We start from the raw sequence: 56,457 nt of genomic DNA, 5'->3' as shown, positions 1-56,457 counted from the left end.
TCATGACGGCACAAGATAGCGCTACCCTGCCCCGGGCGATAGCACCTCAGCACGGCACCGCCCCCGGCACCGCCCTCGCCGCCCTCGGGGTGGCCTCCTTCTCGCTCAGCTTCCCCGCCACCGCGTGGTCCCTGACCGGCTTCGGCCCGTGGACCTCGACCGGACTGCGCGGCGCCCTGGCCGGCCTGCTGGCCGTGCTCTACCTGCTGGCCACCGCCGCGCCGCTGCCGACCCGCCGCCAGTGGCCCGGCCTGCTGGCCGTCTCCGGCGGCTGCGTGCTCGGCTTCCCGCTGCTGACCACGCTCGCCCTGCGGACCTCCTCGACCGCCCACTCGGCGGTGGTCATCGGCGTCCTGCCGCTGGCCACCGCGGTGGTCGCCGCACTGCGCACCGGGCGCCGGCCGTCCCGGGCGTTCTGGGCGGCGGCGCTGGCCGGGGCGGCGGCCGTGCTCGCCTTCACCCTGCTGCAGAGCCACGGCCGACCGACCGTCGCCGACCTCTACCTGTTCGTCGGCGTGGTGGTCTGTGCGGCCGGCTACGCGGAGGGCGGCCGGCTCTCCCGGGACATGCCGGGCGCGCGGGTGATCGCCTGGGCGGTGGTGGCCGCACTGCCCGCGATGGTGCTGACCTCGGCGTTCGGTCTGGCCACCGAGCCGCTGCGGGTGGGGGCGAAGGCGCTGGTCGGACTGGCGTACATCGCCGCGGTCTCGCAGTTCGGCGGGTTCGTGCTCTGGTACCGGGGGATGGCCGGGATCGGTGTGCCGAGGGCCAGTCAGCTGCAGCTCGCCCAACCGCTGCTGACCCTGGTCTGGTCGGTGCTGCTGCTGGGCGAGGACCTGCCCGCGGCCGCACCGGTCACGGCGGTGGTCGTGCTGGTCTGCATCGCGGTGACCCAACGGGCCCGGGCGTGACGGCCCGGCGGAGCCGCCCCGAACCCTCGTCCGGGAGCCGTTCGGGGCGGCCCCGCTCGCTAGGATGAAGCCGCGCCCCGTCGGTCCGGGCGCGGCATCCGGAGGGAGTGGGCCGCCATGGCAGACGAGGGGCACGCTCCGGCGTCCGGGGAGGCTCCGGCCCGCCGCCGCGGCCAGGGCGAGCTGGAGGCACAGGTCCTGGCGGTGCTCCAGCAGGCGCCCGGCCCGGCCACCGCGGGGTGGGTCCAGGAACGCCTGGACGGTGACCTGGCGTACACCACGGTGATGACCATCCTGTCCCGGCTGCACGCCAAGAACGCCGTCTCCCGGAGCCGTTCCGGCCGCTCCTACCTCTGGCAGGCCTCCGCCGACGCCGCCGGGCTGGCCGCGCTGCGGATGCGCCGGATGCTCGACGGCGAGGCGGACCGCGACGCCGTCCTGGCCAGCTTCGTCAGCGCGCTGCTGCCGCACGACGAGGAGCTCCTGCGGGCGCTGCTGGACGCCGCCTCCGCCGATCCGGCAGCGGCCGACCGCGAGAGCTGACCCGTGGGCCTCTTCGTCTTCCTCCCGCTCGTCCTGCCGCTGACCGCGGTGCCGATCGCCCGGCTCACCGAACAGCACCTGCACCCGCGCGGCGCGACCCGGCTGCTGACCGCGATCAGCGCCGTGATGGCGGTGTGCAGCGTGCTCTGCCTCGGGCTGATCGGTGTCGTCGGCACCGCGCAGATCCCCGGCAACCCGCTGCCGGACAGCTGGTCCGACCCGGAGGTGCGGCAGGCGCTGCCGTACCACGAGACGGTCGGCACGGCGGCGATGTGGCTGCTGGCGGCGGTCGGCCTGGCCTGCGCCCGGACCCTCGGGCGGCACCTGCGGGTCCGCGCCCGGGCCCGGCGGGCGCTGGCCGGGCTGCCCCACGGCCCGGCCGGGGCGGACGACCTCGCGGTGCTGCCGGACGCGAGCCCCTACGCCTACGCGCTGCCCGGCTCGCCCGGGCGCGTGGTGGTCTCCACCGGCATGCTGGACGGCCTGGCCGAGGACGAGCGCGCGGCGCTGCTCGCGCACGAGCGGGCGCACCTGCGCCACCGGCACCACCGCTACCTGCTGGCCACCCAGCTCGCCGGCTGCGTCAACCCCTTCCTGCGGCCGCTGCAAGCCGCGGTGGCGTTCAGCGCCGAGCGCTGGGCGGACGAGGAGTCGGCGCAGGCGGTGGGGGACCGGCGGGTCACCGCGCGGGCGGTCGCCCGGGCCGCGCTGGTCTCGCACACCGTGCCGGCGCCCGGCTTCGCGGCCTTCGCCGCCCCGGCCGCCGCGCCCGGCCCGGTGCCGCGCCGGGTGGCGGCGCTGCTCGGCCCGGTGCCGACGGCCCGCAACTGGCCGCCCGCCAAGACCCCGGCAGGCCTGGCCGCGATGGTCGCCGCGGTCGGTACGGCGGCCTCGGCGCTGTGCGCGCTGAACGCGGCGGTGGCCCTGCTGGTGGTGCTGAAGGCCGTCACCCCGCTCTGAGCCGGCGGCTCAGGCCCCGGACCGTTCGAGGCTCTCCCGGAGCTTGCGGAACTCCCCGGCCAGCGCGTCCAGGGTGTAGTGGGCGTTGAGCCCGCTCGGATTGGGCAGCACCCACACCTCGGTGTCGCCGATGCCCTCCGGCTGGCGTCCGATCACGACCTGCCGCCGGTCGAAGGCCGTCCGGTAGGCGCCGATGCCGAGCACCGCCAGGACCGCCGGCCGCAGCCGCAGCACCCGCTCGACGAGCGCCGCGCCGCCCGTGCGCAGTTCCTCGGCGGTGAGCTCGTCCGCCTTGGCGGTGGTGCGCGGGGCGACGTTGGTGATGCCGAGGCCGAGCGCGAGCAGCTCGCCCTGTTCGTCGGGCCGCAGCCGGCGCTCGGTGAAGCCGGAGAGGTGCAGGGCGGGCCAGAAGCGGTTGCCGGGGCGGGCGAAGTGGTGGCCGGTGGCGCCGGACCACAGGCCCGGGTTGATGCCGCAGAACAGCACCCGCAGGCCCGGTCCGATGACGTCCGGGATGGTGGTGTCCTGGGCGGCCCGCAGTTGCTCGGGAGTGGGCCTCATGGGCGGCCGGGTCGGCTGCTCGGGGGTGGTCCTGGTCGGCGGCTGGTTCGGCGGGGGCTGCGCGTTCACGCGGCCAAGTCTGCCGTGGCCGAGGCCCGCACCGTACGGCGGTCGCGCAGCCACCGCAGCCCGAAGACCGCCACGGCCGCGTACGTCCAGCCGGCGAGGACGTCCACGATGAAGTGCTCGGCGCCGTAGACCAGGGTGAACGCCATCGCGAGCGGATAGGCGACCAGCAGCGCCCGCAGCCAGGGCCGGGCGGTCGGCCAGAAGAAGAACAGCAGCATCGCCGGGTAGGCGGAGTGCAACGAGGGCATCGCGGCGACGTCGTTGGCGAACTGGCTGCCGTTCTCCAGCAGCGAGTCGGCCTGCGGCAGGCCGAGGGCGGAGATGGTCTCCCAGACCACCCGGTGCAGCGGCGGGAGGTTGCCCTGCTGGGCGACCAGCCACGGCGGGTCGGCCGGGTAGAGCAGGTAGGTCGCGAAGCCGGCGAAGGTGAGCGTGAAGTAGCAGGCGAGCAGCTGCCGGAAGCGGTGGTGGGCGCGCCGCCAGAGCACCGCGAGCAGCACGAAGACCACGAGGAAGTGCGAGAGGTACACGGCCGTCACCGCGTAGTCGTACCAGTGCGGTGAGCCGGGCGTGAGGAGCGCCTGCTGGAGCCGTACCGTCCAGGTCCCGCCGAGTCCGAGCAGTTCGTCGGCGCGCAGCTGGGGCAGCCAGTGCGGGGCCCACGGGGTGTGCGCGCCGTAGCCGCGCAGCAGCGAGTACGCCCAGACCACGGCCATGACCGGCACCCAGTCGCGCAGCACCAGCAGGAAACCGCGCCAGCCGTGCCCGCTGTGCACGGCGGCGGTGAGCAGCGCGCCGATCAGCCAGAGGAACACCACGTCGTTGGCGAAGGCCATGCCCTGGGTGCTGACGAACCAGACGAGGGCGGTCAGGTAGACCGGCCACGCCAGCAGCCGCAGTCTCGCCAGCCCGCCGCGGCGGTGGCGATCGGTCAGGGGGCGCAGTCGCCCGGCCCGCGCCGGTGACGGTGGGGCCGGGCTGAGCAGCTTGGTCATGCTCACCGAAACTAGCAACGGAAACTTGAAGGACCCTGGGTGAACGATGACCGGCTCGTAAGAAAGACCCACGGTTGGGTCAATACGCCCGGTGCCGGCCCTTCGCGAAGATTGTCCGGAGGCGGACGCACGCCCCGCTCCGTCGGCGGGAGCGGAGCGACGGCGGGGAACGGAACCGGGCTCCGGCCGTGACCGGACGCGCACGGGCACCGGTGCGGGTGGGGGCGCGGGCACCGGCGCGGGCACGGAATCGTAAATTCCGCGCCCACTGTCAGTGCCGTGGGACACCATGACCAGCATGTCCTATGAACTCCAGGCCCTGATAGGCACGTTGGAGCTGCTGACGGTGGCGGCGGCGGAGGTCCCCGCGGCCCGGGTGGTGCCGTTGGCGCAGGGGCTGGCCCTGATCCCGGTCACCTCCGCCGTGCTGGCCTCGCTCCAGGGTGACGACGCCGTGGCCAAGGCCGGCGGCGGGACGGGCTTCGGGTGGCACTCGGACGGCTTCGAACTGCGGCTCGCCGCCTGGTCGAAGGCCGGGCCGATCGCCTGCGTCGAGGCCGAGTACTCCGGTGGGAGCGGCACCCAGCGCGCCGCCGTCTGGGAGGACGGGCGGGTGGCCCTCGGCCCGCTCACCGGCGGAGGAAACGAGTGGGGCCCCGAAGGCAACCCGATCTCCCGGGCGCTGCGATGGCTCGGCGCGGACGTCACCGCGGGCCGGGTGGACGAGTTCGACGCGGTCGGACTGGCCGCGCACCGCAGCACGGGCGACTGGGCCGAGGCCTGAGGGCGTGCCACCGGACGACGCGCCACCGGACGGCGTACGTGCGGTGGCTGTGGGTGAGCGCGCGGCCGCACGGTGTGAAGCAGGAGACCTCCTGATCCGCACCGAGAGGAAGCAGTACCATGCGTGCCACCCGGATGGGCCCCGTACTGACCGCAGCGATCGCGCTGGCCATGATCGCGACAGCATCCGCCGGCGCCGCAGGCGTCGCGGCAGCGGTCCCACGTACCCCCGCCCCCGTCGTTCCCTCCGCGCCGAACACCCTGCCGGTCGCCCTTCCCGGCGTCCTCCCGGTCGCCGTCCCGGCGCTGCCGAGCACCCTCCCGGCGGCCGACCCCTCCCTCCCGACCGTCCCGACCCTCCCGACGCTCCCCGACCTTCCGGCCCTGCCCAGCACCCCCGCCGTCCCCACGGTCCCCGCCGGTCAGGACCCGACCGCGGCCCTCGGAGCGGTCGACGACCTCGTCAAGCTGATCACCGACCTGCTGTCGACGCTGACTTCGGCGCTCCCCGACTCCGGCGTCATCCAGCAGCTGATCGCCAGCCTGGAGGCCATCCTCCAGGGCCTGCTCGGCCAGCTGTCCACGTCGTCGTCCGCGACCACGCCGACCGCGCCCCAGGCTCCCGGCGCCACGAACACGACCGCGACCACGACCAAGTCCGCGGACCCGGCCGCCGTCGCGAACCTCCGGCAGCAGCTCGAGGCCCTGCGCGCCCAGGCGCAGGCGCTGGCCGCCGCCCACCCCCGCCCCGCCGCCGGCTGATCCGGCCGCGGACATCGAACGGCCCCGCCCCGAACCCGGGAGCGGGGCCGTTCGATGCGCGTCCGTCCGTCTGCGGCACACATCCGTACGCCGCGTCCGTCCGTACGCCGACACGTCCGATCGCCGTCCGACCGTCCGACCGTCCGACCGGCCGTCCGACCGACCGGCCGTCCGATCCGGCCGCCCGGACGGGCGTCAGCGGTAGTTCACGAACTGGATCGCGAAGTCCAGGTCCTTGCCCTTGAGCAGGGCCTGGACGGCCTGGAGGTCGTCGCGGCTCTTCGAGCTGACGCGCAGCTCGTCGCCCTGGACCTGGGCCTTGACGCCCTTCGGGCCCTCGTCCCGGATGATCTTCGCGACCTTCTTGGCATCCTCCGTGGAGATGCCCTCCTTCACGTTGGCGAAGATCTTGTACTCCTTGCCGGAGAGCTGGGGCTCGCCGGCGTCCAGAGCCTTCAGCGACAGACCGCGCTTGATGAACTTCGTCTGCAGCACGTCGAGGATGGCCCGGACGCGCTCCTCGCCGTTGGCCTTCATCTCGATCTTCTCGCCGGAGCGGCTGATCTCGCCGCCGACGCCCTTGAAGTCGAAACGGGTGGCGATCTCGCGGGAGGTCTGGTTGATCGCGTTGTCGACCTCCTGCCACTCGACCTTCGAGACGATGTCGAAACTGGAGTCGGCCATGGGTGTTGGTCTCCTTGATGCTCTGGCTTCACTGGCACGGCCCGCCTCACCGGACGACCGCCGCCCCAGCCTATCCAGCGCCACCCGGGCACTGCCCGCGACAGCCGCGCGGCGCTCCTTGATCGTCGGGCGCCCTATCGAGTGGCGAACCACCCCCTGGCATCAGGTATGGTTTACCACGTCGAACGGGGCAGCCCCCCGGGCGGCGAACATCCTGGCTGGTTGCCCGAGCGGCCAAAGGGAGCAGACTGTAAATCTGTCGCGAAAGCTACGCAGGTTCGAACCCTGCACCAGCCACAGGATAGAGAACAGGCCCTGATCTGCGGAAACGCGGATCAGGGCCTGTTCTGTTTTCCCTGCGCGACATGGGCGCAGGTTATTGCGCATTGCTTGCAATTACGGGGAGCAGGCAGCAGAGTGGGTGGTCCGGGGGTGGGAGTCCTTCTGCTGAGCTGATCGTCTTCCCAACCGGCGCCCGCCGGGACAACGGCTCGCCCACCCCCGCCAGCAGTCCAGGCCGTCGTGCGGTCCACGGGCCCCGGCGCGACCGCCTCGCGCCGGGGCCCGACGCATGTCCGGACGCCTTCTCGCTCCGGCCCACCCCCACTGCGTCGGCCCACCCCGGCCGCACCCCGGGTCGGCTCGAGAGGCCGGTCCCCGGGAACCAGCCTTCGGCCGCCCTCGGCCGCCCGTGTTCGGCGGCGGCCTCGCCCGGGCGCGGTGCGCGTCAAGGCCCCGTCAAGGCCGGGCCGTCACCCGTATGGAGGGCGTCAGGGGCTCCCGTACGCGCCCTTGACGGCTGATTTGCTGCCTCTGCCGGCCGTCCGCCGGTGCCGCGGAGTCCTCCGGTCCCGTCCGCGGCATCTCCCGAAACCACGCTGGTGGAGCCCATGTCCGATCTCATCTACGTCGGTGTCACGGTCGCCGTGTTCGCCGTCATCGCCCTGATCGCGAGGGGGGTGGAGAAGCTGTGAGCGCCGAGAACGTCGCAGGTCTGGTCGTGGCCGTCGCTCTCGTCGGCTACCTCGTCGTCGCGCTGATCTACCCGGAGAAGTTCTGACATGAGCTCCACTCTCGCGGGCTGGCTGCAGGCCCTCGCCCTCGTCGGCGCGCTGGTCCTGTGCTACCGCCCCCTGGGCGACTACATCGCCCGGATCCTGACCACCTCGAAGCACCTCAGAGTCGAGCGCGGCATCTACAGGGTGATCGGTGTCGACGGGGACGCCGATCAGCGGTGGTCGGTGTACCTGCGCTCGGTGCTGGCCTTCTCGGCGGTCTCCGTCCTCTTCCTGTACGGCCTGGTCCGCCTCCAGGGCTACCTGCTGCTGAACCTGGGTGTCCCGCAGATGGCCGGCCACCAGGCCTGGAACACCGCGATCTCCTTCGTCACCAACACCAACTGGCAGTCCTACGCCGGCGAGTCCGCGACGGGCCACCTGGTGCAGATGGCGGGCCTGGCGGTGCAGAACTTCGTCTCCGCGGCCGTCGGCATCGCCGTCGTGGCGGCGCTGATCCGCGGGTTCACCCGCAACCGGACGGACCGGCTGGGCAACTTCTGGGTCGACCTGGTGCGGATCAACCTGCGCCTGCTGTTGCCGATCTCGATCGTGTTCGCGCTCGTGCTGGTGGCGAACGGTGTGATCCAGAACTTCCACGGCTTCCACGAGGTGGCCGACCTCGCGGGCGGCGTGCAGAGGATCCCGGGCGGCCCCGTGGCCTCGCAGGAGGTCATCAAGGAGCTCGGCACCAACGGCGGCGGGTTCTTCAACGCCAACTCGGCGCACCCCTTCGAGAACCCGACCGGCTTCACCAACTGGCTGGAGATCTTCCTGATCCTGCTGATCCCGTTCGCGCTGCCGCGGACCTTCGGCCGGATGGTGGGCGACAACCGCCAGGGCTACGCCATCGCGTCCGTCATGGCGCTCTTCTGGGTCGCCTCGGTGGCGCTGATCACCTTCTTCGAGTCGCAGCACCACGGCGGCGCGCTGCAGGCCGCGGGCGCGGCGATGGAGGGCAAGGAGCAGCGCTTCGGCATCGCCGCCAGTTCGCTGTTCGCGGCGTCGACGACGCTGACCTCGACGGGTGCGGTGGACTCCTTCCACGACTCGTTCTCGCCGCTGGGCGGCGGTGTGACGGTCTTCAACATGATGCTGGGCGAGATCGCGCCGGGCGGTGTGGGTTCGGGCCTGTACGGGATGCTCGTGCTGGCGATCGTGGCGGTGTTCGTGGCCGGTCTGATGGTCGGGCGCACCCCGGAGTACCTGGGCAAGAAGCTCGGCGGGCGGGAGATGAAGTTCGCCTCGCTGTACATCCTGACCACGCCGGCGATCGTGCTGGTGGGTACGGGTGCGGCGATGGCGCTGCCGGGTGAGCGGGCCGGGATGCTGAACTCGGGCGCCCACGGCTTCTCGGAGGTGCTGTACGCCTTCACCTCCGCCGCCAACAACAACGGTTCGGCGTTCGCGGGCATCACCGTCAACACCGACTGGTACGACACGGCGCTCGGTCTGGCGATGGTGTTCGGCCGCTTCCTGCCGATGGTGTTCGTGCTGGCGCTGGCCGGTTCCCTGGCACAGCAGCAGCCGGTCCCGGCCACCCCGGGCACCCTGCCCACTCACAAGCCGCTGTTCGTGGGGCTGCTGTCGGGCGTCGTCCTGATCGTCGTCGGCCTCACCTACTTCCCGGCCCTGGCTCTCGGGCCGATCGCGGAAGGTCTCTCCTGATGTCCACCTCCACGCTCAACCCCGCACCGGCCGACGAGGCCGAGACCGCCGCCATGCCGCACAGAGTCTCCAGCGGTCTGCTCGACCCGAAGCTGATCGTCTCCTCGCTGCCGGACGCCGTGCGCAAGCTCGACCCCCGGGTGATGGTCAAGAACCCGGTCATGTTCGTGGTCGAGGTCGGCTCGGTGGTCACCACCGTCTCCGCGATCGCCGACCCGTCGGTGTTCGCCTGGGCGATCACCGTGTGGCTCTGGCTCACCACGGTGTTCGCCAACCTGGCGGAGGCCGTCGCCGAGGGCCGCGGCAAGGCGCAGGCCGACACCCTGCGCAAGACCAAGACCGAGACCAAGGCCCGTCGCCTGCTGGACTGGCCGAAGAGCCAGGCCGAGGAGGAGGTGCCCGGTACCGCGTTGCGGCTCGGTGACCACGTCGTCGTGGAGGCCGGACAGATCATCCCGGGCGACGGCGACGTCGTCGAGGGCGTCGCCTCGGTGGACGAGTCGGCGATCACCGGTGAGTCCGCGCCGGTCATCCGGGAGTCCGGCGGCGACCGCAGCGCCGTCACCGGCGGCACGAAGGTGCTGTCCGACCGGATCGTGGTGAAGATCGCCTCGGAGCCCGGCAAGTCGTTCATCGACCGGATGATCGCCCTGGTCGAGGGCGCCGCCCGGCAGAAGACGCCGAACGAGATCGCGCTCAACATCCTGCTGGCCTCGCTGACCATCGTCTTCCTGGTCGCGGTCGTCACGCTCCAGCCGATGGCCACCTACGCGGGCGCCCCGCAGTCGATGATCGTCCTGGTCGCCCTGATCGTGGCGCTGATCCCGACCACCATCGGCGCGCTGCTCTCCGCGATCGGCATCGCCGGCATGGACCGGCTGGTGCAGCGCAACGTGCTGGCGATGTCCGGGCGCGCCGTCGAGGCCGCCGGCGACGTCAACACCCTGCTGCTCGACAAGACCGGCACCATCACCCTGGGCAACCGCCAGGCCGCCGAGTTCCTCTCGGTGAGCGGCGTCTCCACGGACGAGCTGGCCGGCGCGGCCCAGCTGTCCTCCCTCGCGGACGAGACGCCGGAGGGCCGCTCGATCGTGGTCCTGGCCAAGACCGCGTACGGCCTGCGGGCCCGCGCCCAGGGCGAGTTGGCCCATGCCACATGGGTCCCGTTCACCGCCCAGACCCGGATGTCGGGCGTCGACCTCGACGAGGCCGACGGGCTCCACCAGGTCCGCAAGGGCGCGGCCGCCGCCGTGTCCAACTGGGTCACCGGGAACGGCGGCCGGGTCACCGACGAGGTGTCCACCCTGGTCGACGGCATCTCCGCCGCGGGCGGCACCCCGCTCGTGGTGGCGACGAAGGTCGGCGACGCCCCCGCCCGCGTCCTCGGCGTCATCCACCTCAAGGACGTCGTCAAGGAGGGCATGCGCGAGCGCTTCGACGAGCTGCGCCGGATGGGCATCAAGACCATCATGATCACGGGCGACAACCCGCTGACCGCCAGGGCGATCGCGGAGGAGGCCGGCGTGGACGACTTCCTCGCCGAGGCCACGCCCGAGGACAAGATGGCCCTGATCAAGAAGGAGCAGGAGGGCGGCAAGCTGGTCGCGATGACCGGCGACGGCACCAACGACGCCCCCGCGCTCGCCCAGGCCGACGTCGGTGTCGCGATGAACACCGGGACCATGGCGGCCAAGGAGGCCGGCAACATGGTCGACCTCGACTCCAACCCGACCAAGCTGATCGAGATCGTGGAGATCGGCAAGCAGCTGCTCATCACCCGCGGCGCGCTGACCACCTTCTCCATCGCCAACGACGTGGCCAAGTACTTCGCGATCATCCCCGCGATGTTCGCCGGGGTCTACCCGGGCCTGAGCCACCTCAACGTCATGGGCCTGCACAGCCCCCAGTCCGCGATCACCTCGGCGATCGTCTTCAACGCCCTGGTCATCATCGGCCTCATCCCGCTCGCCCTGCGCGGCGTGAAGTACCGCCCTGCGGACGCCAGTTCACTGCTCCGGCGCAACATCGGGGTGTACGGCTTCGGCGGGCTGGTGGTGCCGTTCGTCGGCATCAAGCTGATCGACCTGATCGTCCAGTTCATCCCCGGCCTCGGCTGACGCGGGGAAGGAGAGGAACACCATGTCCAAGCCCCTGCCGACGACCGTCCGCACCCACGTCACCGCGCTGCGCGCGCTGGTGGTGCTCACGGTGATCCTCGGGATCGCCTACCCGCTGCTGGTCACCGGGATCAGCCAGGTCGCGTTCAGTGACAAGGCCAACGGCTCGATGGTGAAGGCCGACGGCAAGGAGGTCGGTTCCAGCCTGCTCGGCCAGAACTTCGACCTGCCCAAGGCCAACCCGGACGACCCGAAGGAGGAGCCCAAGCCGGACCCGAAGTGGTTCCAGCCCCGGCCCTCCGCCAACAACTACGCCGGCGACAACTCGGGCGCCTCCAACCAGGGCCCGAACAGCGACGACCTGCTGAAGGCCGTCAACGACCGCCGCGCCGCCGTCGCCGCGTTCGACGGCGTCGACCCGGCGAGCGTGCCGGCCGACGCGCTGACCGCCTCCGGCTCCGGCCTCGACCCGCACATCTCGGTCGCCTACGCCAAGGAGCAGGTCAACCGGGTCGCCAGGGAGCGCAACCTGCCGGCCGACAAGCTGGACCAGCTGATCGCCAGGTACACCGAAGGCCGCTCGCTCGGCTTCCTCGGCCAGGAGGGCGTCAACGTCGTCCTCCTCAACAGGGCGCTCGACGAGCAGAAGTGACCGGGACAGCCGAGAACAGCCGAGGGAAGGATTCAGCAGTGGCACCACGGCGAATCCGAGGGTGACCGGTCCGGCCCGGCGCGGGAGGATGCCTCCCGCGCCGGGTCGGCCATCCCCGCACGCGCACGCGCACGCACCACCCGGCCGTCACCTCACGATGATGGAAAGAGCAGCGCCCATGGCCCGCGACCTCACCCCCGGCACCGTGCACCGCCGCGGCCGGCTGAGGGTGTACCTCGGTTCCGCCCCGGGGGTCGGCAAGACCTACCGGATGCTGGACGAGGCCCGGCGCAGACAGCAGCGCGGGGCCGACGTCGTGGTCGGCTACATCGAGTGCCACGGGCGCCGCCACACCGAGGGCATGCTGGCCGGCCTGGAGGTCCTGCCGAGGGCCCGCCGCTCCTACCGGGACGCCGAATTCGAGGAGATGGACCTCGACGCTGTGCTCGCCCGCCGCCCTTCCGTGGTGCTGGTCGACGAACTGGCGCACACCAACATCCCCGGCGGCCGCAACGCCAAGCGCTGGCAGGACGTCGAGGAACTGCTCGCCGCCGGGATCGACGTCATCACCACCGTCAACGTCCAGCACCTGGAATCGCTGAACGACGTCGTCCAGAAGATCACCGGCATCCCGCAGCGCGAGACCGTCCCGGACGAGGTCGTCCGCCGGGCCGACCAGATCGAACTCGTCGACATGGCCCCGCAGGCGCTGCGCCGCCGCATGGCCCACGGCAACGTCTACAAAGCGGAGAAGGTGGACGCCGCGCTCTCCAACTACTTCCGGGTCGGCAACCTCACCGCCCTGCGCGAACTCGCCCTGCTGTGGGTCGCCGGGCGGGTCGACGAGGGCCTGCGCGACTACCGGGCCGACCACAGGATCGACCGGGTCTGGGAGACCCGCGAACGCGTCGTGGTCGCCCTCACCGGCGGCCCGGAAGGCGAGACGATCATCCGCCGCGCCGCCCGGATCGCCGACCGCACCGCCGGCGGCGACCTGCTGGCCGTCCACGTCTCCCGCAGCGACGGACTGGCCGGCGCCTCCTCCGGCGCCCTCGCCCAGCAACGGCAGCTGGTCGAGTCCCTCGGCGGCAGCTACCACGTGGTCGTCGGCGACGACATCCCCACCGCGCTGCTCGCCTTCGCCCGCGCCCACGACGCCACCCAACTGGTGCTGGGCACCAGCCGCCGCGGCCGGATCAACCGCTTCCTCACCGGCCCCGGCACCGGGCAGACCACCGTCGACGCCTCCGAGGACATCGACGTCCACATGGTCACCCACGAGTTCACCGGCCGCGGCCGGCTGCCCGCGCTCGGCCGCCGCCACTCCAGGCGCCGCACCGTCGTCGGCTACCTCGCCGGGTTCGTGCTGCCCTGGCTGCTCACCGCCGTGCTCTCCCAGGCGCACGCCACCGTCAACCTCACCACCGACGCGCTGATCTTCCAGCTCGGCGTGGTCATCGTCGCCCTGCTCGGCGGCGCCGTGTCCGCGCTGCTGGCCGCCCTCATCGCCTCGGTGCTGCTGAACTACTACTTCATCCCGCCGGTGCACAGCCTGACCATCGGCGAGACCAACAACATCGTCGCCCTGGTGGTGTTCGCCGCCATCGCGCTCACCGTCTCCACCGTGGTCGACCACGCCGGCCGGCTCACCACCCGGGCCGCCCGGGCCACCGCCGAGGCGGAGACCCTCTCCACCCTGGCCGGCAGCGTGCTGCGCGGCGCCGACGCGCTGCCCGCCCTGATGGAGAAGTCCCGCACGGCCTTCGGCATGCGGACCGTCGCACTGCTCTCCCGCACCGGCGGCGAGGTGCTCGCCCACAGCGAGGACGAACACCCGGACGACGGCGACGGACCGACCGAGACCACCGAGGTCCCGGTCGGCGCCGACGCCCTGCTGGTCCTCACCGGCCGCCGGCTCCCAGCCGCCGACCAGCGCGTGCTCACCGCCTTCGCCGCCCACGTCGGCGCCGCCCTGGAACGCGAGCGGCTGGCCGTGGCCGCCGCCGAGGTCGAGCCGATCAAGGCCGCCGACCGGATGCGCACCGCCCTGCTCGCCGCCGTCAGCCACGACCTGCGCACCCCGCTCGCCGCCGCCCGCGCCTCGGTCGGCTCACTGCGCAGCCCGGACGTCGAGTTCTCCCCCGAGGACCAGTCCGAACTCCTCGCCACCGCCGACGAGTCGCTGGCCAAGCTCACCCGCCTGGTCGACAACCTGCTCGACATGAGCCGCCTCCAGGCCGGCGCCCTCACCCTCCACCTCACCGAGACCCACCTGGACGAGATCCTGCCCAGGGCACTCGACAGCCTCCCCGACCCGTACGGCCGGACCGGGTCGGCGGACCTCACCGTCGACCTGGAGGAGGGCGCCCCGCCGGTGCTCGCCGACCCGCCCCTGCTGGAACGCGTCCTCGCCAACGTGATCACCAACGCGCTGCGCCACAACGCGCCGGGCGCACCCGTCGTGGTCACCGCCAGCCATCACGCCGACCTGGTCGAGATCCGGGTGATCGACCGCGGCCCGGGCATCGCCCGCGAGGACCGGGACCGGGTCTTCCTGCCCTTCCAGCGGCTCGGCGATACCGACAACACCACCGGCGTCGGCCTCGGCCTCGCCCTCTCCCGCGGCCTCGCCGAGGCCATGGGCGGCAGCCTGGAGGTCGAGGACACCCCCGGGGGCGGCACCACCATGCTGCTCACCCTGCCCGCCGCCACCGAGCTGGCCGCACCCGCGGAGGAGCCGCCGAACCATGAGTGACCGCGACGACCGCGACGCCCAGGACTGCCGCGATGCCGGGGACGGCCGGGACGGCGGGGACGGCCAGGACGGCCGGGACCGCGGAGGCACCCGGGAGCCTCGAGGCACCCGGGACGGCCGGGAGGCGCCGGACGAGCGGACGGCCGACCAGCGGTGCGTCCTGATCGTCGACGACGAGCCCGCCCTGCTGCGCACCCTGCGGATCAACCTCAGCGCCCGCCAGTACGCCGTCCGCACCGCCGCCACCGGCGGCGAGGCGCTCGACCGGGCAGCGCGCTCCGCCCCCGACGCCGTCCTGCTCGACCTCGGACTGCCCGACATCGACGGCATGGACGTGCTGCGCGGGCTGCGCACCCGCAGCGCGGTGCCGATCATCGTGCTCTCCGGCCGGACCGACGCCGCCGACCGGATCGGTGCCCTGGACGCGGGCGCCGACGACTTCCTCGTCAAGCCGTTCCTGATGGACGAGCTGCTGGCCCGGCTGCGCGCGGTGCTCCGGCGCCGGTCGAGCGGCGCCCCGCTGGGCCGGCCGGTGATCGGCGACCACACCGTCGACCTCGCGGCCACCACGGTGACGGGGCCGGGCGGCCCGGTGCGGCTCACCCCGACCGAGTGGCGGATCCTCGGCCTGCTGCTCGCCAACCCCGGCCGACTGGTGCCCGGGCGGCAGATCCTGCGCGAGGTCTGGGGCCCGGCCCAGGAGACGCGCGGCAACTACCTGCGGGTCTACCTGGCCGGGCTCCGCCGCAAGTTGGAGCGCGACCCGGCCCGCCCGCGCCATCTGATCACGGAGCCGGGAATCGGATACCGCTACGTGCCCTGAGGCGTCAACGGCCCGTCAACATCGCCCGCCGCGGCGACAGGAGGGCGTCAAGGGCGGCCCGGTACGGTGTTCCGTGGGCGTAGCGTCGGAGCCGAACGAGCGGTCCTGCTCCGTGTGGGGGAGATCGGGGCCGCTCCAGCCGCCGTTCCAGGCGGCCAGCAAGGTGGGGAAGGGGCGCGTGGCACACGTCGCGCGCCCCTTGGCTGTCCGCCGCCCCCGGTCCCCGGTCCCCGATCCCCGGTCGCCGGCCCGCGGTCCCGGCTCCCGGCCCTTCCGTTCCCCGGCCCCTCCGTCCCCCCCCCGGGCCGGACGTCTCGGTGCCGGTCTCAGCCGTCCGCGCCACCGGACTGCCGGGGCAGCGCCAGTGCCACGGTGTCCGCGAACTCCCGTACCGCGCTGGTCCGGCTGACCACCCGGCCGCTGTGCACCACCAGCCGGCTGTGCCCGCCCGCGAGCGCCCCGGCCAGGCTGTCCCCGCGCACCGCCAGCAGCTCCGCGGGGAAGCCCGCGTCCACCCGGACCGGCGGCAGCCCGAGCACCCCCCGGGCCTGGTTCGCCACCGCGTCGTACGCCTCCTCCGGGCCCAACTCCCCGCCCGCAGCCAGCAGGTAGGCCGACTCCAGCGGATCGGCCCGGCCGACCGGATTGGACTGGTCCCGCAATGCGCCGCTGCCCGCCGCCAGCGGCACCCGGGCCGAGGCCAACTCCCGTACCAGGCCCGGCCGCAGACCGGTGGCCCGGCCCTCCAGGCCGGTGCAGCCGCCGTTCTGCGGCAGGCAGACCACCCGCACCCCGCTGGTCGCCAGCACGGTGGAGGCGCCCCGGGGCAGCGCGCCGCACGGGCCGAGCGTCACCCGCGGCCGCAGTGGCGCCAATGCCCCTGTCAGTCGGGCCAGTTGGGCCGCGTCGCCGGCCGTGGTGTGCAGGTCCACCGGGCAGTCCAGCTCCCGGGCCGCCTCCAGCAGCAGCTGGACGTACCCGGCCGGATCCGGGTCCAGCTCGGGGCAGCCGCCTGCCGCCGTGGCGCCCAGTTTGAGCGCCTCGCGCAACTGCGCCCGCCCGTCCGCACCGGCCCGCCCGGTGAGCAGCCGGGGCATCGCGACCGCCTGGAGCTCGGCGAGGCCCCGGAGCGCCTGCCGGGCGGTGAGCACCGCCTCCAGCCGGCTCAGCCCGTGCACGTCGCCGATCCGGACGTGGGTGCGCTGGGCGGTGGCGCCGTAACCGAGCGAGGTGAGCGCGGCCTCGGTGACCCGTCGGGTGAGGTCGGAGTGGGTCTCCGGCGGCGGGGTGGGCAGGGCGGCGGAGAAGGCGGCGTCGTAGTGGGCGTGCGCTTCGGCGGGGGCCGGGAGCAGCAGGTACCCCTTGAGGTCGATCCGGGCGCCGGTGGTGACGGTGGGTGCGCCGGGCAGGGCGGGCAGCGGGCCGAGGCTGCCGACGGTGCCGACCGCCTGGATCCGGTCGCCGCTGATCCGGACGTCCACCACCCGTCCGTCGGCCAGCCGGGCGCCGGTGAGCAGCAGGACCGGGCCGTGCCCGAGCGGGTTGGCCGCCGGGTTGGGCCCGTGGTGCGGCCCGTCGGCGGCTGCGCTGTCCATCGCCGGCTCCTTCTCGCGCTGGGCCGTGGGGTCCGGTGGGCGGTGGGCTCGACCCCGGGATCGACCGTGGGGATCGGCCCCGGCGGGGATCGGCCGGGGCCCCGACCGATGAGGGTCGAGCCTATGGCGAGAGGCGCCGGGGCGCCGGGAGGCGGGCAATAGTCGTATCGGGTCGGGGCGCAGGCTTCGTCGGCCGGTCGAACGCCCGGCCTTGGATCGACCGTCCGTGCACCTCGCCCACCTGCGGTCTTCGCCCCGGGATACGGATTTCACCTCTGGGCGCGGAACGTGTAATCTCTTCCTCGTTCGCCCCTATAGCTCAGTCGGTAGAGCGTCTCCATGGTAAGGAGAAGGTCTGCGGTTCGATTCCGCATGGGGGCTCTGGTGAGAAGTGGTCAGCTCCGGCTGTGCTGCGGATCACTGTGGCGGTGTAGCTCAGTTGGTAGAGCAAGCGGCTCATAATCGCTGTGTCACCGGTTCAAGTCCGGTCACCGCTACCCCGCGTAGTCGGTCGGGAGATCGCACTCCCGGTCGGCTACTCTTGTTGTGTTCTTATTCGTTGTCCAAGGAAGGCACTCCCGTGGCTGCCACCGACGTCCGCCCGAAGATCACGCTGGCCTGCGTGGAGTGCAAGGAGCGGAACTACATCACCAAGAAGAACCGGCGTAACGACCCGGACCGTCTTGAGATGAAGAAGCACTGCCCCCGCTGCAACTCGCACACCGCGCACCGCGAGACCCGCTGACCCTGTCGCAGGGCTTCGGGCCTGTGTGAATTCAGGTCTTCTGCTCCGGGCCGCATCCCTCAACGGGGGTGCGGCCCGGAGCTTTTTTCGTATCCACCCCGCGTTTCGAGGAGCTGCCATGGCGCTCGACCCCTCCTTCATCGGGCGTAGTTACCCGCCCACCGAGCCGTACGAGGTCGGCCGGGAGAAGATCCGCGAGTTCGCGGTCGCGATCGGGGACGCCAACCCGGCGTACACCGACGCGGAGGCGGCGAAGGCCTTCGGCCACCGGGACGTGATCGCCCCGCCGACCTTCCCGTTCGTGATCACCTACCGCGCGGCCGCCCAGGTGGTCGAGGACCCGGACCTCGGGCTGGACTACAGCCGGGTGGTGCACGGCGACCAGAAGTTCGTCTACACCAGGCCGGTCCAGGCCGGTGACCGGCTGACGGTCGCGGTCACCATCGACAACATCAAGTCGCTGGCGGGCAACGACGTGCTCACCGTGCGTGGTGAGGTGGCGGACGAGAGCGGCGAGCACGTTGTGACGTCCATCATGACGCTGGTGGCCCGGGCCGCCGACGAGGCGGGGGAGTGAGCGGCATGGCGGTCAACTACGACGAGGTCGAGGTCGGCACCGAGCTGCCGGCGCAGTCCTTCCCCGTGACCCGCGCCACGTTGGTGCAGTACGCGGGTGCCTCTGGCGACTTCAACCCGATCCACTGGAACGAGCGGTTCGCGCTGGAGGTCGGCCTGCCGGACGTCATCGCGCACGGCATGTTCACCATGGCCGAGGCGATCCGGGTCGTCACAGACTGGGTCGGCGACCCGGCCGCGGTGGTCGAGTACGGCGTCCGGTTCGTCCGCCCGGTGCCGGTGCCGAACGACGGTGTCGGCGCGGTGATCGAGGTGTCCGCCAAGGTCGCCAAGAAGCTGGACGACCGCCGGGTGCAGGTCGACCTGCTGGCCACCACCGGCGGGCAGAAGGTGCTCGGGATGTCCAAGGCGGTCGTCCGGCTCGCCTGAGCTGCGGATTCCCGCTGACCGGCCGCCCCGGAGCCCGTGCGTCGGGCTCGCGGGGCGGTTTTCGTCCTTGCCTCGATAGTGATTGGTCACTAACTTGGTTCTCATGGCGAGGACGAGCATGCGGATGAGCGCGGAGGAGCGGCGCGAGAGCGTCGTCCGGGCCGCGGTGATCGAATTCGCCAGGAACGGCTACCGGGGCACGTCGACCGAGGCGATCGCCCGTCGGGTCGGCGTCTCGCAGCCGTACCTGTTCCGGCTGTTCCCCGGCAAGCAGGCGATCTTCACCGCGGCCGCCGAGCGCTGCATCGAGGAGACCTGGCGGGTCTTCGACGAGGCGTCGGCCGGGCTGACCGGCGAGGCGGCCGCCGAGGCGATGTCCGAGGCGTACCTGGGTCTGGTCGAGGACGGCGAGCAGCTGATGATGCAGATGCAGCTCTACGTCTCGGTGTTCGCCTCCCGGATGGGCGGCGAGGACGGTGAGGACGGGATCGGCGAGACCGCCCGGCAGCTCTGGGAGGAGCTCTTCGAGCGGGTCAGGCTGCGGATCGGCGGCGACGCGGCGGAGGCCACGGAGTTCTTCGCGTACGGGATGCTGATCAACACGCTGGTCGCCCTGGGCTACCCGCAGGACCACCGGATCTGGGGCGGCTTCGGCGTGCAGAGCAGGGCCGGGCGCGGCGCGGCCGGGCAGGGCCGGGCCGAGTAGCGGGCCGCACGGTGGAGTCCGTGCGGCCCTTCTTCGGGCCCAGAAAGTTATTGATCAATAACTACCTAGGAGCGTGGGGGAACGTCATGACGGAGAAGACAGCCGGGCGGGAGGAGCAGCGGTTCGGCCGCACCGGCATCTGGACCCTGGTGATCACCAGCATCGCGGGATTCATGGCCAGCCTGGACAACCTGGTCGTCACCACCGCGCTGCCGTCCATCCGGGAGGAGCTCGGCGGCGGGCTGTCCGACCTGGAGTGGACGGTCAGCGCCTACACCCTCTCCTTCGCCGTGCTGCTGATGTTCGGCGCGGCCCTCGGCGACCGCTTCGGCCGCCGCCGGATCTTCCTGGTCGGGCTCTCGCTGTTCACCGTCGGCTCCGCCGCGGCCGCCCTGTCGCCGGGCATCGGCGCGCTGATCGCCGCCCGCGCCGTCCAGGGCGCCGGGGCCGCGGTGTCGATGCCGCTCACCCTCACCCTGCTCACCGCCGCGATACCCGCGGCCAGGCGCGGCCTGGCCTTCGGCATCTGGGCCGGCGTCAACGGCCTCGCCATCGCCACCGGGCCGCTGGTCGGCGGCACCCTGACCGAGCACTTCTCCTGGCAGTGGATCTTCTGGGTGAACGTCCCGGTCGGCGTCGTGCTGGTACCGCTGGCCGCGCTGCGGCTGCGCGAGAGCCGGGGCGCCAGCCCGACCCTGGACGTGGTCGGCACCGCACTGGTGAGCCTCGGCCTGTTCGGCGTGGTGCTCGGCCTGATCCGCGGCAACCCCGACGGCTGGACCAGCCCGCTGGTGGTGGCCGCGCTGACCGGCGGCGTCGTGCTGCTGATCGCCTTCGTGCTGTACGAGCAGCGCGGCCCCGAACACCCGATGCTGCCGATGCGGCTCTTCCGCAGCCGGGCCTTCACCGCCGTCAACGCCTCCGGTCTGCTGATGTTCCTCGGAATGTTCGGCTCGATCTTCCTGATCAGCCAGCACCTGCAGACCGTGGGCGGCTACACCCCGCAGGAGGCCGGCATCCGGATGCTGCCGTGGACGGGCATGCCGCTGGTGGTCGCACCGATCGCCGGCGTCCTGGCCGACCGCTTCGGCGGCCGCCCGGTCGTCGTCACCGGACTGGTCCTCCAGGGCCTCGGCCTCGCCCTGTACGGGGCGATCACCGGCTCCCACGCCCACTACGAGTACGGCCCGGTGGTGCCCGCCGTGGTGCTCTGCGGCATCGGGATGTCGCTGTACTTCGCGCCGACCGCCGCCCTGGTGATGGACAGCGTCCGGCCGCACGAGCAGGGCATCGCCTCCGGCGCCAACAACGCGCTCCGGGAGGTCGGAGGCGCGCTCGGCGTGGCCGTGCTGTCGGCCGTGTTCTCGTCCCGGGGCGGTTACGGCTCGGAGCAGGCCTTCGTCGACGGCCTGGTGCCCGCGCTGTACGTCGGCGCGGGGGTGGTGCTGGCGGCGGCGGTCTGCGCGCTGCTGCTGCCGCGCCGGGCGAGGGCGGCGGCCGGTGCGGAGGGTGCGGCCGGTGCGGTCGGTGCGGCCGGTCCGGGGGACGGCGGCCCGGCCGGCCCGGCCGACCCGGTGGACGGTGCGGCCGTCGCGGCGGACGGTGGCGAGCGGGCCGGAGAGCCGGAGACCGAGACGGCCAGGGCCTGAGGGGCGAACGGAGCCGCTTCCCGGAGCCCGCTCCGGAAGGCCCGCCCCCGGAAGGCCGTCCCCCCGACAGCCCCCGGGCAGGCCTTCCCCCGGGAAGCGGCTCCCCGCCGCCCCCGTACGCTGGTGGGCGTGCTGGTAGAAAACGACGCCCCCCTCGCCCCGCTGACCACGCTCCGGCTCGGCGGCCCGGCCCGCCGCCTGGTGACGGCCCACACCGACGACGAGGTGATCGCCGCCGTCCGCGAGGCCGACGCGGCCGGCGAGCCGCTGCTCGTCCTCGGCGGCGGCTCCAACCTGGTGATCGGCGACGCCGGCTTCCCCGGCACGGTCCTGCGGATCGCCACCGCCGGCTTCGCCCTGGACGGCACCGTGCTGGAGCTCGCGGCCGGCGAGGTCTGGTCGGAGGCGGTCACCCGCACCGTCCGCGAGCACGGCCTGGCCGGGATCGAGTTCCTGGCCGGCATCCCCGGCTCGGCCGGGGCCACCCCCGTGCAGAACGTCGGCGCGTACGGCCAGGAGGTCGCCCAGACGATCACCGAGGTGGTCGCGTACGACCGCACCGCCGGCGAGGTGGTCACCCTGACGAACGCCGAGTGCGCGTTCTCCTACCGCCACAGCCGCTTCAAGGCCCGGCCGGACCGCTACGTGGTGCTGCGGGTGCGGTTCGCCCTGGCGGACCACGCCGGGCTCTCCACCCCGGTCAAGTACGCCGAGGTGGCCCGGCACTTCGGCGTGGAGCAGGGCGAGCGGGTGCCGCTGGGGGAGGCGTACGAGGCGGTGCTGCGGCTGCGCTCCGGCAAGGGCATGGTGCTGGACCCGGCGGACCACGACACCTGGTCGGCCGGCTCCTTCTTCACCAACCCGGTGCTCACGGCCGCGCAGTACGAGTCCTTCCGCACCCGCCCGGGCGCCGAGAACGCCCCCGCCTACCCCGCGCCGGAGGGCTGCACCAAGACCTCGGCCGCGTGGCTGATCGACAAGGCGGGCTTCGGCAAGGGCTACGGCAGCGGCCCGGCGACCCTCTCCACCAAGCACACCCTGGCGCTCACCAACCGCGGCTCGGCCACCGCCGAGGACCTGCTGGCGCTGGCCCGGGAGATCCGGGACGGGGTCAGGGAGGCCTTCGGGGTGGAGCTCGTGAACGAGCCGGTGATGGTGGGCGTCAAGCTCTAGGGCACCTAGGACCCGGCCGTCGGGGCGCCGTCGGTGGCGGGGGCGTCCGCCAGCCAGCCGTCGATGTCGGCGAGCAGTTCCTTGCGGACGGCCTCCGGCGCGCACGAGCCGCGCACCGACTGCCGTGCCAGCTCGGCGAGTTCGGCGTCGCTGAAGCCCAGCACGGTTCGCGCCAGGTCGTACTGGTCGGCGAGCCGGCTGCCGAACAGCAGCGGATCGTCCGCGCCGAGCGCCAGCGGCACCCCGGCGTCGAAGAGCCTGCGCAGCGGGACGTCCTCGGGGCGCTCGTAGACGCCGAGCGAGACGTTCGAGGCGGGGCAGACCTCGCAGGTGACCTGACGGTCCGCCAGTCGGGCCATCAGGCGCGGGTCCTCGGCGGCCCGCACGCCGTGGCCGATCCGGCCGGCGCCCAGGTCGTCCAGGCAGTCCCGGACGGACTCCGGCCCGGCCAGCTCGCCGCCGTGCGGGGCGGCCAGCAGCCCGCCCTTGCGGGCGATGGCGAAGGCCCGGTCGAAGTCCCGGGCCAGACCGCGGCGCTCGTCGTTGGAGAGGCCGAAGCCGACCACCCCGTGATCGGCGTACCGGACGGCGAGCCGGGCCAGCGTCCGGGCGTCCATCGGGGACTTCATCCGGTTGGCCGCGACCAGCACCCGGATGCCCACCCCGGTGGCGTCGGCGGCGTGCTCCACCGCGTCCAGGATCAGTTCCAGTGCGGGGATGAGCCCGCCGAGCCGCGGTGCGTAGGAGGTCGGGTCGACCTGGATCTCCAGCCAGCGGGAGCCGTCCCGCTTCTCGTCCTCCGCCGTCTCCAGGACCAGCCGACGGATGTCCGACTCGTCGCGGAGCACGGAGCGGGCGGTGTCGTACAGGCGCTGGAAGCGGAACCAGCCGCGTTCGTCGGTGGCCCGCAGCCGGGGCGGCTCGCCGGAGCTGAGCGCCTCCGGCAGCCGGACGCCGTGCTTGGCGGCCAGCTCCAGCAGGGTGGCGGGCCGCATCGAGCCGGTGAAGTGCAGGTGCAGGTGGGCCTTCGGGAGGCCCCTGACGTCTCGCGGGTTCAACAGGCGTTCCATTCGCCGATACTGCCGTATGCGACCCCCGAACGGGAACCGCCCCCTTCCCATCCCCCGAAGGGGTGAAAGGGGGCGGTGTGCCGGGTGAATCCCGAACGTCGCATTGACATCCCGGATCGGAGCCCCGTCAGGGGCGGACCTCAGTCGCGGGCCTCGCCGAGCAGCTTCTGGATCCGGCTGACGCCCTCGACCAGGTCGGCGTCGCCGAGCGCGTAGGAGAGCCGCAGGTAGCCGGGGGTGCCGAAGGCCTCGCCCGGGACGACCGCGACCTCGGCCTCGTCCAGGATCAGGGCGGCCAGCTCACCGGAGGTCTGCGGGCGCTGGCCGCGGATCTCCTTGCCCAGCAGGCCCTTGACCGACGGGTAGGCGTAGAAGGCGCCCTCGGGCTCGGGGCAGTAGACGCCCTCGATCTCGTTGAGCATCCGCACGATGGTCTTGCGGCGGCGGTCGAAGGCGGCGCGCATCTCGGCCACCGCGTCCAGGTCGCCCGCGACGGCGGCCAGCGCGGCGCGCTGGGCGACGTTGGAGACGTTCGACGTGGCGTGCGACTGCAGGTTGGTGGCGGCCTTGATCACGTCCTTGGGGCCGATCACCCAGCCCACCCGCCAGCCGGTCATGGCGTAGGTCTTGGCGACGCCGTTGACCACGATGCACTTGTCGGCCAGCTCGGGCAGCAGGGCGGGCAGCGAGGTGAAGGTCGCGTCGCCGTAGACCAGGTGCTCGTAGATCTCGTCGGTGAGCACCCACAGGCCGTGCTCCAGGGCCCAGCGGCCGATCGCCTCGGCCTCGGCCTCGGTGTAGACCGCGCCGGTCGGGTTGGACGGCGAGACGAAGAGCACCACCTTGGTGTTCTCGGTGCGGGCGGCCTCCAGCTGCTCGACCGAGACCTTGTAGCCGGTGGTCTCGTCCGACACGACCTCCACCGGGACACCGCCGGCCAGCTGGACCGACTCCGGGTAGGTGGTCCAGTACGGGGCCGGGATGATGACCTCGTCGCCCGGGTCCAGGATCGCGGCGAAGGCCTCGTAGATGGCCTGCTTGCCGCCGTTGGTGACCAGCACCTGGGAGGCGTCCACCTCGTAGCCGGAGTCGCGCAGCGTCTTCGCGGCGATCGCGGCCTTCAGCTCGGGCAGGCCACCCGCCGGGGTGTAACGGTGGTTCTTCGGGTCGCGGCAGGCCTCGACGGCCGCCTCGACGATGTAGTCCGGCGTGGGGAAGTCGGGCTCGCCGGCACCGAAGCCGATCACCGGACGGCCGGCCGCCTTGAGGGCCTTGGCCTTGGCGTCCACGGCGAGGGTCGCGGACTCGGCGATCGCGCCGATCCGGGCGGAGACCCGGCGGTCGGCGGGGCGGATGGACTGGTCGGGCTGCGGGGTGGAAGCGCTCATGCCTGCATCGTCGCAGAACCGGGACGGACCGGGCATCGTGGTTCCAGTATCCGTACGGCCCCGTCCGCATCCCGGCCCCCGCCGATCCGCCGGTGGCCGCGCCGCCCGGCCGGACATCCGTCGGGCCGGGCGGCGTCCCGGAAGAAGAGGTTCGACCAAACAGCCCTCGACCACGTACACTCGCTGCTCGACGGCCCACCGAAAACGACCGGAGCTTTCACCGCCTGTACAGACGGCGGGGGGAGATGCGGTAGGTTGGTCGCGACAGGAGCCGCGAGGTTCTGTAGGGCAATAGCTCAATTGGTAGAGCACCGGTCTCCAAAACCGGCGGTTGGGGGTTCGAGTCCCTCTTGCCCTGCTGCTTGATCCGTTATCAGCCCGTTCGCTCCACAGAGCGAGCGGGCTTGATGCGGAGAGGGCACCGATCAGCACCGCTTAAGCCGACCGCTCGTGCCTCAAACGGGTACGCAGGTGATGTTGGCCGGACCCGGATTCAGGTGAGGACGAGTGACGGAGACCACGGGCTCCACCGCAACGCCTGAGAGCGGCAACCCCGAGGGGACCGACGGCGCCGCCGAGACCACGTCCGTCGAGGGCGGGAAGAAGTCCGGCAAGAAGAAGTCCGGCAAGCGGGCCAAGAAGGGCCTGTTCGCCCGGATCGGCCTGTTCTACCGCCAGATCATCGCCGAACTGCGCAAGGTCGTCTGGCCCACCCGGAGCGAGCTCACCAACTACACCGCCGTCGTGGTGACCTTCGTCGTGGTCGTGATGGGCCTCGTCTACGGCCTCGACTACGGCTTCGCGAAGCTCAGCCTGTTGGTCTTCGGCTGATCCGAGCGCCCCACCTTCGAAGCGACTCCCGACCCGGGCCGAATCCTCGGCCCGGGTCGAGCTGTCGGCGGTGGACGTACGCGCGCGTACCGTGGACTCGGTACTGTTGAAGTCTCCGAGGCCTGTCCTGGCGCCCGCGCGAGCGGTCGCGCGCCGGTCCGGTTCCGGAGCGCGCCACCTTCACCATCTCCAGGAAAGAAGCAGCCACCGTGTCTGAGTCCCCCCTGTACGACGCCGACGAGACCGTCCGCGAGGCGGATGTCGCCGCCGAGCTGGACGCGGCCGAGCTGGCTGACGACGCCGACTCCGCCGAGCAGATCGTGGACGCCTCGGACAGCGACGAGGACGAGGTCGAGGCGTACGACGAGGCCGAGGCCGGCGAGCCCGCCGAGGAGGCCGCGCTGCACGTCGAGGGCGACGAGGAGCCCGCCGCCGACGCGTCGGTCGCCGAGGAGTCCGTCGAGGAGCCCGTCGAGGACGAGGCGGAGGCCGAGGTCGACCCGGTCGCCAAGTTCCGCGAGGACCTGCGCTTCATGCCGGGCGAGTGGTACGTGATCCACACCTACGCGGGTTACGAGAACCGGGTGAAGCAGAACCTGGAGCAGCGCGCCGTCTCGCTGAACGTCGAGGAGTACATCTTCCAGGCCGAGGTGCCGCAGGAGGAGGTCGTCCAGATCAAGAACGGCGACCGCAAGACCATCCGCCAGAACAAGCTTCCCGGCTACGTCCTGGTGCGCATGGACCTCACCCCCGAGTCCTGGGGCGTCGTGCGCAACACCCCGGGCGTCACCGGCTTCGTCGGCAACGCCTACGACCCGTACCCGCTGACCCTGGACGAGGTCGTCAAGATGCTCGCCCCGGACGTCGAGCGCCAGGCCGCCAAGGAGGCCGGCAAGCCCTCGCCGGTCAAGCCGAGCGAGATCCAGGTGCTGGACTTCGAGGTCGGCGACTCGGTCACCGTCACCGACGGCCCGTTCGCGACCCTCCAGGCGACCATCAACGAGATCAACCCCGACTCGAAGAAGGTCAAGGGCCTGGTCGAGATCTTCGGCCGGGAGACCCCGGTCGAGCTCTCCTTCGACCAGATCCAGAAGAACTAGCCCCACGTCTTCGGATCCGGGGCGGGGCCGAGGGGCCCCGCCCCGGATCCGTTTTGGTCCAGCGGCGCAGACGCGTTAGCCTGGTCCGATGTGTGTGCTGGCGGCCGGGTGTCGCCCCGGTTCCGTACACACCAGCAATCACCTCTCGGAAGGACCCGGAGAGACATGCCTCCCAAGAAGAAGAAGGTCACGGGGCTTATCAAGCTCCAGATCAACGCCGGTGCGGCCAACCCGGCGCCGCCGGTCGGCCCCGCGCTGGGCCAGCACGGCGTCAACATCATGGAGTTCTGCAAGGCCTACAACGCGGCGACCGAGTCGCAGCGCGGCATGATCGTGCCGGTGGAGATCACGGTCTACGAGGACCGTTCCTTCACCTTCATCACGAAGACGCCGCCGGCCGCGCGCCTCATCCTGAAGGCCGCCGGTGTCGAGAAGGGCTCCAGCGAGCCGCACAAGACCAAGGTCGCCAAGCTCACCAGCGCCCAGGTCCGCGAGATCGCCACCACCAAGATGCCCGACCTCAACGCCAACGACCTGGACGCGGCGGAGAAGATCATCGCCGGCACCGCCCGGTCGATGGGCATCACCGTCGAGGGCTGATCAGCCCCCGTCCCGTCAGGGGCACACCGGCTCAGCCGTCCCCCGTGGTAGGGCCTGCGCGGGCCCGTTGACTACCACAACTCCAATCACCATTCAGGAGCAGCAGTGAAGCGCAGCAAGGCTCTGAAGGCCGCGGACGCCAAGGTCGACCGCGAGCGCCTCTACGCCCCCCTCGAGGCCGTCCGCCTCGCCAAGGCGACCAGCACCACCAAGTTCGACGGCACCGTTGAGGTCGCCATGCGTCTGGGCGTCGACCCGCGCAAGGCCGACCAGATGGTCCGCAGCACCGTGATCCTCCCGCACGGCACCGGTAAGACCGCTCGGGTCCTGGTCTTCGCGACCGGCGAGCGTGCCGAGGCCGCGCGTGCTGCGGGTGCCGACATCGTCGGTGCCGACGAGCTGATCGACGAGGTCGCGAAGGGCAAGCTGGACTTCGACGCCGTCGTCGCCACCCCGGACCTCATGGGCAAGGTCGGCCGCCTGGGCCGTGTGCTCGGTCCCCGTGGTCTGATGCCGAACCCGAAGACCGGCACCGTGACCCCGGACGTCGCCAAGGCTGTCAACGACATCAAGGGCGGCAAGATCGAGTTCCGCGTCGACAAGCACTCGAACCTGCACTTCATCATCGGTAAGGTCTCCTTCACCGACGAGCAGCTGGTCGAGAACTACGCCGCCGCGCTGGACGAGGTGCTCCGCGCCAAGCCGTCCGCCGCCAAGGGCCGCTACATCAAGAAGACCGCGTTCTCGACCACCATGGGCCCCGGTGTCCAGGTGGACCCGAACCGCACCCGCAACCTCCTCGTCGAGGAGGACCCGGCCGCGGTCTGAGCCCCAGCGCTCCGGAGCAGTCCGCACGGCGGGCCCGTACCCCCTTCACCGGGGGTGCGGGCCCGCCGTCGTGCGTGGGGAAGGCGTCGATCGAGGCGACGTCGAAACGGTTGCCGGATCGGGACATCCGCGAATGCGAACGTTTGCCCGGACCGTCGTACGCTCTGCCGGTCAGATCATGTGGAGAACCTGTGACCGCAGGAGTGTGCCGTGCCGCCCGCCCTTCGCCCCGCCGCGCTCGCAGCGGCCCTGCTGCTGCTCGGTGCCGGCACCGGCTGCAGCGTCCTGGCCGCCCCCGGCATCGCCGTCCCCGGTGAGCCGGCGCCGGTGCCGCCCCGGCAGGTGGTGCTCGCGGCCGCCCAGGCACTGGACGACACCGGCGGCGCCCGGATCGACGTGGTGCGGGAGGGGCCGGACGGCAGGCGCACCGCCGGCGGCACCCTGGCCTGGGGCGACCGGGACGAGGCCGAGCTGACCGTCGCCGACGAGCTCGGGTCCGGGCGGCTGACCCTGCGGGACGGCGCGATCGACCTCGCCTACCAGGGCGGCCCCGACAAGCACGCGGACCGCGCCACCGCCGAGTCGCTCGACCCGAAGGCCGGCGCCGACCCGGAGGGCTACGCGGGCGGCTGGACCACCGCGCTGATCACCGACCCGGGCAGCCGGGCGTACGCGATCGCCCAGACCGACCGGCTGAGCTCGCTCGGCGGCGAGCAGCTGGACGGGATGACCGTCGCGCACTACCGGGGATCCGCGCCGGTGGCCCAACTCTTCGGCGCGGAACGGCAGCTGAGCCCGCAGCGGCTCGCCCCGACGGTCGACTGGTACCGGCAGCGCGGGGTGGCGGAGATCGGCTACGACCTGTGGATCGGGCCGGGCCAGCGGTTGTTGAGGCTGCGCGAGACGGTCCGCGGCAGTGCCGGAACCACGGTGACCACGACCGACGTCTCAGCCTCCGCGGCCGGGGATCCGTCGACCGCCGCCGGGAATGCGCCGACCGGCGCGGGGGATGCACCGACCGCCGTGGGGGATGCACCGACCACCGCGGCCGGGTGAGGGGAGCGGGATATCCGGTGCGGCGCCGATCGGGTGATCCGTTAGAGTCCGCGTGAGAAGAAGCTGAGAATCGGCTCTTCCGAAAACCTGAATCGCTACGGGGGGTACCTTCCATGCGCGCTGTGCGCCTCGCCTCGACCGCTGTCACCGCCGCGGTCCTGCTGGCCGCTCTCACCGCCTGCGGCAGCGGCAGCGGCAAGAGCGGCGACGACGCCAAGAGCCCCGACGCCAAGAGTGCCTCGACCAAGGACCCGGGCTCCCTGGCGGCCGCGCTGACCGGCGACCCGAAGGCCGCGCTGGCCGCCGCCGCCCTGGTGATGCAGAAGGCCGGCAACGGCAAGGTCGCCATGATCACGCCGGACAGCTCCCAGCCCGGCGGCGCCGGCACCGCCGACTGGAAGGACCCGGGCAAGGCCTCCGTGGACCTCACCAGCGACATGGAGGGCAAGAAGCTCAAGGTCCGGGTGATCGGGACGGACGCCTACGTCGGCGGCGACGACACCGCAGCCCCGGCGCTGGGCGGCAAGCACTGGGTCAAGGTGCCCGCCTCCGAGGAGATGGGCAGCGCCTTCCTGGTGATGGGTCAGATGATGAACCCCGTCGCCCAGCTCACCGTCGCCGGCCAGAGCGGCAAGCCGAGCAAGGTCGGCGAGGAGACCGTGGACGGCGTCCGGACCACCCACCTGCGGGCGGTCGAGGACACCTCGGTCCTGGTGGCCGGGATGACCTCGCTCTCCGCCGAGCAGCGCCAGTCCGTCGAGAAGACGCTGGAGGAGGACGGCAAGACCCTCACCATCGACTTCTGGCTGAACGACAAGCAGGAACTCGTGAAGTACCGGGAGTACGGCGACACCAACGGCGAGTCGAAGGCCGTCACCGTCACGTACTCGGACCTGGGCAAGGGCGCGAAGTTCGAGGCGCCCGCCGCCGGCGACCTCGGGTCCCCGGCGGACCTGCTCAAGCTGCTCGGCTGACGGCGGGCCACCGGCCCGCCCGCACCGCCGACCGGCTCACGCCCCCGGGCGCACCGTGCGCCCGGGGGGTTCTCGAGGGGGGAACCCATGGCTGGAACCCGCAACACCGCCCTGGCCGTCGTGCTCGCCGCGCTGGCCCTGACCGCGACCGCCTGCAACAGCGACGACGGCAAGAGCGCGGCCCCGGCCGCGCCGGGCTCGGCCGCCGCCGCGAACACCCCGTCCACCGCGCCGACCTCCGCCGCCCCGGTGAAGGTGAGCCCGGCGGCCTACCTGGAGCAGGTCACCCAGAAGGTGAGCGCCGCCAAGTCGGCCAAGGTCGACGAGGCGATCACGATCGGCCCGATCGCCATGAAGGGCACCGGTGCGATGTCCTGGGCCGACGGTCTCCAGGGCGAGCTCACGATGGACTTGTCCGGCTCCCCCATGGGGCAGGCCCTCGCGAAGATCACCGGCAGCGACTCCGCGCCGTACCGCTTCGCCAAGGACGGCATGTACCTGCGCCTCGGCGGCGAGGCGGTGGACGCGCTGGGCGGCCGCCACTGGATGCACTACAGCCAGGCCGACCAGGCCAAGGCCACCGGGGGCAGCTCCGACCAGCTGAAGGACGCGGACCCGGTCGAGGGCGTGCGGGCGCTGATCGCCACCGGCAAGGTGACGGAGGTCGGCCAGGAGACCGTGGCCGGAAAGGCGACCACCCACTACTCCGGTGTGCTCGACCTGAACGACATCACCGCGGCGGCCGGCAAGGGCATGACCCAGCAGCAGCTCGACCAGCTCAAGGAGAAGCTGAGGACCGCCGGCATCTCCAAGGAGACGATCGACGTCTGGGTCGACGCCGACCAGCTGGTCGTCCAGCGCACCGAGACCGGCGACACCAAGGCCGGCGCGTTCAAGGCCTCCGTCCTCTACTCGGACTACGGCGTGGCGGTCGACACCACCGCGCCGGACCCCTCCGACACCGTGGAGGCGTCCGAGCTGCAGAAGCTCGCGGGCACAGCCGGCTGACCGCGGCCGGACGTACGGCCGTCCGGAGGCGGTCGAATCGCTGAGGCTTCCCCAGGGGGCCACCACCCCTCGATCCCGGTCCGGATGGCAAGGTGGCCGGGTGAGAGAGGAACGGACGATGGCGGGACGGCAGCGGCTGGCGGCGCTGGCCGCCGTGGTCGTGCTCGCGGCCGGGCTGACCGGGTGCGGCGGGGGCGGCAGAGCCGCCGTGACGCCCTCCGGCAGTCCGACCTCCGCCGGCGCCCCGTCGACCGGTGCGACGCCGACCGGGCCCGCCAAGCCGACCGACCGGTCGCCGCACGGGGTGCTGCTCTCCGCCGAACTGGCCATGCAGACCGCCCGCCGGGCGAAGGTCAGCTACCGGCTGGGCGCGGACGCCGGCTACGGCCCGCTGTTCTGGGCGCCCAAGACGGCGCTGCAGGTCAAGCGCTCCACCCCGGCCGACGCCGAGCAGCTGATCGTCGTGGACACCGTCGCCTACCAGGGCGGCGACGCCGCGACCGCCGCCCGCAACGGGGGCCGGCACTGGGAGCGCTTCTCCGTCCCGCCCGGCCCGGACGGCCGCAAGGAGGTCCCGTACGCGGGGCTGATCGACCTGCTGAACCCGGTGGAGGCGCTGACCGCGGCCACCGCCGACGGTGTGGACCCGGCCTTCGTCGGCGAGGAGAAGCTCGAGGACTCGACCGTCGAGCACTACCGGGTGACCACCACCGCCGAGCGGTACGCGGCCGCCCAGACCCAGCTGAGCCAGGCCCGGCGGGACGGCCTGCGGGCGGCCCTGGCACCGGGCGGTTCGCTCTCGCTCACCGTGGACCTCTGGCTGAACGACAAGGACCAGCTGGTCCGCCTCCAGCGCACCGGCACCGGGGACAGCGGCCGGGCCGACGACTCCGTGGTCTACTCCGACCTCGCCGGGCCGCTGCTCTCGGCCCAGGCCCCGGCCGAGACGGACACCGTGGACACCGGGGTCCGGACGGTCTCCCCGCTGGCCCGCTGAGGGGCGCCGGCGCTCCGTGCGGCCGCCGGAGGTCCGAGGGACGCGGAGATCCGCCGAGGGTCCACCGACCCGTCCGGGGTTCACCCGTCCGAGGGCGATTTGCGCCGTACGAACGAGTCCGGCTACTGTGGCGGAAGCCAAAGACCGCTGGTTGTCGCCGTGCGCCCGTCAGGGAGCCGGTGGCCGAAGGATCTGTGCCCAGCACAGGCAGCCCGCGCAGGTGTGTTTGGAGCTTGGACTTCCGGTCCCGCGTCCGCGCGGTCGCCGTCGAGGTCGTGGAGAGCCCCGTGCGCCCTGCGCACCGGGGCTCGTTGCATTTCGCAGGAGCTTTCCTTCCGTCCCGGCCGGTTCGAGGCGTGAATGGTCGACTTTCGCGGTCGGCCGGACTTCGACATCACGGAAGGAGGCGTAAGCCTATGGCCAGGCCCGACAAGGCTGCCGCCGTCGCCGAGATCACGGACAAGTTCCGTGGCTCCGCCGCGGCGCTGCTGACCGAGTACCGCGGTCTCTCGGTGAAGCAGGTCAAGACCCTGCGTCGCTCGCTCGGCGACAACGCCGAGTACGCCGTGGTGAAGAACACGCTGACCAAGATCGCGGCCAATGAGGCCGGGATCTCCGAGCTCGACGACCTGTTCAACGGTCCGACGGCTGTCGCCTTCGTCACCGGTGACCCGGTGGAGTCGGCGAAGGCTCTGCGTGACTTCGCCAAGGAGAACCCCGCTCTCATCATCAAGGGCGGTGTCCTTGACGGCAAGGCGCTGTCCGCCGATGAGATCAAGAAGCTCGCGGACCTCGAGTCCCGCGAGGTGCTGCTCGCCAAGCTGGCGGGTGCCCTGAAGGCCAAGCAGTCCCAGGCTGCCGCGCTCTTCCGGGCCCTCCCGTCGAAGCTCGTCCGCACCGTGGACGCGCTGCGCGACAAGGTCGAGCAGGGCGGTGCCGGTACGCCGGCTCCCGCCGCCGAGGACGCGGCCGCCGAGTAATTCGGCAGGCTCACGCCTCGCTGCGGGCCCGTACGCCCGCCAACCCGTACATCCGGCACCACCTGCCGATTTAGTGGAAGGACGCCAATCATGGCGAAGCTGTCCCAGGACGAGCTGCTCGCGCAGTTCGAGGAGCTCACCCTCATCGAGCTCGCTGCCTTCGTGAAGGCCTTCGAGGAGAAGTTCGACGTCACCGCTGCCGCCCCGGTCGCCGTGGCCGCCGCCGCCGGTGGTGCCGCTGGCACCGAGGCCGCCGTCGAGGAGCAGGACGAGTTCGACGTCATCCTCGAGTCGGCCGGCGACAAGAAGATCCAGGTCATCAAGGAGGTGCGCACCCTGACCTCCCTCGGCCTGAAGGAGGCCAAGGACCTCGTTGACACCGCTGGTGCCAAGGTTCTCGAGAAGGTCGCCAAGGACGTTGCCGAGAAGGCCAAGGCTGCCCTCGAGGGCGCCGGCGCCAAGGTCACCGTCAAGTGATCCTGTGCCCCCTCTGAGGGGGCGCCGGGCCGGGCCGATCACCCTTGCGGGTGGTCGGCCCGGCCTTTTCGCGTTCCGGGGCCGGCCGGAACCACCGGTGTGGCCGATCGCGCACTCGGCAGTGTCGGCGCCGAGGAGTATGGTGATCACCGTCGTCGACGGTGGCCCCCACCACGGCTTCTGTAACGCCGGAGGGGTTCCGGCCGATAGACGGATCGAGGTCCGCACCGCCGGCGGGCCCTTGACGAACCCGGCGCGGCGCGCGATTCTCAAGGCGCGAGTCCGCCCGGTTGGTTTGCGGCTGGATGCATAACCAGCGGCTCCGGCGGGAAATGACTCCACGTGAGTTAGAGCAGTACCCGGTGGGCGCTCCGCGTCCGCCGGCTACCGGGAGGAGTCTCCGATTCGGTCTCCGAATCAGAGCTGGACAGCAGTGTGGCCTTTGGCTACACTGTCCCTTTGCGCTGCCTGTTAGCTGCTCCGTGACTCGTCGCCCGGAGTTTGCGTTGCCCTGAAGGGGTCTGGCACCGCCTCCGCAAATCGGCTCTGACCTGGGGTTTCGACCCCGGCAGAGGCCGGTGGCCACGGAGGTGGGGTCAAGGCTCAAGCAGGCCCGGCTGGTACGCGCGTAGTGAGCTCCGAGCCCTCGGAAGGACCCCCCTCTTGGCCGCGCCGCGCAACGCCTCGAACAATTCCGCCGCATCCACCGCCCCGCTCCGCGTCTCCTTCGCGAAGATCAAGGAGCCCCTCGAGGTCCCGAACCTCCTGGCCCTGCAGACCGAGAGCTTTGACTGGCTGCTCGGCAACGCGGCCTGGAAGGCCCGGGTCGAGGAGGCGCTGGAGTCCGGTCAGGACGTCCCCACCAAGTCCGGTCTGGAGGAGATCTTCGAGGAGATCTCGCCGATCGAGGACTTCAGCGGGTCGATGTCCCTGACCTTCCGCGACCACCGTTTCGAGCCGCCGAAGAACTCCATTGACGAGTGCAAGGACCGCGACTTCACGTACGCGGCCCCGCTCTTCGTCACGGCCGAGTTCACCAACAACGAGACCGGTGAGATCAAGTCTCAGACGGTCTTCATGGGCGACTTCCCGCTCATGACCCACAAGGGCACGTTCGTGATCAACGGCACCGAGCGTGTCGTCGTGTCGCAGCTGGTCCGCTCCCCGGGTGTGTACTTCGACTCCACCCTGGACAAGGTGTCCGACAAGGACATCTACTCCTGCAAGGTCATCCCCTCGCGTGGTGCCTGGCTGGAGATGGAGATCGACAAGCGCGACATGGTCGGCGTCCGCATCGACCGCAAGCGCAAGCAGTCCGTCACCGTGCTGCTCAAGGCGCTCGGCTGGACCAACGAGATGATTCTCGAGGAGTTCGGCGAGTACGAGTCGATGCGCAACACCCTGGAGAAGGACCACACCCAGGGCCAGGACGACGCGCTGCTGGACATCTACCGCAAGCTGCGTCCGGGCGAGCCGCCGACGCGCGAGGCCGCGCAGACGCTTCTGGAGAACCTGTACTTCAACCCGAAGCGCTACGACCTGGCCAAGGTCGGCCGGTACAAGCTCAACCGCAAGCTGGGCAACGCCGAGTCGCTGGACTCCGGCGTGCTCACCGAGCCCGACATCATCGGTGCGATCAAGTACCTGGTGAAGCTGCACGCCGGTGAGACGGAGTGGCGCGACGAGACCGGCCGCGACATCGTGGTCGAGGTCGACGACATCGACCACTTCGGCAACCGCCGCCTGCGCAACGTCGGCGAGCTCATCCAGAACCAGGTCCGTACGGGTCTCGCCCGCATGGAGCGCGTCGTGCGCGAGCGCATGACCACCCAGGACGTCGAGGCGATCACGCCGCAGACCCTGATCAACATCCGGCCGGTCGTCGCCTCCATCAAGGAGTTCTTCGGCACCAGCCAGCTGTCGCAGTTCATGGACCAGACGAACCCGCTGTCGGGCCTGACCCACAAGCGCCGTCTGTCCGCCCTCGGCCCCGGCGGTCTCTCCCGTGAGCGCGCCGGCTTCGAGGTCCGTGACGTGCACCCCTCGCACTACGGGCGCATGTGTCCGATCGAGACCCCCGAAGGCCCGAACATCGGTCTGATCGGGTCGCTGGCCTCGTACGGCCGGGTGAACGCCTTCGGCTTCATCGAGACCCCGTACCGCAAGGTCGACGAGACCGGCCTCGTGACGGACCAGGTGGACTACCTGACCGCCGACGAGGAGGACCGCTTCGTCATCGCCCAGGCGAACGCTCCGCTCACCGCGGACAGCCACTTCGCCGAGCCGCGCGTCCTGGTCCGCCGCCGTGGCGGCGAGATCGACTACGTGCCGGGCACCGAGGTCGACTACATGGACGTCTCGCCGCGCCAGATGGTGTCGGTCGCGACCGCCATGATCCCCTTCCTCGAGCACGACGACGCCAACCGCGCGCTCATGGGCTCGAACATGATGCGCCAGGCGGTGCCGCTGCTGAAGAGCGAGGCCCCGCTGGTCGGCACCGGCATGGAGTACCGCTGCGCCGTCGACGCCGCCGACGTGATCACCGCCGAGAAGGCCGGTGTGGTCCAGGAGGTCTCGGCCGACTACGTCACCGTGGCCAACGACGACGGCACGTACACCACGTACCGCGCCGCCAAGTTCACCCGCTCCAACCAGGGCACCTCCTTCAACCAGAAGGTGCTCGTGGACGAGGGTGCCCGGGTCGAGGCCGGCCAGGTGCTGGCCGACGGCCCCTGCACCGACGCGGGCGAGATGGCCCTCGGCAAGAACCTGCTCGTGGCGTTCATGTCGTGGGAGGGTCACAACTACGAGGACGCGATCATCCTGTCGCAGCGCCTCGTGCAGGACGACGTCCTCTCCTCGATCCACATCGAGGAGCACGAGGTCGACGCCCGTGACACCAAGCTCGGCCCCGAGGAGATCACCCGGGACATCCCGAACGTCTCCGAGGAGGTCCTCGCCGACCTCGACGAGCGCGGCATCATCCGGATCGGCGCCGACGTCGTCACCGGTGACATCCTCGTCGGCAAGGTCACCCCGAAGGGTGAGACCGAGCTGACCCCCGAGGAGCGCCTGCTCCGCGCGATCTTCGGCGAGAAGGCCCGCGAGGTCCGCGACACCTCGCTCAAGGTCCCGCACGGTGAGTCCGGCAAGGTCATCGGCGTGCGCGTCTTCGACCGCGAGGAGGGGGACGAGCTTCCCCCGGGCGTGAACCAGCTGGTCCGCGTCTACGTGGCCCAGAAGCGCAAGATCACCAACGGTGACAAGCTCGCCGGCCGCCACGGCAACAAGGGTGTCATCTCCAAGATCCTCCCGGTCGAGGACATGCCCTTCCTCGAGGACGGCACCCCGGTCGACATCATCCTCAACCCGCTGGGTGTCCCGTCCCGAATGAACCCGGGACAGGTCCTGGAGATCCACCTCGGGTGGCTCGCCAAGCAGGGCTGGGACGTCTCCGGCCTCGCCGACGAGTGGGCCCAGCGCCTGCAGGCGATCGGCGCCGACCGGGTCACGGGTGGCACCAACCTCGCCACCCCGGTCTTCGACGGCGCCCGCGAGGACGAGATCACCGGTCTGCTGGACAACACCACCCTCACCCGTGACGGTGAGCGCCTGGTGAACTCCACCGGCAAGGCCCGGCTGTTCGACGGCCGCTCCGGCGAGCCGTTCCCGATGCCGATCTCGGTCGGCTACATGTACATCCTCAAGCTGCACCACCTGGTCGACGACAAGCTCCACGCCCGTTCGACCGGTCCGTACTCGATGATCACCCAGCAGCCGCTCGGTGGTAAGGCGCAGTTCGGTGGTCAGCGCTTCGGTGAGATGGAGGTGTGGGCCCTGGAGGCGTACGGCGCTGCGTACGCGCTGCAGGAGCTGCTCACCATCAAGTCCGACGACGTCCTCGGCCGGGTCAAGGTCTACGAGGCCATCGTCAAGGGCGAGAACATCCCCGAGCCCGGCATTCCCGAGTCCTTCAAGGTTCTCATCAAGGAAATGCAGTCGCTCTGCCTCAACGTGGAGGTGCTGTCCTCGGACGGCCAGTCCATCGAGATGCGGGACTCCGACGAGGACGTGTTCCGCGCCGCCGAGGAGCTCGGCATCGACCTGTCCCGGCGCGAGCCGAGCAGCGTCGAAGAGGTCTGACGGAGGCCGGGCCGGCTGCCCCGAGCAGCCGGCCCGCCCCCAGGCCCCCCTCAGACCACAGATAAGACTCTCGAATTACGAAAGAGGGCTTGACGACCAGTGCTTGACGTCAACTTCTTCGACGAGCTCCGCATCGGCCTGGCCACCGCCGACGACATCCGCCAGTGGTCGCACGGCGAGGTCAAGAAGCCGGAGACCATCAACTACCGCACCCTGAAGCCCGAAAAGGACGGACTCTTCTGCGAGAAGATCTTCGGCCCCACCCGGGACTGGGAGTGCTACTGCGGTAAGTACAAGCGCGTCCGCTTCAAGGGCATCATCTGCGAGCGCTGCGGCGTCGAGGTGACCCGCGCCAAGGTGCGCCGCGAGCGGATGGGCCACATCGAGCTCGCCGCCCCGGTGACCCACATCTGGTACTTCAAGGGTGTGCCGTCCCGCCTCGGCTACCTGCTCGACCTGGCGCCGAAGGACCTCGAGAAGGTCATCTACTTCGCCGCCTACATGATCACCTGGGTCGACGACGAGCGCCGCCAGCGCGACCTGCCGTCCCTGGAGGCGCACGTCTCGGTCGAGCGCCAGCAGATCGAGAACCGCCGCGACGCCGACCTCGAGGCCCGCGCCAAGAAGGCCGAGACCGACCTGGCCGAGCTGGAGGCCGAGGGCGCCAAGGCCGACGTGCGCCGCAAGGTGCGCGAGAGCGCCGAGCGCGAGATGAAGCAGCTGCGCGACCGCGCGCAGCGCGAGCTCGACCGCCTCGACGAGGTGTGGGCCCGCTTCAAGAACCTCAAGGTCCAGGACCTCGAGGGCGACGAGCTGCTCTACCGCGAGCTGCGCGACCGCTTCGGCACCTACTTCTCCGGCTCGATGGGCGCGGCGGCCCTCAAGGACCGCCTGGAGACCTTCGACCTGGCCGAAGAGGCCGAGCGCCTGCGCGAGATCATCCGCACCGGCAAGGGCCAGAAGAAGACCCGTGCGCTCAAGCGCCTCAAGGTCGTCTCCGCCTTCCTGCAGACCAGCAACAAGCCCAACGGCATGGTGCTGGACTGCGTCCCGGTCATCCCGCCGGACCTGCGTCCGATGGTGCAGCTGGACGGTGGCCGCTTCGCGACCTCCGACCTGAACGACCTGTACCGCCGCGTCATCAACCGCAACAACCGCCTGAAGCGCCTGCTCGACCTCGGTGCCCCCGAGATCATCGTGAACAACGAGAAGCGCATGCTCCAGGAGGCCGTCGACGCGCTGTTCGACAACGGCCGCCGCGGCCGTCCGGTCACCGGTCCGGGCAACCGCCCGCTGAAGTCCCTCAGCGACATGCTGAAGGGCAAGCAGGGTCGTTTCCGTCAGAACCTGCTCGGCAAGCGAGTCGACTACTCGGCCCGTTCGGTCATCGTCGTCGGCCCGCAGCTCAAGCTGCACCAGTGCGGTCTGCCCAAGGCCATGGCGCTGGAGCTCTTCAAGCCGTTCGTGATGAAGCGCCTGGTCGACCTGAACCACGCGCAGAACATCAAGTCGGCCAAGCGCATGGTCGAGCGTGCCCGCCCGGTCGTGTGGGACGTGCTCGAAGAGGTCATCGCCGAGCACCCCGTCCTGCTGAACCGTGCGCCCACCCTGCACCGCCTCGGCATCCAGGCCTTCGAGCCGCAGCTGGTCGAGGGCAAGGCCATCCAGATCCACCCGCTCGTCTGCACCGCGTTCAACGCGGACTTCGACGGTGACCAGATGGCCGTCCACCTGCCGCTCTCCGCGGAGGCGCAGGCCGAGGCCCGCATCCTGATGCTGTCCTCGAACAACATCCTGAAGCCGGCCGACGGTCGCCCCGTCACCATGCCGACCCAGGACATGGTGCTCGGTCTGTTCTTCCTCACCTCGGACCGCGAGGACGTCAAGGGCGCCGGCCGCACCTTCTCGTCGACCGCCGAGGCGATCATGGCCTTCGACGCCCGCGAGCTGGACGTCCAGGCCCCGATCGAGCTGCGCCTCGGCGCCGGCACCGTCCCGCCGCGCGGCTGGACCGCTCCGGTGGACGAGGACGGCCAGCAGACCTGGTTCGAGGGCGAGCCCTTCCGCCTGAAGACCACCCTGGGCCGCGCGCTCTTCAACGAGCTGCTGCCCGAGGACTACCCGTTCGTCGACTACGAGGTGGGCAAGAAGCAGCTCTCCGCGATCGTCAACGACCTGGCGGAGCGCTACCCGAAGGTCGTCGTCGCGGCGACCCTGGACAACCTGAAGGCGGCCGGCTTCCACTGGTCGACCCGCTCGGGCGTCACCGTCTCGATCTCGGACGTCATCGTCCCGCCGAGCAAGCCCCAGATCCTGGAGGGCTTCGAGGCGAAGGCGGAGAAGGTCCAGAAGCAGTACGAGCGCGGTCTGATCACCAACGACGAGCGCAAGCAGGAGCTCGTCGGCATCTGGACCCAGGCGACCAACGAGGTCGCGGACGCCATGGCCGCGAACTTCCCGAAGACGAACCCCATCTTCATGATGGTCGACTCGGGTGCTCGTGGAAACATGATGCAGATGCGCCAGATCGCCGGTATGCGTGGTCTGGTGTCGAACGCCAAGAACGAGACCATCCCGCGACCCATCAAGGCGTCGTTCCGTGAGGGTCTGTCCGTGCTGGAGTACTTCATCTCCACCCACGGTGCCCGTAAGGGTCTGGCCGACACCGCCCTCCGTACCGCCGACTCCGGTTACCTCACCCGTCGTCTGGTCGACGTCTCCCAGGACGTCATCATCCGCGAGGAGGACTGCGGCACCGAGCGCGGCCTGAAGCTCGCGATCGGCCACGTGGGCGCCGACGGCGTCCTGCGCAAGGCCGACGACGTCGAGACCAGCGTGTACGCCCGCATGCTCGCCGAGGACATCACCGTCGACGGCAAGCTGCTGGCCACCGCCAACACCGACCTCGGCGACGTCCTGATCGACGAGCTGATCCGCCACGGTGTGGGCGAGGTCAAGGTCCGCTCGATCCTGACCTGCGAGTCGGCCGTCGGCACCTGCGCCATGTGCTACGGGCGCTCGCTGGCCACCGGCAAGCTGGTCGACATCGGTGAGGCGGTCGGCATCATCGCCGCCCAGTCCATCGGTGAGCCCGGTACCCAGCTGACCATGCGTACCTTCCACACCGGTGGTGTGGCCGGTGACGACATCACCCAGGGTCTGCCGCGTGTCGTCGAGCTCTTCGAGGCCCGTACCCCCAAGGGTGTGGCCCCGATCTCGGAGGCCGCCGGCCGGGTCCGCATCGAGGACACCGAGAAGACCCGCAAGCTGGTCATCACGCCGGACGACGGCAGCGACGAGATCGCCTACCCGGTCTCGAAGCGCGTGAAGCTGCTGGTCAGCGAGGGCGAGGCGGTCGAGGTCGGCCAGAAGCTGACCATGGGCGCCACCAACCCGCACGACGTCCTGCGCATCATGGGCCAGCGTGCCGTCCAGATCCACCTGGTCGCCGAGGTCCAGAAGGTCTACAACTCGCAGGGCGTGTCGATCCACGACAAGCACATCGAGATCATCATCCGGCAGATGCTCCGCCGCGTGACGATCATCGAGTCGGGCGACGCCGAGCTGCTCCCGGGCGAGCTCGTCGAGCGCGGCCGCTTCGAGCAGGAGAACCGTCGCGTGGTCGCCGAGGGCGGTCACCCCGCCTCCGGCCGTCCGCAGCTGATGGGTATCACCAAGGCCTCGCTGGCCACCGAGTCCTGGCTGTCGGCCGCCTCCTTCCAGGAGACGACCCGGGTCCTCACCGACGCGGCGATCCACGCCAAGTCGGACCCGCTGCTGGGCCTCAAGGAGAACGTCATCCTCGGTAAGCTCATCCCGGCCGGTACGGGCCTGCCCCGCTACCGCAACATCCGGGTCGAGCCGACCGAGGAGGCCAAGGCCGCGATGTACTCGGCCGTCGGCTACGACGACTACGACCTGTCGCCCTTCGGCGCCGGCTCCGGCCAGGCGGTCCCGCTGGACGACTACGACTACGGCCCGTACACCGGCTGAGTCACCTCTTCGGCCGGTCACGGCCGTTGAACGCCGCAGGGCGGCCACCCCGCAGGGGGTGGCCGCCCTGCGGCGTTTCCCGGGGGTGTCCCTCAGCGGGCGGCCGCGGCCGCCCGCCAGTCCTCCAGCCTGCGGATCCGGGTGTGGGTGTCCGGGTGGGAGGAGAGCAGGCGCTGGCCCAGGCCCGGTCGGACGGCGCGGCCCCCGTTCTCCCGCGCGGCCAGTTCCAGGGCCTGCTCCTCGTCGCGGAGGAAGCCGTGGAACACCTCGATCATGGCGTCGGCGAAGCCCAGCTCGGCGGCCTGGATGTCCGCCCGCAGCTCGGACCGGCGGCCGACCGCAGCGAGCAGGTACGGCGTGACCAGGACCAGCAGCAGCGGGGGGAAGGTGAGGGCCACGGCCGCTACCAGCACCACCGCGGCCAGACCGACCGCGAGGGCTCCGAGCAGGGAGAACACCGAGGCGATCTGGATCGCGATGACCGCGACGAACCGGAAGACCGCCCAGCTGATCCGGGCCGGCAGCGAGTACCAGTAGCCGAGCAGCGTCGCCCAGGCGTGGCCGCCGCGATGGTGGCCGAGCTCGTGGGCGAGCACGGCGGCCAGCTGCGCGTCGGGGAGGGTCTCCAGCGCGTACCGGGTGACACCCACGATGTGCCCGGCAGCAGCGGTGGCGTTGATGCCCTTGCGGTCCTCGATCCACAGGTCGTAGGACGCCGGGTCCACCCCGGCCTTGGCGGTCACCTGGTGCCAGATCGGCTCCAGGCGGACCAGCTCCGAGTGCAGCGCCGGGCGCATCCGGAACAGGTAGCGGGCGAGGACCTTCTCCGTGGGGCGGTGGAAGACCAGCGCGCCGGAGGCGATCCAGAGGCCGATCAGCACCACGTTCGCGGGGGAGGGGAGGAGCAGCGAGACCATCGCGATGACGCCCAGGCTGCAGAGGAAGTGCGGGAGCTGGAAGAGCAGCTGGCCGATCGTGGTGGCATCGGCGCCGCGCTGGCGGGCGGCCAGGTGGATCCGGCCGGTGTGCGGGTCGATGTCGACGGTCGGGTCGAGGACGGGCGGCTGCGACGGAGCGGGTGGCGGGGCGAAGCCCTGGAAGGGGGCGTGAGCGGGGGCGTGGGGCGCCTGCTGGCTGGACGGTCGGTGCCCGGACGGGGGCGCGTACTGCGGCGGCATGGCGGTGCCGGGGTGCTGCGGGGGCGGCGCGGTGGGGTACTGCGGCGGAGCCGTGGGCGGGTACTGCGGTCCGCCGGCGGGGTACGGCGGTGGGGGCGGGGGAGCGGCCGGGTACCGGGGAGCGCCTTGCGGGTGCTGCGGCGGGACGGTCGGGTACTGCGGCCGTGCGGCGGCGGGGTACTGGGGTGGCAGGGCGCCCGGAAGGGTCGGTTCGGTCATGACGGATCCTCGGGAAGGGGACGGGACGGGACGTTGACGCGCGGGTGCGCGGCGCCGGCGCCCGTACGGCGGCGGTGGACGGGAAGGGACACGGGGGTGGGCGGGTGCGCGGAGCCGGTTCAGCCCAGGAGCAGGGCGGTGACCAGCGGGAACAGTCCGGCGCCGAAGGCGAGGATGCCGACCCGGACCCAGGAGTGCTTGCGCGAGGCGATCAGGCTGTTCTCGGCGAGTGCGGTGCGGACGGCCTCGGCGGCGAGTTGCTCGCTCTCGGCCAGGGCCTCGGCGAGCAGCCCCTGCTCGGCGGCCCGGCGGATGTCCCCGAAGTACCCGAGCGGGCGGCCGGGACGCCAACTGCTGCGGCCGTACCGGGGCAGCACCGCGAGCAGCAGGGAGACCAGCGACACGGCGATGCCGAGTCCGCCGGCGGCGAGCAGGATCCGGGCGGGGACGGAGAGCTGATGCGGTGCCCAGCCGTTGCTCGTGAGCAGGCCTCCCAGCGTCCCGACGATGACGCCGAGCGCGGCGACCAGCACGGCCGCCTTGCTGTCCGCGCGGGCGATCTCGGTGCGGAGTTCGGCCAGCAGGGCCGCACCGGGTGGCGGGGCCGGGGCAGGCGGGAGGGGAGGGACGGACACGGTGGGCTCCTCGGATCACTGGGTGAGGGGCGGGTTCGGGCCCTGGCCGAGCCCGGGTGTCTCCGGGCCGCCGGGCCGGTGGCGCAGGATGGCCTCGAAGGCGGCCTTGGCGTCCTGGCGCGGGCCCTCCAGCTCGAAGTCCTCCAGGGCGTCCTGGTCGAGCAGCCGTTGGATCACGGCGAGCTGGCCCTGGACCAGTTCCTGCTGCTCGTCCTTCAGGTAGCGGAGCGCCTGCGGCAGGTCCTCGGGGTGGGCGGCGACCTGGAGGGCCCAGGCGGTGATACCGCCCTGCTCCAGGTGGTACTGGTAGAACTTCGCCTTCGCGGCGAGGACCTCGTTCGCCTCCTGGACCTGGCGGAGGGCGTGCGGATGGGCCTGGGTGTCGAAGTGGTAGCCGCGCAGCCGCGCCTTCTGGTCCCGAGCGGCCTGGTCGATGTCCAACTGGACGGCGCAGCCCACCCGCAGGCCCTCGGCCACGGCGATGGGGTGCTCGTCCAGCGCCTGCTGGACGGCGAGTTCGGCCTCGCCGCTCTGGTCGGTGGACAGGGTCCGGGTGACGGCGCGCATCCGCTGCCGGATGCGGGGGACCAGCAGGGCCGGGACGTCGCCGATCCTGCTGGTCACCACCAGCTCGGGGGCGAGGACCTGCCAGTCGACCTCCACCACGGCCTCGAAGGCGCCGACGTCGTCCCGGCCGGGCAGCCGCTCCTCCACCCGGAAGTGGTGCAGGCCGAGGTCGATCTCGTAGGCGGCCTGGTACCCGCGGCCGACCAGATCGCTGAACCCCGGGCGGTGCGGCGGCAGGAAGACCCGGTGCTCGCCGGAGGGCGAGGTCAGCACCAGGGCCGAATCGGCCCGGGCGGCCGGCCGCTTGGGCAGGCCGAGCGAGCGGCCCAGGGGGTGGACCTTCAGGACCGGGTCGGTGCGGTTCCCGGCGGATAGGTGTCGTGCCGACATGCGCGGATGCTCCAGGATCGGATGGGCCGGTCAGTTCGTTCGTCCGGACAGGGCGGCGGGACCGCCGTCGCGGACGGTGCGGACGAGGTGGTCGAGCCGTCGGCGGTCGCGTTCGGTGACCGCCAGGTCGTCGAACATCTCGGCCAGTTGGGCATCGGTCTCGGGGTGGTCGGCGGCGCCGACCAGCCAGCCGCGCAGCACCCCGAGGGCGACGGTGCCGTAGAGGCGGTCCGCGAGCGCCGTACGCCACAGGGCGGCGAGCAGGACGCGGACGGGCAACGGCTCCTCGGGTGGCGACAGCACCGTCACGCTGACCACGCTGCCCGGCTCGGGGCGCGGGCTCCGGGCGTACCAGTCGAGCAGCAGCGGTCGGCCGACGACGGTGTCCTCGGTGCGCTGCGCGGCGGTGAGGAAGGCGGCCAGGGCGAGCTGCCGCAGGCCGGCCGGGCCGGACAGCCACCGGACCAGGGCGTGCAGGGCCTGCTCGGCCTCGGGGGACAGCAGCAGCAGTTCGGCCGCCTCGACCAGGCCGAGTGCCTGGTAGCGGTTGGGCTGGTCGCCGGCCGGTGCCTGGTCGCCGAGCCGGATCGTGGCGGCGAGCTGGTCGAGGTCCGTGGCGGTGAGCCGTTCGGCGGCCAACGCGAGGGCCTCCAGGGCCTGGGCCGGCAGCAGCGGGCCGAGCAGGGCGTAGCAGCGGATCGCCGTCCAGCGGCGGCGGGCGTTGTCGTCACCGGCCCAGCTGCGCAGGATGCGCGGGACGGCGGCGGTGCCGGCGTGGTAGGCGAGGGCGAGGCTGTTGGCGGCCTGTACGCAGAGCCGGAAGTCCTTGGCGCCGGACCAGGGGCCGAGCAGTCCGCTCATCGTGGCGGAGAGGTCGACGGAGGCCAGCAGGGCGGTGGCGGAGGCCACCCGGGTGCGGACCAGGGCGCGGGAGTCGGTGGCCAGCGCGTTCAGCCAGCCGGTGATGGCGGGGCGAGCGGAGGGGTGGCTCGTCCACACCTCGCGCAGCAGGGTGTGGGAGGTGCGGGGATCGAGGAAGGAAGCCATCCGCTGCGGTACCGGCCCCCAGGGGGTCTGCTCGGTCTCCTCATTGAGTTCGGCCCGGGCGAGCGAGAGCCGGTCCTCGATCGAGCTGCCGAAGGGCGGGATGCCGTCGGGTTCCCCGGCGGTGCGGATGGTCTCCAGGCGGCGGAACAGCTTGTCGGCGCACTCGGCGGCGAGGGTGTAGGGGGCGTGGTCGAAGACGGCCAGGGCGATCAGGAACGCCTTCTCCCGGAGGTGGAGCTCGGGATCGCCGAACCACCGGCCGACCTGCTCCTGGACGAAGCCGTGGCCGAAGTCGACGAGGTCGGACGAACTGCCCGTCCCGGGCACGTGCGCGGACAGCGGGCCGGCGAACTCGGCGATCTCCCGGATCGGCCGGGGCTTGGCGAGGAACTGGCGGACGGGCTCCTGGGCGAGCAACTCCTCGGTGCGGACGCCCTGCTCGCCGTCCGGCAGCAGGGCGTCCAGGTGGGCGGCGAGCACGGCCCGGGCCTCGGGCGGCTGCCAGTCGAGCGTGGGCAGATCCCGGGCCGAGCCGGACCGCAGCGTGGTGATGACCAGGTAGCCGTTCTGCTTGGCGAGGGTCTCGCGGAGCCGGTCGAGGTCGGAGCGGCGCAGCGGGCGGGTGCGGGAGGTGGTGTAGTCGGCGAGCAGGTAGCCCTCGGCCTCATCGGCCCCGTTGAGCAGGGCGGCTGGGGAGACGTCGGGGTCCAGGTTGCGGATCCGGCTGAGGCCCAGGGTGCTCAGCAGCATCAGTCCGGCGGAGCGCCGGCCCGTATCGGCACGGCCGGTAAGGATCAGGACGCGCTGCTCGTGCAGTTGGCGGAGCGCCCGTTCGAAGGCCGGTCCGCGCCGGAAGACCCGGGCGAGGGCCGCCAGTTCCTCGATGGGCACCTCGCCCGAGACGTGCAGCGGCGTGCCGAAGGCGGAGCCGAGCTGGTAGACGGTGGTCTTGTGGCCGGTGACGACGTCGCCGTGAACCCGGCCGCCGGAGACCACGTGCTCGTCGCCGCCGACGAGGTTGCCGCCGAAGCGGGGGGTGCCGCCGGCGAAGAGGAATCCGCGGTCGGCGAAGGAGTCGGGGACGTGTTCCAGGAGTTCCCGGGCGGCTTCCCAGGCGTTCTGCGGCTCCTCCGGCGGGGCCTCCTGGAGCTCGTCCTCGCGCTCGGGCTCGACCGGCTGGGCGACGGCCTCCGGGTCGGCGGTGGCGGTCATCGGTCGCCGCCGACGGTGTTGCCGGTGTTGACGTCGCCGTGGACCTGGCCGCCGGAGACGGTGTGGTGGTCGCCGCCGATCAGGTTGCCGCCGAAGGACGGGGAGCCGCCGAGGAACTGGAAGGTGGCGGGGGGCCGGGCCCCACCCGGGGCGGCCGCGGCGGCCGGGGTGGGTGCGGGCTGGTCCGGGGCGGCGGCCGGAGTGGACGGGGTGGGCGCGGGTTCGCCGTGGAGCCAGGCCGGGAAGTCGCCCTCCTTGCCGTGGACGGTGATCCGGTAGAACTCCCCGGTCGGCAGCCCGCCGTGGCCGTGCCGGACGATGCCCTGGTAGACCGTGTCGGACACGCTGAGCACGCACGGGGCGTCGGCGCGGTGCTTCAGCGCCTCCCGCAGGGCCGTCGAGTCGAGGAGCCGGAAGGCCTGGTTGAGGTCCCAGCCCACGACGCCGCCCAGTGCTCCGCCGAGTTCCTGCACGGCGACCTCACCGGAGGCGAGCACGATGCGCAGCCGTACCCGGGCGCTGTCGGCCGCGAGGCGGTTGTTGGCGTTCAGCAGCGCGGGGGTCTCGTTGATCAGGGCGTGCACCAGCCTGGACTTGGGGACGGTCGGGTTGATCAGGGCCATCACCGAGTCGCCGCGGTCCTCCAGCCGTTGTTCGGCGGCCTCGACGCCGGCGCTGCGCAGCGTCTCGCGCAGGACGGAGTAGAGCATCCGGCGCATGAAGGCCTGTTCCACGTCGTCCCGCCGACCGAACTGCTCGATGTCGAGCAGCAGGATGGTGTGGTTCACCGGCTCGGTCATGGTCACCTCTCGGTTCGTCGTCGGGCTCCAGCCTGCCCGCTGTGGGCGTGCCGGCGTGAGCGCGGGTGAAGCACTCGTTCTGTGACGGTGTGCACAGAACGGCTCTGCGGATCAGCGGAGTTGACCGGGCCTCCGAAGCAGGTCGGGGCGCGCGATGACCAGCGAGCGGCGACTGGTGGAGACGATTCCGCGGTCCCGCAGGGACTTCAGCAGTCGGGCGACGGCCTCGCGGGAGGCGCCGACGGAACCGGCCAGTTCCTGCTGGCTGAGCGGGACTGAGACGACGATGCCCTCGGCGGTGCGGCGGCCGTGGGTGCGGGCCAGTTCCAGCAGGAGGTCGGCGAGCCGTTCGCTGACGCTGAGCGAGGCGAACTTCAGCCGGTGGTGGTCGGCGGCGCGCAGCCGGTCGGTGGAGAGGGCCAGCAACTGCATCGAGGCGGCGGGGGTGCGCTGCAGGTAGGCGGTGAAGGCAGCGCGGTCGACGGCGGTGGCCTCCACCTGTTCCAGCGCGGTGACGGTGGCGGCCCGGGGCCGTCCGCTGAGGGCCGCGGACTCACCGATGATGTCGCCGGGGCCGCGCAGCGCGAGCAGCGCCTCGTACCCGTTCTCGGCCGCGGCGGTCACCTTCAGCCAGCCGTGCAGGACGAGCAGGACGTGGTCGGAGGGTTCGCCCTCGCGCAGCGCGGTGGACCGTGCGGGGTAGCTCAGACGGCGGCCGAGGGCGAGCAGTGCGCTGCGGTCGGCCTGGTCGAGTCTGGCGAGGAAGGGCACCCGGTCGTCGAGGCCGTGGCCGGTCGCGGAAGCGGGTCCGCCGGACGGCGTGTTGGCCATGCCTGATCAGCCCTCGGTGTGTCTCGCCTCGGCAGGGGTGGGGCGCGGGAGGTTGAGCGCGGGCAAACAAGCTACTCGTGAACCGGCTGCTCCGCCGGTGAATCCGTGAATTCTCCGCACGCTCCTCCCCCTTGAGGGGGAGCCTGCAGAACCGTTCCGGCGGGGGAGGTGGCGGAAGGGGCGGTCGCGGGAGGCTCCTCGGTGTCGGGTGACGGGATCGTGGAGGGTGGACATGAAGCGGGTGCTGGGCGCGGTGGCGATCACGGCGGCGGTGGTGCTGGGGATGCAGGGGTGCGTCGGGTTCTGGGAGTCCGACGAGCACCGGACGGTCAGCTACGGGGTGGCCGAGCGGATCAGCGAGCTGGTGGTCGACGGGGAGAGCGGCGGCGTGGTGGTGATTGGCGGCGGTGACTCGGTGGGGGTGGTCGAGGAGCAGAGCTACCGGGGCGAGGCGCCGCAGAGCCGGCACGAGGTGAAGGACGGCGTGCTGACGCTGGGGTACGCGTGCGACTCCTGCGGGGTCGGGTACACGGTGCGGGTGCCGGCCGGGACGAAGGTGCGGATCAGGGAGGGCAACGGCGGCGTCAGGCTGTCCGGGCTGGCCGCCGAGGTGGACGCCGCCGTGGAGAACGGTGGGGTGGAGGCCACCGGGATGACCTCGCCGACGGCGCGCCTCAGTGCGACCAACGGCGGGGTGCGGGCCGAGTTCACGGCGGCGCCGACGACGCTGGACGCCGAGGTCGGCGACGGCGGGGTCCGGCTGACGGTGCCGGGCGGCGAGGCGTACGCGGTGGACGCCCGGACGGACTCCGGCGGGACGGACGTGGGCATCCGCTCGCAGCCGGGCGCGGCGCACCGCATCACGGCGGTGGCGAAGACCGGCGGCGTGACGGTCAGCGGTGGCTGACCGGGCGGTGCCAGAGGTTCTGCCGGTGGGGCATGATCTCCTCCGTGGGGGCGTCGGCCCCGGGTACGGGGGAGGGGCGGCGGTGGAGAGCGCGACGCGTTGGCGGGTCCGGACGGCCGGGCTGAGTCCGTACGTGCTGGACTCGGTGCTGGCGCTGGCGTCCGCGGCGGTCGCGGTGTGGGCGGTCTACAACGACGACGTCGCCTGGCCGGCGTGGGTCTACCTGCTGGCGGTGGCCACCGCGGTGCCTCTTCCGTGGCGGCGCTCGGCGCCGCTGGCGGTGCTGGCGTCGAGCGCCGCCGCCGAGATCGCGTTGTCCGCGCTGGCGCACTCGGCGAACGCCCAGGTGCCGCTGGCCGGTGTCATCGGCCTCTACACGGTGGCGGAGCGGTGTTCGGACCGGGTGCGCTGGTCGGTGCTGGTCGTTGCGGTGGTCGCCAACGTGATCGGGACGCACTCGCCGAACGGCATGGTGTTCAGCGTGCTCACCTCGGCCGGCTCGTTCGTCTTCGGCTCCCTGGTGCGCGCCCAGCGGCAGTTGGCCCAGGTGCAGGCGGAGCGGGCGCGGGAGGCGGGGGAGCGGGCGGCCAGTGAGTCGGCGCGGGCCGTTGCCGAGGAGCGGGGCCGGATCGCCCGGGAGATGCACGACATCCTGGCGCACGCCGTGTCGCTGATGGTCATCCAGGCCGAGGCCGGTCCGCTGGTGGTGCGCGGCGATCCGGACCGGGCGATCCGCGCCTTCGACACCATCGCCGACACCGGCCGCGACGCGATGGTGCAACTGCGGCGCGTGCTCGGTGTGTTGAAGGACCCGGAGGCGGGGCAGCAGTTGGCCCCGCAGCCCAGGCTGAGCGAACTCGCCGACGTGGCCGAGCGGGTGCGCCGGGCCGGCCTGGCCGTGGAGTTCGAACTCGCCGACGGGCTGGGCGCGGTGCCCGCGGACGTGGAGGCGGCGGCCTACCGGATCGTGCAGGAGGCGCTGACCAACACGGTCAAGCACTCCGGGGCCGACCGGGCCGCGATCCGGGTGCGGCGCAGTCGTGACGTGCTGGAGGTCGTGGTGTCCGACAACGGGCGCGGCGTGCCGCTGGGAGCGGACCGTACGGTGGCGGGCTGGTCCGGCGGGCGCGGGCTGGTCGGCATCCGCGAGCGGGCGGCGGCCTGCGGCGGCCGGGCCGAGGCCGGTCCGGGGCCGCAGGGCGAGGGTTTCCTGGTGAGTGCCCGGCTGCCGTTGGGGCGGGCGGGCGTGCTGGAGAGGGCGGGCGGATGACGTCGATACGGGTGGTGGTCGCGGACGACCAGGAGCTGGTGCGGGCCGGGTTCGGGATGATCCTGGACGCGCAGCCGGACATCGAGGTGGTGGCCGAGGCCCGCGACGGCGCCGAGGCGGTCGAGGCGGTGCGCCTGCACGGCCCGGACGTGCTGCTGCTGGACGTGCGGATGCCGGTGATGGACGGGCTGGAGGCGGCCCGGCGGGTGTGCGCGGAGTTCCCGTCCACCAAGGTGATCATGCTGACCACCTTCGACATCGACGACTACGTCTTCGACGCGCTGTACGCGGGCGCCAGCGGCTTCCTGCTCAAGGACGTCCGCCGGGACGACCTGGCGCACGGGGTGCGGATGGTCGCCTCGGGGGAGGCGCTGCTCGCGCCGTCGGTGACCAAGCGGCTGATCGGCGAGTTCGCCGCCCGCCGGCCGGGCGGGCCGGAACGGCCGGTGCGGCCGCCGTCCCGGCTGCTGGAGCAGCTGACCCTGCGCGAGCGGGAGACGCTGCGGCTGATCGCGCGCGGGATGTCCAACGCGGAGATCGCGGCCGAGCTGGTGGTGAGCGAGCACACGGTGAAGACGCACGTCAGCAATGTGCTGAGCAAGCTCGGGCTGCGCGACCGGGTGCACGCGGTGGTGTTCGCGTACGAGGCCGGGGCGGTGGTGGCGGGGGAGTCCTGACCGGCTCCGCCGCCGGCTCCCTCGTACGGGGGAGGCGGTGGGTTCGCCGGTGCGGGCGATCCGCGACGAGGGGTCCGGCGGACAGGCTCTGCGGTGTCGGAGCACGCCCACCGTTGGAGATCGTCAGATGAACGCCACCCGCACCGCCCGTCTCGCCGGCTACGCCGCCGTCGGCGCCCCCGCGCTGATGGCCCTGTACGGCGGCATCCGCCTGGTGCCCGGCTCCCGCCAGCCGGGCCTCGGCTGGACCGCCGGGCACACCGCGATGTTCGCCGGCCTGCTGCTGTTCGTCCCCGTGCTGCTCGCCCTGCGCGGGCTGCTCGCCCCGCGCGGCACCGCGGTCGGGCGGCTGGCCGCCGACGCCGCACTGGGGACGGCGTTCGCGGGCCTGCTGGCCTCGCTGGTGCAGATCGGGATCGACCTGTGCGTCGGCCTGGCCGCGGCCACCAAGGAGGAGCAGTCGCGGTTGTTCGAGCGGATCCAGGACGTCCCCGGGGTGCTGCCCGCCGTGTACCGGGTCGGCCCGCTGCTCTTCTACGTCGGCCTGCTGGCGCTGCTGGTCGCCGCCGCGGTCGGCCGGGACCGGACGCTGCGCTGGTGGAGCCCGGTGCTCATGCTGGTCGGCACCGTCGCCTCGGCGGCCGACCTGGCGTTCATCCCGCTCGCCGCCGCCTGCTACCTCGGCGCCCTGGCGCCGCTGACCCGCCCGGCCACCCGGCAGCAGCCGGCACTGGTCTGACCGTCGGCTCATCCGCGGCCCGGTGGGCGGCGGGAGGCGGTCGGCCGCCCTCTGCGCGTCGGCTCATCCGCGGCCCGGTGGGCGGCGGGAGGCGGTCGGCCGCACCCGGATTTTCGGTGGCCGCGGCGGCCGGGCGCCCGTACCGTCCGCGGTATGAACGCGAAGCGCCCCCTGATCGCCGTGCTCACCGGCGCGGGCATCTCGACCGACTCCGGCATCCCCGACTACCGCGGCCCGCAGGGGCTCTGGCAGCGGGACCCGTCGGCCCAGGAGCTCGTGACCATCGGCCCGTACCTGGCCGACCCGGAGGTGCGCAGGCGCGCCTGGCTGATGCGCCGGGACGCCGGCGCGCTCGCGGCCGAGCCCAACCCCGGGCACCGGGCGCTGGTCGACCTGGAGCGCTCCGGCCTCCCGCTGCGGGTGCTCACCCAGAACGTGGACGGGCTGCACCAGCGGGCCGGCCTGCCGGCCCGGAAAGTGCTCGAACTGCACGGCACCGCACGGGAGGTGCAGTGCGCGAGCTGCCGGGTGACCGGGCCGATGGAGGAGGCGCTGGCCCGGGTCGAGGCCGGGGAACCGGATCCGGCCTGCCGGGAGTGCGGCGGGATCCTGCGGCCGCGCACGGTGATGTTCGGGGAGAACCTGGATCCGCAGGTGCTCGGGCAGGCGGACGCGATCGCCCGGGCCTGTGACCTGTTCGTCGCGGTCGGCACCAGCCTCCAGGTGTTCCCGGTGGCGGCGCTGCCGTACACCGCGGTGGAGTCCGGCGCGAAGCTGATCATCCTGAACGCCGAGCCGACGCCGTACGACGAGGCCGCGGCCGAGGTGATCCGGGAGCCGATCTCCCGGGCGCTGTCCGGGCTGGTGCGGCGGCTGGTGACGGAAGGGGCCTGAGGACGCCGGGCCGGAAGGGCCTCTGCACGGCGCACCGCGTGCGTACGATGATCCTTCCGGCTCCCCCTCACGGCCTGGAGTGACCACCGATGACGACGACGTCGACGTTCGACCCCTGGTCCGCGGCTTTCGTGGCCCACCCGTACGACGCGTACGCCGAACTGCGCGAGCACGCGCCGGTGACGTACTTCGAGCCCACGAACCAGTGGCTCGTCTCCCGCCACGAGGACGTCAGCGCCCTGCTGCGCGACCGGCGGCTCGGCCGCACCTACACCCACCGGTTCAGCCACCAGGAGTTCGGCCGCCCCGAGCCCGACCCGGCGCACGAGCCCTTCCACACCCTCAACGACCACGGGCTGCTCGACCTGGAGGCGCCCGACCACACCCGGATCCGCCGCCTCGTCTCCAAGGCCTTCACCCCGCGCATGGTCGAGGGGCTGCGCCCGACCGTCCGGCGCCTGGCCGGGGAACTCGTCGACGGGCTGCTCGCGGCGGGCGGCGGGGACCTGATCGCCGCCGTCGCCGAGCCGCTGCCGGTCGCCGTGATCGCCGAGATGCTCGGCGTGCCGGAGTCCGACCGCCACCTGCTGCGCCCCTGGTCCGCCGACATCACCGGGATGTTCGAGCTCAACCCGAGCGAGGAGACCGCCCGTCGGGCCGTCGCCGCGAGCATCGAGTTCTCCGACTACCTGCGCGCGCTCATCCGCGAGCGCCGGGTGGAGCCGGGCGACGACCTGATCAGCGCGCTGATCCAGGCCCAGGAGGGCTCCGACGCGCTCAGCGAGCAGGAGATGGTCTCCACCTGCGTGCTGCTGCTCAACGCCGGCCACGAGGCCACCGTCAACACCACCGGCAACGGTTGGTGGGCGCTGTTCCGCCACCCCGAGGAGCTCGCCCGGCTGCGCGGCTCGGTGGACGAGCTGCTGCCCACCGCCGTCGAGGAACTGATGCGCTGGGACACCCCGTTGCAGATGTTCGAACGCTGGGTGCTGGAGGACGTCGAGGTCCGCGGCGTCACCGTCCCGCGCGGTGCCGAGATCGCCCTGCTGTTCGGCTCCGCCAACCGCGACCCGGAGCGTTTCGCCGACCCCGACCGCCTCGACCTCGGCCGCACCGACAACCCGCACATCACCTTCGGCGCCGGAATTCACTTCTGTCTGGGCGCCCCCCTTGCCAGACTGGAGCTCACCGAGTCCTACGGCACGCTGCTGCGCCGGGCCCCGGGCCTGCGGCTGGCCGGCGAGCCCGAGTGGAATCCGGGCTACGTGATCCGCGGGCTCAGGGAACTGCTGGTCGAGGTCTGAGGACCGAGGACCGAGGGGGGAGAAGGCCGTGGGGAAGGCTACGGGGGCGTTGCTGGGACTGGCGATCGGCGACGCGATCGGCCGGGTGACCGAGTTTAAGAGCGTCGAGGAGATCGCCGCCGTCGAGCCCGACTGGCGGCGACTCCCGCTGCCGAAAAAGGCACTGGTCACCGACGACACCCAGATGACGCTCGCCCTCGCCCGCGGCCTGCGCACCGCCCTCTCGCGCGGCCCGCTCACGCCCCTGCGGCTGGCGCGGCCGGTCCGCGAGGAGTTCGTCGACTGGTGGCGCTCCCCGGCGAACAACCGCGCCCCAGGCATGACCTGCCTGCGCGCCTGCGAGCGGCTCAGCCACGACAAGTACCGCTGGCAGCAGGCCAGTGACGTCGGCTCCAAGGGCTGCGGCGCCAACATGCGGGTCGCCCCGATCGGGCTGATCCGCGAACTGGACGCCCGGCAGCTCTCCGGCGCCGCCCAGCTGCAGTCCGCGCTCACCCACGGCCACCCGACCGCCCTCGCCGCCGGCGACCTCACCGCGTACGCCGTGCGCAAGCTCGCCGAGGGCGCCCCGCCCGCCGGCCTGCCCGCGGCGCTGCGGGCGTACGCGCTGGCGAACCGCGAGCGGTACGACGAGTTCTGGCTCGGCGACCTCGCTGCCCACTGGCACGGCGGCTCCCCGCAGTCCGTCATGGCCCGCGGCTGGGACGACTGCCTCACGGTGCTCGACCAGTTGGAAGCCGCGCTCGCCGCACCCGACCCGGAGGCCGACCCCTGCCTGGCCACCGGCGAGGGCTGGGTCGCCGAGGAGGCCTTCGGCACCGGCCTGCTCTGCTTCCTGCTGCTGCCCGACGACCCGGTCGCCGCCGTCCGCCGCGCCGCCTACAGCTCCGGCGACTCCGACTCCCTCGCCTGCCTGACCGGCGCCTTCGCGGGCGCCCACCACGGCGAGTCCGCCTGGCCCGAGGAGTGGGTCGACCGCATCGAGTACCGGGACGAACTCCTGGAGTTCGGCGCCCTCTGGGACTGAGTGGTCAAGGCTTGGTCTCGCGGCCGAAGTTCCCCCGGAACAGCGCCGCCGGGTCGCCGGCGGCGCTGCCTCACCGGGTTGCTCCGGGGTCGGCCGGGTACAGCTTGACCAGGTGGGGCGTCAGGCCCAGGAACGCCAGCGACCTCACCTCACCGTACGTCGCGAGCCGGTGGCCGATGCGCTGCGCGGAGTCCAGCCCGAACAGCTCCTCGAAGTAGTCCAGTTGCTCGACGGTGAGCGGCAGCGCCCGCAGCGAGGCGAGGAGTGCCGACATCGCGTCCGACAGCTTGGAGAACTGCGCGGGACCTGTGATCCCCTTGACCTCCACCACTACGGGGAACGGGTACGGCGCAGCCTCCCCGGACGTACTCGCGAGCCTCATCGCCCGCCACCTTCCGGGCCCACCAGAGCCCAAACGATCTTTCCAATGCCTTCCTGCCGAGGCGCGCAACCCCACTCCACTGACAGGGCCTCCACCAGACACAACCCACGCCCCGAGAGGTCATCCGGGCTGGCTGTGCGCCGGATCACCGGCTTCTCGCTGCTCGCGTCGTGCACTTCGATCCGAAGGTGGCCGCAGACCAGCTCGAAGTGCACCGCAATGCGGCTGCCCGGGGACACCCGGGCATGCACCACCGCGTTGGTCACGAGCTCGGATAGGACCAACTCGCCAACGGCAAGCAGGGGTTCACTGGGTGAATTCAACTGGTCGTCGCAACACCCTGATCTCGGAGGTATGCGGCGTGGCCACAGCGGACTGGAGTTTGAAGACCAGCGATGTTCCGGAGGGGCGACGTCGGCAGTGGCGCGCTGACCGTGCGTTGCGGCCGGCGATGCGTTCGCCGGGACGGCCTGATCCGTCTCGGGTCGTGCAGCGCCAGTTCTGGCGCCGGATCGCCACGGGGGTCACGACGGTGGAGGCGTCGCTGGCGGTCGGCGTGTCGTGGCCGGTGGGTGCGAGGTGGTTTCGTCACGCTGGCGGCATGCCTCCGATCTCGTTGGCCGAGCCCTCGGGCCGGTACCTCACGTTCGAGGAGCGCGAGGAGATCGCGATCCTCAGGGCGATGAGCAAGGGCGTGCGCGAGATCGCCCGCGCCCTGGGGC

52 protein-coding genes and 4 tRNA genes (1 of these 56 only partly in view) are annotated in these 56,457 nt (G+C 72.1%); 41 read left to right on the top strand and 15 right to left on the bottom strand.

All coding sequences use genetic code 11. The features are described from left to right. On the bottom strand, positions 1–4 hold the start of the coding sequence (locus ACGF07_RS27135) for a PLP-dependent aminotransferase family protein (protein ID WP_392902816.1). The gene continues 1,451 nt to the left of window position 1, outside the view; only the first 4 of its 1,455 coding nucleotides appear in the window; the start codon lies at positions 2–4; its stop codon lies off the left edge, out of view. Here ACGF07_RS27135 and ACGF07_RS27130 point away from each other — a divergent pair. The 3 genes from ACGF07_RS27130 (at position 3) to ACGF07_RS27120 (ending at position 2,414) form a co-directional block, all read left to right on the top strand. Continuing rightward, positions 3–911 (top strand): DMT family transporter, encoded by a 909-nt coding sequence (locus ACGF07_RS27130; RefSeq protein WP_350744264.1) that lies wholly within the window; start codon positions 3–5, stop codon positions 909–911. The genes ACGF07_RS27135 and ACGF07_RS27130 overlap by 2 nt on opposite strands. Positions 912–1,028: 117 nt before the next feature. Then, complete coding sequence (locus ACGF07_RS27125; RefSeq protein WP_350744265.1) at positions 1,029–1,454, top strand: BlaI/MecI/CopY family transcriptional regulator; 426 nt, start codon at positions 1,029–1,031, stop codon at positions 1,452–1,454. 3 nt (positions 1,455–1,457) lie between these two features. After that, positions 1,458–2,414 carry a M48 family metalloprotease gene (locus ACGF07_RS27120; RefSeq protein ID WP_350744266.1) on the top strand — a complete coding sequence of 319 codons (957 nt, stop codon included), beginning with the start codon at positions 1,458–1,460 and terminating at the stop codon, positions 2,412–2,414. A 9-nt stretch (positions 2,415–2,423) separates the two neighbouring features. On the opposite strand, the gene mug is transcribed toward ACGF07_RS27120, so the two are convergent. Together mug and ACGF07_RS27110 are read right to left on the bottom strand one after the other, a co-directional pair. Then, positions 2,424–2,975 (bottom strand): G/U mismatch-specific DNA glycosylase, encoded by a 552-nt coding sequence (mug, locus tag ACGF07_RS27115; RefSeq protein ID WP_350744271.1) that lies wholly within the window; start codon positions 2,973–2,975, stop codon positions 2,424–2,426. 65 nt (positions 2,976–3,040) lie between these two features. Further along, complete coding sequence (locus ACGF07_RS27110) at positions 3,041–4,039, bottom strand: phosphatase PAP2 family protein (RefSeq protein ID WP_350744267.1); 999 nt, start codon at positions 4,037–4,039, stop codon at positions 3,041–3,043. Between the two features lie 298 nt (positions 4,040–4,337). Here ACGF07_RS27110 and ACGF07_RS27105 point away from each other — a divergent pair, with 298 nt between their 5' ends. Together ACGF07_RS27105 and ACGF07_RS27100 are read left to right on the top strand one after the other, a co-directional pair. Then, complete coding sequence (locus ACGF07_RS27105; RefSeq protein WP_392902812.1) at positions 4,338–4,823, top strand: hypothetical protein; 486 nt, start codon at positions 4,338–4,340, stop codon at positions 4,821–4,823. 119 nt (positions 4,824–4,942) lie between these two features. Further along, positions 4,943–5,584 carry a hypothetical protein gene (locus ACGF07_RS27100; protein WP_392902809.1) on the top strand — a complete coding sequence of 214 codons (642 nt, stop codon included), beginning with the start codon at positions 4,943–4,945 and terminating at the stop codon, positions 5,582–5,584. A gap of 195 nt (positions 5,585–5,779) precedes the next feature. Here ACGF07_RS27100 and ACGF07_RS27095 read toward each other — a convergent pair whose 3' ends face one another. Then, on the bottom strand, positions 5,780–6,268 hold the full coding sequence (locus ACGF07_RS27095; RefSeq protein ID WP_350749226.1) for a YajQ family cyclic di-GMP-binding protein: 489 nt from the start codon (positions 6,266–6,268) through the stop codon (positions 5,780–5,782). Positions 6,269–6,484: 216 nt separating this feature from the next. On the opposite strand from ACGF07_RS27095, the gene ACGF07_RS27090 reads away from it, so the two are divergent. The 7 genes from ACGF07_RS27090 (at position 6,485) to ACGF07_RS27060 (ending at position 15,338) form a co-directional block, all read left to right on the top strand. After that, a tRNA-Tyr gene (locus ACGF07_RS27090) sits at positions 6,485–6,565 on the top strand. A gap of 673 nt (positions 6,566–7,238) precedes the next feature. After that, positions 7,239–7,328, top strand: a complete 90-nt coding sequence (gene kdpF / locus ACGF07_RS27085) for a K(+)-transporting ATPase subunit F (RefSeq protein ID WP_350749223.1) — start codon at positions 7,239–7,241, stop codon at positions 7,326–7,328. A gap of 1 nt (position 7,329) precedes the next feature. Then, positions 7,330–8,991 (top strand): potassium-transporting ATPase subunit KdpA, encoded by a 1,662-nt coding sequence (kdpA, locus tag ACGF07_RS27080; RefSeq protein WP_392902806.1) that lies wholly within the window; start codon positions 7,330–7,332, stop codon positions 8,989–8,991. After that, a complete protein-coding gene (gene kdpB / locus ACGF07_RS27075) occupies positions 8,991–11,108 on the top strand; it encodes a potassium-transporting ATPase subunit KdpB (protein ID WP_392902804.1) in 2,118 nt (705 codons plus the stop codon). The genes kdpA and kdpB overlap by 1 nt, the downstream gene beginning before the upstream one ends. Positions 11,109–11,130: 22 nt before the next feature. Next, positions 11,131–11,760, top strand: coding sequence for a potassium-transporting ATPase subunit KdpC (gene kdpC, locus ACGF07_RS27070; protein WP_392902801.1), 630 nt, complete (start codon positions 11,131–11,133; stop codon positions 11,758–11,760). 178 nt (positions 11,761–11,938) lie between these two features. Further along, on the top strand, positions 11,939–14,515 hold the full coding sequence (locus tag ACGF07_RS27065; protein ID WP_392902799.1) for an ATP-binding protein: 2,577 nt from the start codon (positions 11,939–11,941) through the stop codon (positions 14,513–14,515). Beyond that, positions 14,508–15,338, top strand: coding sequence for a response regulator (locus ACGF07_RS27060; RefSeq protein WP_392902797.1), 831 nt, complete (start codon positions 14,508–14,510; stop codon positions 15,336–15,338). Before ACGF07_RS27065 ends, ACGF07_RS27060 begins: the two co-directional genes overlap by 8 nt. A 326-nt stretch (positions 15,339–15,664) precedes the next feature. Here ACGF07_RS27060 and ACGF07_RS27055 read toward each other — a convergent pair whose 3' ends face one another. After that, positions 15,665–16,933, bottom strand: a complete 1,269-nt coding sequence (locus ACGF07_RS27055) for a hydrolase (RefSeq protein ID WP_392902795.1) — start codon at positions 16,931–16,933, stop codon at positions 15,665–15,667. Between the two features lie 308 nt (positions 16,934–17,241). Here ACGF07_RS27055 and ACGF07_RS27050 point away from each other — a divergent pair. The 8 genes from ACGF07_RS27050 (at position 17,242) to ACGF07_RS27015 (ending at position 22,211) form a co-directional block, all read left to right on the top strand. Beyond that, positions 17,242–17,314: transfer RNA gene (locus ACGF07_RS27050), tRNA-Thr, on the top strand. A gap of 43 nt (positions 17,315–17,357) precedes the next feature. Beyond that, positions 17,358–17,430: transfer RNA gene (locus ACGF07_RS27045), tRNA-Met, on the top strand. An 83-nt stretch (positions 17,431–17,513) separates the two neighbouring features. Then, positions 17,514–17,678, top strand: a complete 165-nt coding sequence (gene rpmG, locus ACGF07_RS27040) for a 50S ribosomal protein L33 (RefSeq protein WP_006604855.1) — start codon at positions 17,514–17,516, stop codon at positions 17,676–17,678. A 118-nt stretch (positions 17,679–17,796) separates the two neighbouring features. Further along, positions 17,797–18,255 carry a MaoC family dehydratase N-terminal domain-containing protein gene (locus ACGF07_RS27035; RefSeq protein WP_350747354.1) on the top strand — a complete coding sequence of 153 codons (459 nt, stop codon included), beginning with the start codon at positions 17,797–17,799 and terminating at the stop codon, positions 18,253–18,255. Positions 18,256–18,260: 5 nt separating this feature from the next. Then, on the top strand, positions 18,261–18,683 hold the full coding sequence (locus ACGF07_RS27030; RefSeq protein WP_350747352.1) for a MaoC family dehydratase: 423 nt from the start codon (positions 18,261–18,263) through the stop codon (positions 18,681–18,683). Positions 18,684–18,786: 103 nt separating this feature from the next. Continuing rightward, complete coding sequence (locus ACGF07_RS27025; RefSeq protein WP_392902793.1) at positions 18,787–19,389, top strand: TetR/AcrR family transcriptional regulator; 603 nt, start codon at positions 18,787–18,789, stop codon at positions 19,387–19,389. A gap of 86 nt (positions 19,390–19,475) precedes the next feature. Continuing rightward, positions 19,476–21,038 carry an MFS transporter gene (locus tag ACGF07_RS27020; RefSeq protein ID WP_392902791.1) on the top strand — a complete coding sequence of 521 codons (1,563 nt, stop codon included), beginning with the start codon at positions 19,476–19,478 and terminating at the stop codon, positions 21,036–21,038. Between the two features lie 123 nt (positions 21,039–21,161). Next, positions 21,162–22,211 (top strand): UDP-N-acetylmuramate dehydrogenase, encoded by a 1,050-nt coding sequence (locus tag ACGF07_RS27015; protein ID WP_392902789.1) that lies wholly within the window; start codon positions 21,162–21,164, stop codon positions 22,209–22,211. A gap of 5 nt (positions 22,212–22,216) precedes the next feature. Here ACGF07_RS27015 and ACGF07_RS27010 read toward each other — a convergent pair whose 3' ends face one another. Together ACGF07_RS27010 and ACGF07_RS27005 are read right to left on the bottom strand one after the other, a co-directional pair. Further along, positions 22,217–23,281 carry an adenosine deaminase gene (locus ACGF07_RS27010; RefSeq protein ID WP_350747340.1) on the bottom strand — a complete coding sequence of 355 codons (1,065 nt, stop codon included), beginning with the start codon at positions 23,279–23,281 and terminating at the stop codon, positions 22,217–22,219. 140 nt (positions 23,282–23,421) lie between these two features. After that, on the bottom strand, positions 23,422–24,669 hold the full coding sequence (locus ACGF07_RS27005) for a pyridoxal phosphate-dependent aminotransferase (protein WP_350747337.1): 1,248 nt from the start codon (positions 24,667–24,669) through the stop codon (positions 23,422–23,424). A 285-nt stretch (positions 24,670–24,954) separates the two neighbouring features. Between ACGF07_RS27005 and ACGF07_RS27000 the strand changes: the two genes are divergently transcribed. The 13 genes from ACGF07_RS27000 (at position 24,955) to ACGF07_RS26940 (ending at position 41,656) form a co-directional block, all read left to right on the top strand. Then, positions 24,955–25,027 (top strand) — tRNA-Trp (locus ACGF07_RS27000). Between the two features lie 149 nt (positions 25,028–25,176). After that, complete coding sequence (gene secE, locus ACGF07_RS26995) at positions 25,177–25,500, top strand: preprotein translocase subunit SecE (protein ID WP_350747334.1); 324 nt, start codon at positions 25,177–25,179, stop codon at positions 25,498–25,500. 209 nt (positions 25,501–25,709) lie between these two features. Further along, on the top strand, positions 25,710–26,600 hold the full coding sequence (nusG, locus tag ACGF07_RS26990; RefSeq protein ID WP_350747332.1) for a transcription termination/antitermination protein NusG: 891 nt from the start codon (positions 25,710–25,712) through the stop codon (positions 26,598–26,600). Positions 26,601–26,765: 165 nt separating this feature from the next. Further along, positions 26,766–27,200 carry a 50S ribosomal protein L11 gene (gene rplK / locus ACGF07_RS26985; protein ID WP_153461023.1) on the top strand — a complete coding sequence of 145 codons (435 nt, stop codon included), beginning with the start codon at positions 26,766–26,768 and terminating at the stop codon, positions 27,198–27,200. A 105-nt stretch (positions 27,201–27,305) separates the two neighbouring features. Then, positions 27,306–28,028, top strand: a complete 723-nt coding sequence (gene rplA, locus ACGF07_RS26980; protein ID WP_350747329.1) for a 50S ribosomal protein L1 — start codon at positions 27,306–27,308, stop codon at positions 28,026–28,028. A 210-nt stretch (positions 28,029–28,238) separates the two neighbouring features. Further along, the gene (locus ACGF07_RS26975; protein WP_392902786.1) at positions 28,239–29,084 is read left to right on the top strand and encodes a hypothetical protein; all 846 of its coding nucleotides are present in this window, start codon (positions 28,239–28,241) and stop codon (positions 29,082–29,084) included. Positions 29,085–29,197: 113 nt separating this feature from the next. After that, a complete protein-coding gene (locus tag ACGF07_RS26970; RefSeq protein ID WP_392902784.1) occupies positions 29,198–30,058 on the top strand; it encodes a hypothetical protein in 861 nt (286 codons plus the stop codon). Positions 30,059–30,145: 87 nt separating this feature from the next. After that, positions 30,146–31,066: a hypothetical protein gene (locus ACGF07_RS26965; protein WP_392902782.1), complete on the top strand. Its 921-nt coding sequence runs from the start codon at positions 30,146–30,148 to the stop codon at positions 31,064–31,066. A 118-nt stretch (positions 31,067–31,184) separates the two neighbouring features. Then, positions 31,185–32,063 carry a hypothetical protein gene (locus ACGF07_RS26960; protein ID WP_392902780.1) on the top strand — a complete coding sequence of 293 codons (879 nt, stop codon included), beginning with the start codon at positions 31,185–31,187 and terminating at the stop codon, positions 32,061–32,063. Between the two features lie 416 nt (positions 32,064–32,479). Next, the gene (rplJ, locus tag ACGF07_RS26955) at positions 32,480–33,043 is read left to right on the top strand and encodes a 50S ribosomal protein L10 (RefSeq protein WP_392902777.1); all 564 of its coding nucleotides are present in this window, start codon (positions 32,480–32,482) and stop codon (positions 33,041–33,043) included. A gap of 90 nt (positions 33,044–33,133) precedes the next feature. Beyond that, positions 33,134–33,520 carry a 50S ribosomal protein L7/L12 gene (rplL, locus tag ACGF07_RS26950; protein WP_350747790.1) on the top strand — a complete coding sequence of 129 codons (387 nt, stop codon included), beginning with the start codon at positions 33,134–33,136 and terminating at the stop codon, positions 33,518–33,520. Positions 33,521–34,183: 663 nt separating this feature from the next. Then, entirely contained in the window at positions 34,184–37,663 is a 3,480-nt protein-coding gene (gene rpoB / locus ACGF07_RS26945) for a DNA-directed RNA polymerase subunit beta (RefSeq protein ID WP_350747793.1), read from the top strand. Positions 37,664–37,762: 99 nt separating this feature from the next. Continuing rightward, on the top strand, positions 37,763–41,656 hold the full coding sequence (locus ACGF07_RS26940; RefSeq protein WP_350749890.1) for a DNA-directed RNA polymerase subunit beta': 3,894 nt from the start codon (positions 37,763–37,765) through the stop codon (positions 41,654–41,656). A gap of 92 nt (positions 41,657–41,748) precedes the next feature. On the opposite strand, the gene ACGF07_RS26935 is transcribed toward ACGF07_RS26940, so the two are convergent. The 6 genes from ACGF07_RS26935 to ACGF07_RS26910 form a co-directional block, all read right to left on the bottom strand. Continuing rightward, on the bottom strand, positions 41,749–43,053 hold the full coding sequence (locus ACGF07_RS26935) for a M48 family metalloprotease (protein ID WP_392902773.1): 1,305 nt from the start codon (positions 43,051–43,053) through the stop codon (positions 41,749–41,751). 119 nt (positions 43,054–43,172) lie between these two features. Beyond that, entirely contained in the window at positions 43,173–43,688 is a 516-nt protein-coding gene (locus ACGF07_RS26930; RefSeq protein ID WP_392902771.1) for a Pycsar system effector family protein, read from the bottom strand. A gap of 15 nt (positions 43,689–43,703) precedes the next feature. Then, positions 43,704–44,645 (bottom strand): hypothetical protein, encoded by a 942-nt coding sequence (locus ACGF07_RS26925; protein ID WP_392902769.1) that lies wholly within the window; start codon positions 44,643–44,645, stop codon positions 43,704–43,706. 30 nt (positions 44,646–44,675) lie between these two features. Continuing rightward, positions 44,676–46,904, bottom strand: a complete 2,229-nt coding sequence (locus tag ACGF07_RS26920; protein WP_392902767.1) for a hypothetical protein — start codon at positions 46,902–46,904, stop codon at positions 44,676–44,678. Further along, positions 46,901–47,704 (bottom strand): hypothetical protein, encoded by an 804-nt coding sequence (locus ACGF07_RS26915; protein ID WP_392902764.1) that lies wholly within the window; start codon positions 47,702–47,704, stop codon positions 46,901–46,903. The genes ACGF07_RS26920 and ACGF07_RS26915 overlap by 4 nt, the downstream gene beginning before the upstream one ends. A 111-nt stretch (positions 47,705–47,815) precedes the next feature. Beyond that, a complete protein-coding gene (locus ACGF07_RS26910) occupies positions 47,816–48,535 on the bottom strand; it encodes a Crp/Fnr family transcriptional regulator (protein ID WP_392902762.1) in 720 nt (239 codons plus the stop codon). Between the two features lie 232 nt (positions 48,536–48,767). On the opposite strand from ACGF07_RS26910, the gene ACGF07_RS26905 reads away from it, so the two are divergent. From ACGF07_RS26905 to ACGF07_RS26875, 7 genes are all read left to right on the top strand, one after another. After that, positions 48,768–49,442, top strand: coding sequence for a DUF4097 family beta strand repeat-containing protein (locus ACGF07_RS26905; protein WP_350745605.1), 675 nt, complete (start codon positions 48,768–48,770; stop codon positions 49,440–49,442). Positions 49,443–49,524: 82 nt separating this feature from the next. Continuing rightward, positions 49,525–50,712 (top strand): sensor histidine kinase, encoded by a 1,188-nt coding sequence (locus tag ACGF07_RS26900; protein ID WP_392902759.1) that lies wholly within the window; start codon positions 49,525–49,527, stop codon positions 50,710–50,712. After that, positions 50,709–51,389, top strand: a complete 681-nt coding sequence (locus ACGF07_RS26895) for a response regulator transcription factor (RefSeq protein ID WP_350745611.1) — start codon at positions 50,709–50,711, stop codon at positions 51,387–51,389. The genes ACGF07_RS26900 and ACGF07_RS26895 overlap by 4 nt, the downstream gene beginning before the upstream one ends. A gap of 127 nt (positions 51,390–51,516) precedes the next feature. Further along, entirely contained in the window at positions 51,517–52,128 is a 612-nt protein-coding gene (locus tag ACGF07_RS26890) for a hypothetical protein (RefSeq protein ID WP_392902757.1), read from the top strand. A gap of 153 nt (positions 52,129–52,281) precedes the next feature. Continuing rightward, positions 52,282–53,022, top strand: coding sequence for an NAD-dependent deacetylase (locus ACGF07_RS26885; RefSeq protein ID WP_392902755.1), 741 nt, complete (start codon positions 52,282–52,284; stop codon positions 53,020–53,022). A gap of 89 nt (positions 53,023–53,111) precedes the next feature. Then, positions 53,112–54,326, top strand: a complete 1,215-nt coding sequence (locus ACGF07_RS26880) for a cytochrome P450 (protein WP_392902752.1) — start codon at positions 53,112–53,114, stop codon at positions 54,324–54,326. A gap of 28 nt (positions 54,327–54,354) precedes the next feature. Beyond that, entirely contained in the window at positions 54,355–55,353 is a 999-nt protein-coding gene (locus ACGF07_RS26875) for an ADP-ribosylglycohydrolase family protein (RefSeq protein WP_392902750.1), read from the top strand. A gap of 70 nt (positions 55,354–55,423) precedes the next feature. Here ACGF07_RS26875 and ACGF07_RS26870 read toward each other — a convergent pair whose 3' ends face one another. Together ACGF07_RS26870 and ACGF07_RS26865 are read right to left on the bottom strand one after the other, a co-directional pair. Beyond that, the gene (locus ACGF07_RS26870; protein ID WP_392902748.1) at positions 55,424–55,735 is read right to left on the bottom strand and encodes a hypothetical protein; all 312 of its coding nucleotides are present in this window, start codon (positions 55,733–55,735) and stop codon (positions 55,424–55,426) included. After that, on the bottom strand, positions 55,732–56,019 hold the full coding sequence (locus tag ACGF07_RS26865) for an ATP-binding protein (RefSeq protein ID WP_392902878.1): 288 nt from the start codon (positions 56,017–56,019) through the stop codon (positions 55,732–55,734). The genes ACGF07_RS26870 and ACGF07_RS26865 overlap by 4 nt, the downstream gene beginning before the upstream one ends. Before the next feature lie 98 nt (positions 56,020–56,117). On the opposite strand from ACGF07_RS26865, the gene ACGF07_RS26860 reads away from it, so the two are divergent. After that, positions 56,118–56,457: helix-turn-helix domain-containing protein (locus ACGF07_RS26860; protein ID WP_392902875.1), on the top strand; the 340-nt coding region annotated here is incomplete at its 3' end.

Origin of the sequence: Kitasatospora sp. NPDC048194, from assembly GCF_043202455.1 — a bacterium.
GTDB lineage: Bacteria > Actinomycetota > Actinomycetes > Streptomycetales > Streptomycetaceae > Kitasatospora.
Note: the sequence above shows the minus strand (reverse complement) of the source record. Positions and strands in the feature narration are given on the sequence as shown.

Coding starts and splice junctions, on each gene's coding strand:
- ACGF07_RS26920 (WP_392902767.1), bottom strand. CDS start 46,904: ATGACCGCCACCGCCGACCCGGAGGCCGTCGCCCAGCCGGTCGAGCCC.
- ACGF07_RS27030 (WP_350747352.1), top strand. CDS start 18,261: ATGGCGGTCAACTACGACGAGGTCGAGGTCGGCACCGAGCTGCCGGCG.
- ACGF07_RS27100 (WP_392902809.1), top strand. CDS start 4,943: ATGCGTGCCACCCGGATGGGCCCCGTACTGACCGCAGCGATCGCGCTG.
- ACGF07_RS27065 (WP_392902799.1), top strand. CDS start 11,939: ATGGCCCGCGACCTCACCCCCGGCACCGTGCACCGCCGCGGCCGGCTG.
- ACGF07_RS27010 (WP_350747340.1), bottom strand. CDS start 23,281: ATGGAACGCCTGTTGAACCCGCGAGACGTCAGGGGCCTCCCGAAGGCC.
- rplJ (WP_392902777.1), top strand. CDS start 32,480: ATGGCCAGGCCCGACAAGGCTGCCGCCGTCGCCGAGATCACGGACAAG.
- kdpC (WP_392902801.1), top strand. CDS start 11,131: ATGTCCAAGCCCCTGCCGACGACCGTCCGCACCCACGTCACCGCGCTG.
- ACGF07_RS27025 (WP_392902793.1), top strand. CDS start 18,787: ATGGCGAGGACGAGCATGCGGATGAGCGCGGAGGAGCGGCGCGAGAGC.
- ACGF07_RS26905 (WP_350745605.1), top strand. CDS start 48,768: ATGAAGCGGGTGCTGGGCGCGGTGGCGATCACGGCGGCGGTGGTGCTG.
- mug (WP_350744271.1), bottom strand. CDS start 2,975: ATGAGGCCCACTCCCGAGCAACTGCGGGCCGCCCAGGACACCACCATC.
- ACGF07_RS27110 (WP_350744267.1), bottom strand. CDS start 4,039: ATGACCAAGCTGCTCAGCCCGGCCCCACCGTCACCGGCGCGGGCCGGG.
- ACGF07_RS27055 (WP_392902795.1), bottom strand. CDS start 16,933: ATGGACAGCGCAGCCGCCGACGGGCCGCACCACGGGCCCAACCCGGCG.
- ACGF07_RS26885 (WP_392902755.1), top strand. CDS start 52,282: ATGAACGCGAAGCGCCCCCTGATCGCCGTGCTCACCGGCGCGGGCATC.
- ACGF07_RS26925 (WP_392902769.1), bottom strand. CDS start 44,645: ATGTCGGCACGACACCTATCCGCCGGGAACCGCACCGACCCGGTCCTG.
- ACGF07_RS26935 (WP_392902773.1), bottom strand. CDS start 43,053: ATGACCGAACCGACCCTTCCGGGCGCCCTGCCACCCCAGTACCCCGCC.
- ACGF07_RS26880 (WP_392902752.1), top strand. CDS start 53,112: ATGACGACGACGTCGACGTTCGACCCCTGGTCCGCGGCTTTCGTGGCC.
- ACGF07_RS27125 (WP_350744265.1), top strand. CDS start 1,029: ATGGCAGACGAGGGGCACGCTCCGGCGTCCGGGGAGGCTCCGGCCCGC.
- ACGF07_RS27130 (WP_350744264.1), top strand. CDS start 3: ATGACGGCACAAGATAGCGCTACCCTGCCCCGGGCGATAGCACCTCAG.
- ACGF07_RS26965 (WP_392902782.1), top strand. CDS start 30,146: ATGGCTGGAACCCGCAACACCGCCCTGGCCGTCGTGCTCGCCGCGCTG.
- ACGF07_RS26890 (WP_392902757.1), top strand. CDS start 51,517: ATGAACGCCACCCGCACCGCCCGTCTCGCCGGCTACGCCGCCGTCGGC.
- ACGF07_RS26915 (WP_392902764.1), bottom strand. CDS start 47,704: ATGACCGAGCCGGTGAACCACACCATCCTGCTGCTCGACATCGAGCAG.
- rplK (WP_153461023.1), top strand. CDS start 26,766: ATGCCTCCCAAGAAGAAGAAGGTCACGGGGCTTATCAAGCTCCAGATC.
- kdpB (WP_392902804.1), top strand. CDS start 8,991: ATGTCCACCTCCACGCTCAACCCCGCACCGGCCGACGAGGCCGAGACC.
- ACGF07_RS26970 (WP_392902784.1), top strand. CDS start 29,198: ATGCGCGCTGTGCGCCTCGCCTCGACCGCTGTCACCGCCGCGGTCCTG.
- ACGF07_RS27095 (WP_350749226.1), bottom strand. CDS start 6,268: ATGGCCGACTCCAGTTTCGACATCGTCTCGAAGGTCGAGTGGCAGGAG.
- ACGF07_RS27005 (WP_350747337.1), bottom strand. CDS start 24,669: ATGAGCGCTTCCACCCCGCAGCCCGACCAGTCCATCCGCCCCGCCGAC.
- kdpA (WP_392902806.1), top strand. CDS start 7,330: ATGAGCTCCACTCTCGCGGGCTGGCTGCAGGCCCTCGCCCTCGTCGGC.
- ACGF07_RS27020 (WP_392902791.1), top strand. CDS start 19,476: ATGACGGAGAAGACAGCCGGGCGGGAGGAGCAGCGGTTCGGCCGCACC.
- ACGF07_RS26910 (WP_392902762.1), bottom strand. CDS start 48,535: ATGGCCAACACGCCGTCCGGCGGACCCGCTTCCGCGACCGGCCACGGC.
- ACGF07_RS27105 (WP_392902812.1), top strand. CDS start 4,338: ATGTCCTATGAACTCCAGGCCCTGATAGGCACGTTGGAGCTGCTGACG.
- ACGF07_RS26960 (WP_392902780.1), top strand. CDS start 31,185: ATGGCGGGACGGCAGCGGCTGGCGGCGCTGGCCGCCGTGGTCGTGCTC.
- ACGF07_RS27035 (WP_350747354.1), top strand. CDS start 17,797: ATGGCGCTCGACCCCTCCTTCATCGGGCGTAGTTACCCGCCCACCGAG.
- ACGF07_RS27060 (WP_392902797.1), top strand. CDS start 14,508: ATGAGTGACCGCGACGACCGCGACGCCCAGGACTGCCGCGATGCCGGG.
- ACGF07_RS26870 (WP_392902748.1), bottom strand. CDS start 55,735: ATGAGGCTCGCGAGTACGTCCGGGGAGGCTGCGCCGTACCCGTTCCCC.
- rplL (WP_350747790.1), top strand. CDS start 33,134: ATGGCGAAGCTGTCCCAGGACGAGCTGCTCGCGCAGTTCGAGGAGCTC.
- ACGF07_RS26895 (WP_350745611.1), top strand. CDS start 50,709: ATGACGTCGATACGGGTGGTGGTCGCGGACGACCAGGAGCTGGTGCGG.